General features: G+C 74.0%; 55 protein-coding genes (1 of these 55 only partly in view). 29 read left to right on the forward strand and 26 right to left on the reverse strand.

What is annotated here, in order from left to right; translation table 11 throughout:
* From ABTY04_RS23540 to ABTY04_RS23575, 8 genes are all read left to right on the forward strand, one after another.
* The coding region (locus tag ABTY04_RS23540) for a DUF1996 domain-containing protein (RefSeq protein ID WP_352215341.1) at positions 1-561 on the forward strand (561 nt) is incomplete at its 5' end.
* Positions 562-661: 100 nt separating this feature from the next.
* A complete protein-coding gene (locus ABTY04_RS23545; RefSeq protein ID WP_352215342.1) occupies positions 662-1,258 on the forward strand; it encodes a sigma-70 family RNA polymerase sigma factor in 597 nt (198 codons plus the stop codon).
* Complete coding sequence (locus ABTY04_RS23550; protein ID WP_352215343.1) at positions 1,255-1,983, forward strand: anti-sigma factor family protein; 729 nt, start codon at positions 1,255-1,257, stop codon at positions 1,981-1,983. Before ABTY04_RS23545 ends, ABTY04_RS23550 begins: the two co-directional genes overlap by 4 nt.
* Before the next feature lie 128 nt (positions 1,984-2,111).
* Positions 2,112-5,501 (forward strand): hypothetical protein, encoded by a 3,390-nt coding sequence (locus tag ABTY04_RS23555; protein WP_352215344.1) that lies wholly within the window; start codon positions 2,112-2,114, stop codon positions 5,499-5,501.
* Positions 5,502-5,630: 129 nt separating this feature from the next.
* On the forward strand, positions 5,631-6,575 hold the full coding sequence (locus tag ABTY04_RS23560; RefSeq protein ID WP_352215345.1) for an ATP-grasp domain-containing protein: 945 nt from the start codon (positions 5,631-5,633) through the stop codon (positions 6,573-6,575).
* Positions 6,572-7,369, forward strand: coding sequence for an ATP-grasp domain-containing protein (locus ABTY04_RS23565; RefSeq protein WP_352215346.1), 798 nt, complete (start codon positions 6,572-6,574; stop codon positions 7,367-7,369). Before ABTY04_RS23560 ends, ABTY04_RS23565 begins: the two co-directional genes overlap by 4 nt.
* Positions 7,370-7,548: 179 nt before the next feature.
* Positions 7,549-8,403: a DMT family transporter gene (locus ABTY04_RS23570; protein WP_352215347.1), complete on the forward strand. Its 855-nt coding sequence runs from the start codon at positions 7,549-7,551 to the stop codon at positions 8,401-8,403.
* A gap of 55 nt (positions 8,404-8,458) precedes the next feature.
* Positions 8,459-9,511, forward strand: a complete 1,053-nt coding sequence (locus ABTY04_RS23575; protein ID WP_352215348.1) for a zinc-binding dehydrogenase — start codon at positions 8,459-8,461, stop codon at positions 9,509-9,511.
* A 106-nt stretch (positions 9,512-9,617) separates the two neighbouring features.
* Here the strand turns inward: ABTY04_RS23575 and ABTY04_RS23580 are convergent, their stop codons facing one another.
* Positions 9,618-11,048 carry a hypothetical protein gene (locus ABTY04_RS23580; protein ID WP_352215349.1) on the reverse strand — a complete coding sequence of 477 codons (1,431 nt, stop codon included), beginning with the start codon at positions 11,046-11,048 and terminating at the stop codon, positions 9,618-9,620.
* Between the two features lie 169 nt (positions 11,049-11,217).
* On the opposite strand from ABTY04_RS23580, the gene ABTY04_RS23585 reads away from it, so the two are divergent.
* On the forward strand, positions 11,218-11,415 hold the full coding sequence (locus tag ABTY04_RS23585; RefSeq protein ID WP_352215350.1) for a hypothetical protein: 198 nt from the start codon (positions 11,218-11,220) through the stop codon (positions 11,413-11,415).
* 79 nt (positions 11,416-11,494) lie between these two features.
* Here the strand turns inward: ABTY04_RS23585 and ABTY04_RS23590 are convergent, their stop codons facing one another.
* Both ABTY04_RS23590 and ABTY04_RS23595 read right to left on the reverse strand, forming a co-directional pair.
* Positions 11,495-12,631, reverse strand: a complete 1,137-nt coding sequence (locus tag ABTY04_RS23590; RefSeq protein WP_352215351.1) for a Fic family protein — start codon at positions 12,629-12,631, stop codon at positions 11,495-11,497.
* Positions 12,631-13,446: a DUF6426 family protein gene (locus tag ABTY04_RS23595; protein WP_352215352.1), complete on the reverse strand. Its 816-nt coding sequence runs from the start codon at positions 13,444-13,446 to the stop codon at positions 12,631-12,633. The genes ABTY04_RS23590 and ABTY04_RS23595 overlap by 1 nt, the downstream gene beginning before the upstream one ends.
* Before the next feature lie 406 nt (positions 13,447-13,852).
* On the opposite strand from ABTY04_RS23595, the gene ABTY04_RS23600 reads away from it, so the two are divergent.
* The gene (locus ABTY04_RS23600; RefSeq protein WP_352215353.1) at positions 13,853-14,743 is read left to right on the forward strand and encodes a LysR family transcriptional regulator; all 891 of its coding nucleotides are present in this window, start codon (positions 13,853-13,855) and stop codon (positions 14,741-14,743) included.
* Between the two features lie 162 nt (positions 14,744-14,905).
* Here the strand turns inward: ABTY04_RS23600 and ABTY04_RS23605 are convergent, their stop codons facing one another.
* Positions 14,906-15,745 carry a PaaX family transcriptional regulator gene (locus ABTY04_RS23605; protein WP_352215354.1) on the reverse strand — a complete coding sequence of 280 codons (840 nt, stop codon included), beginning with the start codon at positions 15,743-15,745 and terminating at the stop codon, positions 14,906-14,908.
* Between the two features lie 12 nt (positions 15,746-15,757).
* Between ABTY04_RS23605 and ABTY04_RS23610 the strand changes: the two genes are divergently transcribed.
* Positions 15,758-16,051 (forward strand): alpha/beta hydrolase fold domain-containing protein, encoded by a 294-nt coding sequence (locus ABTY04_RS23610; RefSeq protein WP_352215355.1) that lies wholly within the window; start codon positions 15,758-15,760, stop codon positions 16,049-16,051.
* A gap of 195 nt (positions 16,052-16,246) precedes the next feature.
* Here the strand turns inward: ABTY04_RS23610 and ABTY04_RS23615 are convergent, their stop codons facing one another.
* The 3 genes from ABTY04_RS23615 to ABTY04_RS23625 all read right to left on the reverse strand — a co-directional run bounded on the left by ABTY04_RS23615 (position 16,247) and on the right by ABTY04_RS23625 (position 19,308).
* Positions 16,247-17,272 (reverse strand): LacI family DNA-binding transcriptional regulator, encoded by a 1,026-nt coding sequence (locus ABTY04_RS23615; protein WP_352215356.1) that lies wholly within the window; start codon positions 17,270-17,272, stop codon positions 16,247-16,249.
* Between the two features lie 59 nt (positions 17,273-17,331).
* The gene (locus ABTY04_RS23620; RefSeq protein ID WP_352215450.1) at positions 17,332-18,057 is read right to left on the reverse strand and encodes a carboxylesterase family protein; all 726 of its coding nucleotides are present in this window, start codon (positions 18,055-18,057) and stop codon (positions 17,332-17,334) included.
* Positions 18,058-18,234: 177 nt separating this feature from the next.
* Positions 18,235-19,308: a DUF2330 domain-containing protein gene (locus ABTY04_RS23625; protein WP_352215357.1), complete on the reverse strand. Its 1,074-nt coding sequence runs from the start codon at positions 19,306-19,308 to the stop codon at positions 18,235-18,237.
* 153 nt (positions 19,309-19,461) lie between these two features.
* On the opposite strand from ABTY04_RS23625, the gene ABTY04_RS23630 reads away from it, so the two are divergent.
* Positions 19,462-19,941, forward strand: coding sequence for a hypothetical protein (locus tag ABTY04_RS23630; protein ID WP_352215358.1), 480 nt, complete (start codon positions 19,462-19,464; stop codon positions 19,939-19,941).
* Here the strand turns inward: ABTY04_RS23630 and ABTY04_RS23635 are convergent.
* From ABTY04_RS23635 to ABTY04_RS23655, 5 genes are read right to left on the reverse strand one after another with little or no spacing between them, the layout of a single operon-like run.
* Entirely contained in the window at positions 19,899-20,609 is a 711-nt protein-coding gene (locus ABTY04_RS23635; protein WP_352215359.1) for an HAD family hydrolase, read from the reverse strand. The genes ABTY04_RS23630 and ABTY04_RS23635 overlap by 43 nt on opposite strands.
* Positions 20,606-21,712: an ABC transporter ATP-binding protein gene (locus ABTY04_RS23640; RefSeq protein ID WP_352215360.1), complete on the reverse strand. Its 1,107-nt coding sequence runs from the start codon at positions 21,710-21,712 to the stop codon at positions 20,606-20,608. The genes ABTY04_RS23635 and ABTY04_RS23640 overlap by 4 nt, the downstream gene beginning before the upstream one ends.
* 5 nt (positions 21,713-21,717) lie before the next feature.
* The gene (locus tag ABTY04_RS23645) at positions 21,718-22,674 is read right to left on the reverse strand and encodes an ABC transporter permease (protein WP_352215361.1); all 957 of its coding nucleotides are present in this window, start codon (positions 22,672-22,674) and stop codon (positions 21,718-21,720) included.
* Positions 22,662-23,570: an ABC transporter permease gene (locus tag ABTY04_RS23650; RefSeq protein WP_352215362.1), complete on the reverse strand. Its 909-nt coding sequence runs from the start codon at positions 23,568-23,570 to the stop codon at positions 22,662-22,664. The genes ABTY04_RS23645 and ABTY04_RS23650 overlap by 13 nt, the downstream gene beginning before the upstream one ends.
* Positions 23,570-24,733 carry an ABC transporter substrate-binding protein gene (locus tag ABTY04_RS23655; protein WP_502996703.1) on the reverse strand — a complete coding sequence of 388 codons (1,164 nt, stop codon included), beginning with the start codon at positions 24,731-24,733 and terminating at the stop codon, positions 23,570-23,572. Before ABTY04_RS23655 ends, ABTY04_RS23650 begins: the two co-directional genes overlap by 1 nt.
* Positions 24,734-24,975: 242 nt before the next feature.
* Between ABTY04_RS23655 and ABTY04_RS23660 the strand changes: the two genes are divergently transcribed.
* Positions 24,976-25,722, forward strand: coding sequence for a GntR family transcriptional regulator (locus ABTY04_RS23660; protein ID WP_352215363.1), 747 nt, complete (start codon positions 24,976-24,978; stop codon positions 25,720-25,722).
* A gap of 3 nt (positions 25,723-25,725) precedes the next feature.
* On the opposite strand, the gene ABTY04_RS23665 is transcribed toward ABTY04_RS23660, so the two are convergent.
* A complete protein-coding gene (locus ABTY04_RS23665; RefSeq protein ID WP_352215364.1) occupies positions 25,726-26,613 on the reverse strand; it encodes a Rossmann-fold NAD(P)-binding domain-containing protein in 888 nt (295 codons plus the stop codon).
* A 71-nt stretch (positions 26,614-26,684) separates the two neighbouring features.
* Here ABTY04_RS23665 and ABTY04_RS23670 point away from each other — a divergent pair, with 71 nt between their 5' ends.
* The gene (locus ABTY04_RS23670) at positions 26,685-27,575 is read left to right on the forward strand and encodes a LysR family transcriptional regulator (protein ID WP_352215365.1); all 891 of its coding nucleotides are present in this window, start codon (positions 26,685-26,687) and stop codon (positions 27,573-27,575) included.
* Positions 27,572-29,131: a hypothetical protein gene (locus ABTY04_RS23675; protein ID WP_352215366.1), complete on the forward strand. Its 1,560-nt coding sequence runs from the start codon at positions 27,572-27,574 to the stop codon at positions 29,129-29,131. The genes ABTY04_RS23670 and ABTY04_RS23675 overlap by 4 nt, the downstream gene beginning before the upstream one ends.
* Before the next feature lie 134 nt (positions 29,132-29,265).
* Here the strand turns inward: ABTY04_RS23675 and ABTY04_RS23680 are convergent, their stop codons facing one another.
* Positions 29,266-30,009, reverse strand: a complete 744-nt coding sequence (locus tag ABTY04_RS23680) for an ABC transporter ATP-binding protein (protein ID WP_352215367.1) — start codon at positions 30,007-30,009, stop codon at positions 29,266-29,268.
* Positions 30,010-30,179: 170 nt separating this feature from the next.
* On the opposite strand from ABTY04_RS23680, the gene ABTY04_RS23685 reads away from it, so the two are divergent.
* The 3 genes from ABTY04_RS23685 to ABTY04_RS23695 are packed head-to-tail and all read left to right on the forward strand — an operon-like array spanning position 30,180 to position 37,239.
* Positions 30,180-33,485 carry an FtsX-like permease family protein gene (locus ABTY04_RS23685; RefSeq protein WP_352215368.1) on the forward strand — a complete coding sequence of 1,102 codons (3,306 nt, stop codon included), beginning with the start codon at positions 30,180-30,182 and terminating at the stop codon, positions 33,483-33,485.
* Positions 33,482-36,265, forward strand: a complete 2,784-nt coding sequence (locus ABTY04_RS23690; protein ID WP_352215369.1) for an FtsX-like permease family protein — start codon at positions 33,482-33,484, stop codon at positions 36,263-36,265. Before ABTY04_RS23685 ends, ABTY04_RS23690 begins: the two co-directional genes overlap by 4 nt.
* Positions 36,262-37,239, forward strand: coding sequence for an ABC transporter ATP-binding protein (locus tag ABTY04_RS23695; protein WP_502996704.1), 978 nt, complete (start codon positions 36,262-36,264; stop codon positions 37,237-37,239). Before ABTY04_RS23690 ends, ABTY04_RS23695 begins: the two co-directional genes overlap by 4 nt.
* A 51-nt stretch (positions 37,240-37,290) precedes the next feature.
* Here the strand turns inward: ABTY04_RS23695 and ABTY04_RS23700 are convergent, their stop codons facing one another.
* The 3 genes from ABTY04_RS23700 to ABTY04_RS23710 all read right to left on the reverse strand — a co-directional run bounded on the left by ABTY04_RS23700 (position 37,291) and on the right by ABTY04_RS23710 (position 39,407).
* The gene (locus ABTY04_RS23700) at positions 37,291-38,511 is read right to left on the reverse strand and encodes an RNA polymerase sigma factor (RefSeq protein WP_352215453.1); all 1,221 of its coding nucleotides are present in this window, start codon (positions 38,509-38,511) and stop codon (positions 37,291-37,293) included.
* Positions 38,512-38,579: 68 nt separating this feature from the next.
* Positions 38,580-38,939: a YciI family protein gene (locus ABTY04_RS23705; RefSeq protein ID WP_352215370.1), complete on the reverse strand. Its 360-nt coding sequence runs from the start codon at positions 38,937-38,939 to the stop codon at positions 38,580-38,582.
* 198 nt (positions 38,940-39,137) lie between these two features.
* Positions 39,138-39,407, reverse strand: a complete 270-nt coding sequence (locus ABTY04_RS23710) for a hypothetical protein (protein WP_352215371.1) — start codon at positions 39,405-39,407, stop codon at positions 39,138-39,140.
* A 151-nt stretch (positions 39,408-39,558) separates the two neighbouring features.
* Between ABTY04_RS23710 and ABTY04_RS23715 the strand changes: the two genes are divergently transcribed.
* From ABTY04_RS23715 to ABTY04_RS23725, 3 genes are all read left to right on the forward strand, one after another.
* Positions 39,559-39,897 (forward strand): thioredoxin family protein, encoded by a 339-nt coding sequence (locus ABTY04_RS23715; protein WP_352215372.1) that lies wholly within the window; start codon positions 39,559-39,561, stop codon positions 39,895-39,897.
* A 136-nt stretch (positions 39,898-40,033) separates the two neighbouring features.
* The gene (locus tag ABTY04_RS23720) at positions 40,034-41,221 is read left to right on the forward strand and encodes a cytochrome P450 (RefSeq protein ID WP_352215373.1); all 1,188 of its coding nucleotides are present in this window, start codon (positions 40,034-40,036) and stop codon (positions 41,219-41,221) included.
* A gap of 5 nt (positions 41,222-41,226) precedes the next feature.
* Positions 41,227-41,430: a ferredoxin gene (locus ABTY04_RS23725; protein WP_352215374.1), complete on the forward strand. Its 204-nt coding sequence runs from the start codon at positions 41,227-41,229 to the stop codon at positions 41,428-41,430.
* 31 nt (positions 41,431-41,461) lie between these two features.
* On the opposite strand, the gene ABTY04_RS23730 is transcribed toward ABTY04_RS23725, so the two are convergent.
* Positions 41,462-42,472 carry a BtrH N-terminal domain-containing protein gene (locus ABTY04_RS23730; RefSeq protein WP_352215375.1) on the reverse strand — a complete coding sequence of 337 codons (1,011 nt, stop codon included), beginning with the start codon at positions 42,470-42,472 and terminating at the stop codon, positions 41,462-41,464.
* 96 nt (positions 42,473-42,568) lie between these two features.
* Here ABTY04_RS23730 and ABTY04_RS23735 point away from each other — a divergent pair, with 96 nt between their 5' ends.
* Together ABTY04_RS23735 and ABTY04_RS23740 are read left to right on the forward strand one after the other, a co-directional pair.
* The gene (locus tag ABTY04_RS23735) at positions 42,569-42,922 is read left to right on the forward strand and encodes a DUF1304 domain-containing protein (protein WP_352215376.1); all 354 of its coding nucleotides are present in this window, start codon (positions 42,569-42,571) and stop codon (positions 42,920-42,922) included.
* The gene (locus tag ABTY04_RS23740) at positions 42,919-43,497 is read left to right on the forward strand and encodes a TetR/AcrR family transcriptional regulator (RefSeq protein ID WP_352215377.1); all 579 of its coding nucleotides are present in this window, start codon (positions 42,919-42,921) and stop codon (positions 43,495-43,497) included. The genes ABTY04_RS23735 and ABTY04_RS23740 overlap by 4 nt, the downstream gene beginning before the upstream one ends.
* Positions 43,498-43,563: 66 nt before the next feature.
* Here the strand turns inward: ABTY04_RS23740 and ABTY04_RS23745 are convergent, their stop codons facing one another.
* Complete coding sequence (locus ABTY04_RS23745; protein WP_352215378.1) at positions 43,564-43,767, reverse strand: cold-shock protein; 204 nt, start codon at positions 43,765-43,767, stop codon at positions 43,564-43,566.
* Positions 43,768-43,907: 140 nt separating this feature from the next.
* Between ABTY04_RS23745 and ABTY04_RS23750 the strand changes: the two genes are divergently transcribed.
* Both ABTY04_RS23750 and ABTY04_RS23755 read left to right on the forward strand, forming a co-directional pair.
* Positions 43,908-44,075, forward strand: a complete 168-nt coding sequence (locus tag ABTY04_RS23750; protein WP_352215379.1) for a hypothetical protein — start codon at positions 43,908-43,910, stop codon at positions 44,073-44,075.
* 117 nt (positions 44,076-44,192) lie between these two features.
* Positions 44,193-45,692, forward strand: a complete 1,500-nt coding sequence (locus ABTY04_RS23755) for a DEAD/DEAH box helicase (protein ID WP_502996705.1) — start codon at positions 44,193-44,195, stop codon at positions 45,690-45,692.
* Positions 45,693-45,801: 109 nt separating this feature from the next.
* Here ABTY04_RS23755 and ABTY04_RS23760 read toward each other — a convergent pair whose 3' ends face one another.
* The 6 genes from ABTY04_RS23760 to ABTY04_RS23785 all read right to left on the reverse strand — a co-directional run bounded on the left by ABTY04_RS23760 (position 45,802) and on the right by ABTY04_RS23785 (position 50,751).
* Positions 45,802-46,737, reverse strand: coding sequence for a class I SAM-dependent methyltransferase (locus tag ABTY04_RS23760; protein WP_502996706.1), 936 nt, complete (start codon positions 46,735-46,737; stop codon positions 45,802-45,804).
* 217 nt (positions 46,738-46,954) lie between these two features.
* Positions 46,955-47,482, reverse strand: a complete 528-nt coding sequence (locus ABTY04_RS23765; protein ID WP_352215380.1) for a hypothetical protein — start codon at positions 47,480-47,482, stop codon at positions 46,955-46,957.
* 52 nt (positions 47,483-47,534) lie between these two features.
* Positions 47,535-48,188 carry a GNAT family N-acetyltransferase gene (locus tag ABTY04_RS23770; RefSeq protein ID WP_352215381.1) on the reverse strand — a complete coding sequence of 218 codons (654 nt, stop codon included), beginning with the start codon at positions 48,186-48,188 and terminating at the stop codon, positions 47,535-47,537.
* Between the two features lie 215 nt (positions 48,189-48,403).
* Positions 48,404-48,934, reverse strand: a complete 531-nt coding sequence (locus tag ABTY04_RS23775) for an SRPBCC family protein (protein WP_352215382.1) — start codon at positions 48,932-48,934, stop codon at positions 48,404-48,406.
* A gap of 119 nt (positions 48,935-49,053) precedes the next feature.
* Positions 49,054-49,680 (reverse strand): hypothetical protein, encoded by a 627-nt coding sequence (locus tag ABTY04_RS23780; RefSeq protein WP_352215383.1) that lies wholly within the window; start codon positions 49,678-49,680, stop codon positions 49,054-49,056.
* Positions 49,681-49,722: 42 nt separating this feature from the next.
* A complete protein-coding gene (locus ABTY04_RS23785) occupies positions 49,723-50,751 on the reverse strand; it encodes an NUDIX domain-containing protein (RefSeq protein ID WP_352215384.1) in 1,029 nt (342 codons plus the stop codon).
* Positions 50,752-51,075: 324 nt separating this feature from the next.
* On the opposite strand from ABTY04_RS23785, the gene ABTY04_RS23790 reads away from it, so the two are divergent.
* The 3 genes from ABTY04_RS23790 (at position 51,076) to ABTY04_RS23800 (ending at position 52,995) form a co-directional block, all read left to right on the forward strand.
* Complete coding sequence (locus ABTY04_RS23790) at positions 51,076-51,645, forward strand: DinB family protein (RefSeq protein ID WP_352215385.1); 570 nt, start codon at positions 51,076-51,078, stop codon at positions 51,643-51,645.
* 89 nt (positions 51,646-51,734) lie between these two features.
* Complete coding sequence (locus ABTY04_RS23795; RefSeq protein ID WP_352215386.1) at positions 51,735-52,187, forward strand: hypothetical protein; 453 nt, start codon at positions 51,735-51,737, stop codon at positions 52,185-52,187.
* A 157-nt stretch (positions 52,188-52,344) separates the two neighbouring features.
* Positions 52,345-52,995: an NAD(P)-dependent oxidoreductase gene (locus ABTY04_RS23800; protein WP_352215387.1), complete on the forward strand. Its 651-nt coding sequence runs from the start codon at positions 52,345-52,347 to the stop codon at positions 52,993-52,995.
* A gap of 12 nt (positions 52,996-53,007) precedes the next feature.
* Here ABTY04_RS23800 and ABTY04_RS23805 read toward each other — a convergent pair whose 3' ends face one another.
* On the reverse strand, positions 53,008-53,970 hold the full coding sequence (locus tag ABTY04_RS23805; protein WP_352215388.1) for a helix-turn-helix transcriptional regulator: 963 nt from the start codon (positions 53,968-53,970) through the stop codon (positions 53,008-53,010).
* Between the two features lie 129 nt (positions 53,971-54,099).
* Between ABTY04_RS23805 and ABTY04_RS23810 the strand changes: the two genes are divergently transcribed.
* On the forward strand, positions 54,100-54,471 hold the 5' portion of the coding sequence (locus ABTY04_RS23810) for a TIGR03086 family metal-binding protein (protein ID WP_352215389.1). It continues 255 nt past the right edge of the window; only the first 372 of its 627 coding nucleotides appear in the window; it begins with the start codon at positions 54,100-54,102; its stop codon lies off the right edge, out of view.

Consider the following 54,471-nt stretch of genomic DNA (forward strand, 5'->3'; position numbering starts at 1 on the left):
GGCGGCCACCCGCACGAAGGCCCGGCGGGGCACGGCAACTCGGGCGAGATCGTGCCCGAGGCGGCGGTCTCCGTGGAGTTCCGCGGCAGCCCGGTGGGCAAGGTCGTGCCGATGCCGCGCTTCCTGCGCGCGATGACCGGCGACGCGGTCGCGTACACCGCGGCGAGCGACGGCGACGTCCGCGCCCGCTGGGGCTGTTCCGGCTCCCCCGGCCGGTTCACCACGCACTACCCGCGCTGCCCTGCGGGCGAGCGCCTCACCCGTACGCTCGTCTTCCCCAGCTGCTGGAACGGACTGGACACCGAGAGCCCGGGCCACCGCTCGCACCTCGTCTTCCCCGCGGCCAACGGCGTCTGCCCGCAGGGCACCTTCGCCGTGCCCCAGTTGCGCATCTCCCTCGCGTACGAGGTGCCGCCGGGGGTGTCGGTCGCCGTCGACTCCTTCCCCGAGCAGCGGCACAGTCCCAAGACCGACCACGCCATGTTCGTGGACGCCATGACGGACGCACAGATGGCCGCGGTGGTCGGCTGCCTCAACGAGGGGCGTGCCTGCCGCAGTTGAGCGACACAGGGTCGAGTGACGCGGGTCACATGAACCGGGTCCGGCGGCCACGCGTGTTCTGTCCGCACGAGATGGGCGAGGAAGACGGAGAGGGTGTGAGATGGCCGGACCACTGTGGCCCCGCACGCGACGGGGCTCGACCGACGAGGCACTGATCAGGTCGGTGTACGAGGAGCACGGCCACGCCCTGCTCGCGTACGCCACCCGGCTGACCGGGGACCGGGCCACCGCCGAGGACGTCGTCCAGGAGACGCTGATCCGGGCATGGCGGCATTCCGAGGTCCTGGTCAACGGAAAGGGATCGGTGCGCGGCTGGCTGCTGACGGTGGCCCGCAACATCATCACCGACCGCTACCGGGCCAAGGCCGCCCGCCCCGCGGAGGTCTCCGGGGCCGCGGCCGCTCCCCCGGTGGAGCTGGACCACGCCGATTCCATCGTGGACACGATGACCGTGCTGGGGGCCCTCGACCAGCTGTCCCCGGAACACCGGGACGTGCTGAAGGAGTTGTACTACCGCCAGCTCAGCGTGGCCGAGGCCGCCGACACCCTCGGCATCCCGGCGGGCACGGTCAAATCGCGGGCGCACTACGCGCTCAAAGCGCTGCGCGAGGTATTCCGTCAGGGCAGCACCAGGGAGGGCAATCGAATGGGCAGGCCGCCACAGCAGCCCGCCGGACTGCGGGAGGTGGTGGCATGAACCGGCAGCGGCACGAGGAGGAACTGCTCGGCCCGTACGTTCTCGGCGTCCTGGACGCGGAGGACGTCCGCCGGGTCGAGGAACACATGAGCGGCTGCGTGCAATGCCGGGAGGAGGTGGCCGCGTTGCGCGAGATGGAAGCGGCATTGGGCGAGGTGCCTGCGGAGGCCTTCTTCGACGGGCCGCCGCAGGGCGGTGATCTGCTGCTCCAGCGCACCCTGCGGCAGATGCGCAACGAGGAGGCCGGCGAGCGGCGCCGGCGCTGGAGCGTGGCGGGACTGGCCGCGGCGGCCTCGCTGGCCGCCGTGTTCTGGGCCGGGGCGCAGCTGGGCTCCGCGGACGGCGGGCCGGTCGCCCAGCCGATGCAGCCCTCGCCGACGGTCACGGCGGCGCCGTCACCCCCGGTGGCGGGTACGAAGGTGGCCGCGGCGACCGACGCCGGCACCGGCGGGCGGATGACCGTGCAGGTCACGCCGGCCGCCAAGTGGGTCCGGGTGCACGCGGCCGTGACGGGGATCCCGCCGGGCGAGCGCTGCCTGCTCGTCGTCGTCGGCCGGGACGGCAAGCGCACCACGGCCGGCAGCTGGGTCGTGGGCAGCCAGAACGGCGAGGGCAAGGGCGCCTCGCTGGACGGCTCGGCGGCGGTGGACCCGGCCAACGTCAAGGAGGTCGTGGTCGAGAACGAGTCGGGCAAGCGGTTCGTGTCCGTGCCCATGCCGGCGTAGTCCGGCGGGACCCCGTCGACGAGGGGAGAGGAGCCCGGGCGGCCGCGACAGGCCGTCCGGGCTCCCTGCTGTCCGCAGCCGTCCGAAACCCGTTTCTCCACGTCGGCCCCGGTGGGCAGACTGACCCCATGCCACGCACCGTCGAACGCCTGCTCGCCGACCTCGACCCGCTTCCGCACGCCGACCGGCTGCGGCTGCTCGCCACCACCGCCCGGGACCTCGCCCGCACCGGCGAACTCCCCGGCCTGCTGGCCGAGCTGGCCGGACGGGGCCGCTACGAGCGGCGGCTGGCCGCGGTGGCGGCGCTCGCGGGCAGGCAGCCCGAGTTCCTGGCGCGGCGACTGGCCGACCCGGATCCCGTGGTGCGGGCCTTCGCCCATCGGGCCGCGCGCACGCTGCCCGTGCCGGACGAAGCGATCGAGGCGGCGTACGAAGACGCCTCTGCCGAGATCCGCCTGGAACTGACGCGCACCGTGCTCCGGGGCTCGCGCCGGGCGCTCGCGGAACGCCTGATCCCCGTCCTGAGGGCCCAGTGGGGCGACGGGGAGGCCGCTGCCCTGCTCCCGGCCTGCGGGCCGGAGTTCGTCTCCCGGCAGCTGCCGGACCTGGCACACGCCGTCCCGCACTGGGGCCGGCTGGGCCGCAGCCATCCCTGCGCGGTGCTCGACCAGGCGGCCGGCGAACTGGCGGAGCTGCCGGACGGCCTGCGCGAGAACTGGTGGGTCCGCCGGGCTGAGGGGGTCGCCGCGGCCCTGCCCGCCGTCCCGGACCGCGTACTCGCCCTGCTGGAGCAGTACGGGCCGAGCCGGCTGCCCGGGCCGCTGCACGACCGGATCGGCGACCTGATCGCAGTGGACGCCGAGCGTCTCGTGCGCTGGCTGACCGCCCCCGAACGGAGGGCCGGGCAGCACACCGACCACCTCCTTCCACAGGCCCGGCTGCGGCAGCTCGTCCGGGCCGATCCGCCGTCCCTGCCCGCCCTCGGCCGCCGCTGGGCGGGCCGCCCCGCGTACTTGGCCGCGCTGTTGAAGGCCCTGCCTCCGGCCCGGCGCGAGGCGTTCCACGACGCGGCCACCGAGCACACCCCCGCTCCCGGCGGGACGGTCCCCGACCCCGTCCTGGCCGTGCTCCCGCGCGAGCGCCGCCAGGCCGAGGCGCGGTGGGGCGCGGAGCGCGCCCGCCGGGACACGGGGGAGACCGGCCGGATCCTTGCCCTGGTCGCGCACCTTCCGGTCGCCGAGGCGCGGCCGGAGCTGCTGGCCGCGACGCAGCGGTCCGACGCCGACACCCGCCGGGCGGCCTGGCCCCGGCTCGTCGAGAACGCGGTCCACGCGCGCGACGCCGAAGCGCTGGGCCAGGTACTGGAGCTGATGACACGGCGGCTGCGCAACGACCGCGACCCCGTTCGCGCCGCCGCCCTGGCGGCGCTGGCTGAGGTTCCCGTGCCGCTGCTGGCCGGCGAGGCCTCCGTCGCCTTCCTGGACCGGATCGTCACGGACGCCGAGGAGGCCCGCGACTGCTCCGCCGAGACGCGCCGGGCCCTGGACCGCCTGGTGTCCGGGGTCCTGGAAGCCCCGGCTCCCGGCTCCGTGCTGCTCGACTGGGCGCTGAGCACCCTCCGCCGGCTCACCCTCCGCACCGGCCGCCTCGCGCTGAACGCGCGCGCAGGCGTACTGCCGCGCGGCCGGGAGCAGCTGGTCTTCGAAGCGCTGCGCCCCTGGCTCGACCTCCACGCGGAAAAGGGCGAGTACCAGCCTCTGCTCACGCTCACGTCCTGCCTCGGGGACCGCTGCCACCGCGTGCCCGGGCTCCAGCGGATGCTCGGCGAGGCCCGGAAGCGGTGCACCGACGGGGTGTTCCCGCAGCTCGCGCAGGTCTGGCTCGCAGACCCGGCGACGCGCGGCGAGCGGGTGGCCGCACTGCTGGAGGACGATCCGTCGGCGGTCGCGCTGGCACCCGTGCTGGACGTGCTGTCGGCACACCGCACCGACCTGCTGGACTCCGTACTCGCCGCGCGCCCGCCGTACGGCCGGTTCCTGCGCGAGGGGTCCGTGCGCCCGCTCCCCCGGTTCGACCGGGCGGACCGCTGGGTGCCGCGCCAGCAGGAGGAGGCGGCCTGGCTGGCGGAGGTCGCCGTCAGCGACGATTCCGGGACGGTGTCCGGCCGGGCGGACGTCCTGCGCTCCGCGGCGCGGATCCCCGACCACGGGCTGGAGCTCGTACGACGGCACGCGCGCTCGGCGGACACGCTGCTCGCGCAGGCCGCGCTCGCCGCCTCGGCCCGGACCGTGGAGCCGGCGGCCGTGCTGCCCGAACTGCTCGCGCACGCGGGCGACGACCACGCCCGCGTGGCCGTGTACGCCGCCGGGCGGGCCGCGGCAGGGACCGCGCCCACCCTGCTCGCGGAACTGTTGGAGGGGCTGCTGGGTGCGCCCTCGGGCGTCAAGGTGACCAGCCGCAAGGAGGCGGCCCGGCTGGCCGTCCGCTTCCTGCCGCCCCGCCGGTCCTCGGCACTGCTGGCGGACATCGCCGGCGGCGCGGACAGCCACCCCGATGTGGTGACCACCGCCGTGGGCCTCGCCCTCGGGCTCGTGGGGACCGGGGAGGTCTGGAACCTGCTGGAGGCGGCCGCCACGACCGGTACCCGGGAGGCCGGGGCGGTGATCGTACAGACCCCGCCGCTCCGGGTGGCGCAGCCCCACCGGCCGCGTTATGCACGGCTGGTGGCGCTCCTGGCGTCCTCTCCCCACCGGACTGTGGCCGATCAGGCGGTCGCGGCACTGCCGGACTGGGTCGCCTACGCGCCCGAGGCGGCGGACCCCGTACGGCTGGCGGTCTGCGACCTGTCGCCGTCCCCCGGTTGGAAGTCCGCTGCGACGGCGCTGGAGAAGATCGCCTGCTCGGGGCTGCCACACCCGCTCGGCGGCGGCGGGCCCGGGAGCCAGTTCCACCGTGCCGTGGCCGAGCTGTTGGCCGTCGTACGGTCCGGTGACGATCCGGAGGCCGAGGCCGAGCGCGATCTGCCGGCCCTCCAGCGGGTGCGGTTCCTGAGCCGGATCGTCGCCTGGGAACACGCGGAACTGCGTGCGGCCCTGGTGCGGCAGCTCGACGGCGAACCCGCCCTGGCCACGACCCGCGCGGCGCTGCTGCGGCGTTCGGTCGAACTGCACGCCGGCCTTCCGGCGCTGCAGGCGTCCCTGGACGCCCTCGTGGCGGCCCACGAGGGCCGGCCCGCGCTGGCCGTGTCGACGGCGGCCTCGCTGCGTGAGGCCGGCTCCTCCGGCGAACCGGTCCGGGACCCCGCCGTGGTGCTGGCAGCCGTACGCGGCCTCGCGGCGGACGGCGCCCTGATCCCGGGGCTGTTCGCCGTCGCCCTCACCACGGCCATGGGCCGCCGCTCCGGTGGCAGGAACACCGGCTGGGCTCCCGAGTGGCGTGGGCTGCTGCGGGAGCTGAGGCGGCACACGCAGCTGGAGGTACGGGATGCGGCGCTGGCGGCCGGCACGCACCACGAGTGACCGGCGTCCGGGCGCCCGGTGGCCCACACCCCCTCCGGACCGATCAGCACATTGCGGTCCATGACATCCTGTGACGTCACAACTCGCCGGACGGGATCGGCGGACGTCCGGGGAATATGGGGAAGGTCGATGAGGCTCTGCTTCCTGGTGGAGGAGCACTACCGCCACGACGGCATGCCGAACGAGGTGATCCGGCAGCTGACCGCATGGGGACACCAGGTGGACGTGGTGCGGCCGGGCGGCTCGCTGCTGCGGATGACCGAGGTCGTGGCCGCCGGCACGCACGACGCCTGGGTGCTCAAGACGGTGTCGGGCGGGCCCGGGCTGACCCTGCTCGAAGCCGCGGCCGCGGCCGGGATGACCACCGTCAACGACGCCCGCTCGATCCGGGGCGTACGGGACAAGGCGCTGGCCGCCGCCATCGGGCGGACCCGCGGGCTTCCGATGCCGCCGACGTACGCCGCGGCACGGCCGGAACCGCTGCGGGAGATACCGGCGGCGGAGTACCCGCTCGTCGTCAAGCCCGCGGACGGCAGCTCCGGGCGGGCCGTGCACCTGGTGTCCTCGCCCGAGGAGCTCGAAGCGCTGCTCCCGGAGCTGGCGGGCGAGCACATGCTCATCGCCCAGCCGTACGTGCCGAACTCGGGCACCGACATCAAGGTGTACGCGGTCGGCGGGGAGCTGTTCGCCACCGAGCGCTGCTCGCCCCTGCATCCCGATCCGGCGGTGCGGGAGCGGCGCGTTCCGCTGTCGGCGGAGGTGGCCGCGATCGCCTCGCAGGTGGGGGCGGTGTACGGGCTCGACCTGTACGGGGTGGACGTGCTGCTGGGTCCGGACGGGCCCGTGGTGGTGGACGTGAACGACTTTCCGAGCTTCCGTCAGGTCCCGGACGCGGCCGCCCGGGTGGCCCGGGCCGTACTGGGGCTGGCCCGCACGGGCAGTCCGGCGGCAGCGGCCGCGGCCGTGTGCCACCCGCGGGCTCAGGGGCTGCCCGTGTCGATTCCGGCGCAGGCGTCTCCCGTGCAGGCGTCTCCCGTGCAGGCGTCCGCGCGCGCCGGCGAGGCCGCCCTGTGAGGATCTGCCTGGTCACGCCGGAGCCGGGCCATCCGCTGCTGGCCGCCGCGACGGCCCTGCTCGAAGCCGCCGGGCACCGGGTGGAGTCGCTGGATCCGGGTGCGGTGGACGAGGCCCCCACCGACCCGGCCGACGTGTACCTGCTGAAGTCGCGGACCCCTCGGGCGCTGGACCTCGCGCGGGAGCTGGAGCGGCGCGGGGCCCCGGTGCTGAACTCGGCGGCGGCGACCGCGCTCTGCCAGGACCGCACGGAGATGGCAGAACTGGCCCTGCGGGGCGGCCTGCCGTTCGCGGGCACGCGTACGTACGACTCCCTCGCGAACTGGGCGGCGGGCGCACAGCTCGGCGCCTCGCCCCTGGTGGTCAAGAGCCGGCACAGCCGCCGCCACGATCTGGTAGCCCGGGTCGACGACGGGGTCCGGCTGCGCGAGCTCGCGGACGCCTGGCCGCAGGAGCCGGTCGTGGTCCAGGAGTTCGCGCCGAACAGCGGCTGGGACCACAAGCTGTGGGCGATCGGGGACCGGGTCTTCGCCGCCCTGCGCCGCTCCGAACTGGCTCCGGAGGGCCGGGGTCCGACGCGGCCGCTCGCCCTGGCCGAACTGCCGCCCGGCTGGGAGGACGTGGTCCGCCGGACCGGCGAGGTGTTCGCGCTCGACGTCTACGGGGTGGACCTCATCGACACGGGCGACGGCATCCCGCTGATCGTGGACGTCAACGCCTTCCCCGGCATCCGGGGCCAGGCCGGCGCCCCGGAGGCCCTGGCGGCACTGGCCCTGCGGCGGGCCGCCCGGTAGTGCTCCGACCGCGTGCGTTCGCCGGGGCGGCCGGCCGTGTGGCAGCGAATGCCGGGGCGTTGCGGGGCGCTCCGCCGGACGAGGCGGCAGCCGGAACGGTTTCCATGCGGGCGGGGGAATACCCACCGTCGGGGCGTGTCGGGGGACGGGCCGGTGGCGGACACCCCGAGGATCGGCGGATGGGCGTCGTGCTGCCGGTCCTCTTCGCCCTGTTCGCGGCGCTCAGCAACGCGCTGGCCACCGTGCTCCAGCGGCGGGCCGCGCTCACCGTGCCGCAGAGCGAGGGCTTCCGGTTCGGGCTGGTCCTCGACCTGCTGCGGCGGCCCGTGTGGATTGCCGGGATCCTGGCCGTGATCGCGGCCGGTGTGGGGCAGGCCGCGGCGCTGGCCACCGGTGCGCTGGTCCTCGTACAGCCGCTGTTCGTACTGGAGCTGCCGCTCGCGCTCCTCATCGCCTCGCTGGTGACCCGGCGGCGGCTGCCAGGGGCCCTGTGGCTGGCCGTGGCGGGAGTGGTGGCCGGGCTGGGGGTGGCACTGGCCGCGGCCTCCCCCGCCGGGAACCGGACGCACGTGCCGGTCGACCGGTGGATCCCGGCGCTCGCGGTGTGCGCGTCCGTCGTCGCGGCCCTTGCGGTGGCCGGTCTGCGCCGCCCGCCGGGGCGCGCCCGGGCCGGCTGCCTGGGCGCGGCCACCGCCGTCTGCTACGCGCTCACGGCCGCCCTGATGAAGCACTCCGTGTACGTCCTAACCGACGGCGGCATCGGCGCGTTCCTGACGGCGTGGCAGACGTACGCCTTCGGCGCGACCGGCATCTGCGCCGTCCTGCTGCTCGAACACGCCATGCAGGGCGGGCCGCTGGTCGCCTCGCAGCCCGCGCTGACGCTGGGCGACGCGAGCGTGAGCGTCGCGCTGGGCGTGGTCCTGTACGAGGAGCACCTGCGGGCGGGCTGGTGGGTGCTCCCCCAGCTGCTGGGCGTGGCGCTGATCTGCATGGGCGTCCTGGCGCTCGCGCGGGCCGGTGCGGGCGCGCCCTGACGCCCCGCGGCGGCCCCGGGTAGCGTGCGGGGCAGTCGAGTGGAGGGCGGTTTCCGTGCGCGCGGTGGTGTTCGAGGAGTACGGGCGGCCGGCCGAGGTCCGCGAGGTGCCCGATCCGAGCCCGTCCCCGGGCGGGGTCGTGGTGCGCGTCGAGGCGACCGGGCTGTGCCGCAGCGACTGGCACGGGTGGATGGGGCATGATCCGGACATCGTGCTGCCGCACGTGCCCGGGCACGAACTCGCCGGTGTGGTGGAGGCGGTGGGTTCCGGGGTCGTCGGCTGGCGCACCGGGGACCGGGTCACCGTGCCGTTCGTCTGCGCGTGCGGGAGTTGCGCCGACTGCGCGGCCGGCGACCAGCAGGTGTGTGCGCGGCAGACGCAGCCCGGGTTCACGCACTGGGGGTCCTTCGCGCAGTACGTGGCCCTGGAGCATGCCGACGTCAATCTCGTGGCCGTGCCGGAGGAGCTCTCGTACGCGACGGCCGCCGGACTCGGCTGCCGGTTCGCGACGGCGTTCCGGGCCGTGGTGACGCAGGGGCGGGTGGCGGCGGGCGAGTGGGTCGTCGTGCACGGGTGCGGCGGGGTGGGACTGTCGGCGGTGATGATCGCGGTGGCGGCCGGGGCGCGGGTCGTCGCCGTGGACACGGCGCCGGGGGCGCTGGATCTGGCACGGGAGTTCGGAGCGGCGCACTGCGTGGATGCGCGGGCGGGCGGTACGGCCGAGGCCGTACGGGAGCTGACAGGCGGCGGCGCGCACCTCTCGCTCGACGCCCTGGGCTCTCCGGTGACCGCGGCGGCGTCGGTGGCCGGTCTGCGCCGGCGGGGCCGGCACGTACAGGTGGGGCTGCTGCCGGCAGCGGCCGGGGCAGCGGTTCTGCCGATGGAGCGCGTGATCGCCTGGGAGTTGGAGATCCTCGGCAGCCACGGCATGGCCGCGCACGCGTACCCGCCGATGATGGAGCTGGTCCGGTCCGGGGCGCTGCGGCCCGACTTGCTGGTCACGTCCACGATCGCGCTGGAGGCCGCCCCGGCGGCCCTGGCCGCGATGGGCACGGTGCCCGGGCGGGGGGTCACGATCATCCTGCCGGGAGCGTCCGCGCAGGGCTGAGCCACCATCGCGGCGCACTGACCGGTTCATCGTTCCAGAACGACCCGTCGGTCCCGGCGTACACCATCGCGCCGTTGCCCTTGCCCTGAGGGCCGTCCCGGGGAACTCACTGCGCCGGTTGGGGCGAGGCACCGACCGTGGGCTGCTCCTGGGCCATCTCCATGAGTTCGCCGAAGGGCTTCTGCGCCATCGATCCGCGTACCTTTGCCAGACCGTAGCGTTCGTTGGCCTTCTTGTTCGCGTTGGGGTTGTCGAGGTCGAAGCCCACCCTCGCACCGGGGGGCGCCACCTCCGCGATGAGGTACGGGTACAGCTTCTTGTTCACGTACCACAGCGTCACGCGCTGCCGCCCCCGGGTCACGTTCAGGACCTCATTGCTGTTGGAGATGTCGGCCTGATATCTGAAGTAGTTCTCCTTCGGCCCATTCGGGTCGTTTTCCTTTCCCTCCTTCTTGAGGCTTTTGAGATCCTTGCCCGAGCGCTCGTAGTCGCCGACTATCGTCATCCGGTCCTTCCTGATCGCGTACAGTTCGGTCTGCACCTTGATCGTCTCGTAGCCCGGCTTTCCATTGGTCCCGATTTCGACAACCTCGTCCTCCGAGAATTCCTCGCCCGGATTCAACGGCCGTCCCGGCGGCTTGATGAACTCGTCGGCGTGGATCAGCGCGAACCTCTTGCCGCCCTCGGGCAGGCCGTGGATCCAGTAGATGCTGCCGAGGACGTAGACGGGGATCTGGCCAGAGTTCTTCATCGACAGATGGACCGGCAGGTACATCGTCGCCCGCGCCTCGTCCAGGGTCGGTTTCCCGAATTCGGCGGACGACTCCACCACCGGCGACGTCGCATAGGGGACGTAAATCTGGGAGTACGTGACATTGGTGATGGCCAGGACACCCGTCACCACCGCCCCGACCGCAACCGTCCTGGGGTTGCGAAGCCCTTTCCAGGCCTTGTCCCGAACGAGTGTCACCAGAGCCCATATGGACAGCATCACGAAGAACGCCCAGATCGGCAGATAGTTCTGATAGGTCCAGCCGGTGACCATCTGCGCGAAGAGCAGCACCAGGCTCACGACAAGGGAGATCGATGCACCGACCAGCAGGATGGTTCCCGAGAAGGACAGTCTCCGCTTGCGCCAGTAGTCGAGATTGACCGCCGCGGCAATGACCTCCGTCACGGCCACCAGGACGAAAGTGACTCCCGTGATGCGCCCTGCATAGGAGAGGGCGCTGAAGGTGTCCTTTACGCCGAACCTGATGAGCATGAACGCGGTCCCCAGGAACAGGACTGCCATGAGAATGCCGTACGAGCGTCGCCGCCACGGGCGGTCCGGCCAGACGTCGCAGCCTCCGCCGATCCAGTGGATATCGTGCCGGCAGACCGGAAGATCGAGTCCGAATTTCGGACCGTCGCGGCGGAGGAGTCTTTGCAGTTCCCTGTAAGAACGCGCCTCGCCGATGGGATGGTCATCGATGGTGACTTTCCGCAAGCCGAGGTCGTCCGGGCGACCCACGGATACCACGGGTGTGTTCGCCATGGCACCAGTCTGCTGCAGCACGTGGTCGAGCGCTCGCGGAGCGCACCTCCGCCGGGTCGTTCGGGGCAAGCCGGAACCGTCACCCGATCGGAGCAACAAGACGCGCACGCCGACCCGGTGCGGGGGAGGCTGGTCATGACCCATGCCCCACGACACGAGGGAGCTTCCCGTGCGTACACGACTTCTCGGGCTCGCCGCCGCGGTGGTGCTGGCCGCTCTCGGGATCACCGGCCCTGCCGCACAGGCTGCCGCGCCCGCTGTCAACGGGCCCACGTGCAGGTCGCACCACGGATCAGTGGAATACGAATCCTCCACCGGCCTGTGGACCTGCATAGGCGGCCCGTACGACGGCGAACCCATCACCTGACCGCCGGCGGTCCTGTCCACGCCCCAACCCGATCAACGACACACATCAACCAACGATCCGATGATCTGAAGGAAACGGCCTAGGTGTACAGCCGGCTCCGGTCCGGCGCGGCGGGCCCTTCTTCCGTTTCGGCGGACTCCCTCGCCGGGTCGGGCCGGTAGGGGGTGTCGAGCAGTTCGAGGAGCTGCGGGTGGACAAATGCTCCCGGGAGGCGGGGGTGGTCGGTGAGGATGCCTGCCGCGCGCAGGCGGTCCAGCGCTGGCTGCGGCTCGTGCGCGATGCGGTCGCGCAGCCAGGCGGCCGAGACCGCCGGTGCGGCGCGGAGCCGGCCGAGGACGGCCACGGCGGCGGGATCGTCGGCGACCTGCGCGAGGGCGGCGTCGAGCAGTCGGCCGTGGACGGTGAGGGTGCCGGTCCGGTGCCGGGCGGTGTCGGTCACTGCGCGGGCGAACAGCGCTCCCCAGCGGGTGAGGTCGCCGTCGGCGGCGGCGACCAGGGCGGTGTCGTGTTCCGTGCGGTGTTCTTCGAGCCAGGCGTCCAGGTCGAGCAGCAGACCGGGCAGCAGACCGGCCCCGACGAGGTCGCACTGGCCGAGCAGACGGGCGGTGCGGCCGTTGGCGTCGGGGAACGGATGGATCGTCAGCAGTGCCGCCATGGCCAGCGCGGCGGCGTCCAGCGGGTGCGCGGTGGTGCGGGTGCCCCAGTGGTGCCAGTACTCGATCCGCTCCCGCAGCTGAGCACCGGCCCCGGTCGTGATCGAGAAGGCCTGCCCGTCGGGCCAGGTGACGGTGGCGGACGAGCGGCGGAACCCGCCCGGGGCGGTGATGTTGGGGTCTCCCGCGATCAGCAGCCGGTGCAGCTCGGCGAGCGCGTCCGGGGTGAAGCACGGGCGCTGGCCGGGGTGTTCGAGCACCTCGGCACGGACGGAGTGGACCGCCAGCAAGCCGGCCGAGCTGCGGTTCTCGGCAGCGGCTGCCAACTGCTCGGCCAGCTGCGCCGGTTCGATGCCGGCGATGCGGCGCAGGTGGAGCTTGGGCCGCCAGCGGGGTCGGTGGAAGAGGTCGGGGTCGTCCAGGTGCGCGCGGGTGGCGGCGGCCAGTTCGGCGAGCGCGTCGAGTGCCTGACGGCGGGCGTCGGACGGGATGGCCGCGGCGTCCAGCGGCGGTGCGACGGGGAGCACCCGTCGCACCGCCGCCGTGGTGGAGCGGTCGAGCATCAGCAGGAGTGGAAGTTCAGGGTGCCGGTCGGCATGGTGACGTTCACGAACTCGGTGGAGGTCCTGCCCCAGGACGTCGTCTGGATCGCGTAGACCATGGTCTGGTACTCCACGTCAGCCGTCCAGCTCTGCCCCGGGTTCAGCGTGACCTCGGTGCCGATCTGCTGCGTCACCGTGGCGTTGAGCTTGGTGTTGAGGGTGGCACCGAGCACCTCGAACGCCGTGGCCGAGATGTTGGCGCTGACCTCGTAGCTCACCGCGTAGGTCATGTTCCGGCTCAGCTTCGTCACGCCGGCGTCGTTGTTCTTGAGGCAGGGCAGCTTCTCGTTCCACCGCTTGCCCGCGCTCCAGGGGACGGCCTTGTCCCTGCCGGGGGCCCCGCCGTAGATCCCGCCCGAGTGCCCGCCGTAGGTCGTCGTGTCCGGGATGGCGGGCACGCCGGGAACAGGATCGCGTCTGCCCACGATGGTGACCGACTGGGTGCCGGCCACGAAGTCGCCGATGTTTCCGCTGAGGTCGGCGCCACCGCCACTCCAGTCGCCACCGCCGCCCATGTCGCCGCCGCCCGAGTCGCCGCCACCACCGTTGTCGCCGCCCGAGTCGCCGCCACCACCGTTGTCGCCGCCCGAGTCGCCGCCACCACCGTTGTCGCCGCCCGAGTCGCCGCCACCACCGTTGTCGCCCGGGCCTTCCCCGCATTCCGTCAGCTGGTCGCAGGCGGAGGCGGCGGCCTCGTGCGGGGCGACCAGTGCGGGTACGGCGGTGAGCACGGTGGCGCCGAGTGCTGTGGCGACCACGAATTTCCTGAGGTTCATTGTCTTCATTCCGATGGGAGGGATGTCTGATGAGGGCCGAGGTCACAGGTGGCTCCTCGGCGGCGCGGCGCAACAGTGGCAGGGCTGCCAGGTGTTGGCCAGGATGAACTTCCGCCACCGCCCCGACTCGTCCGGTCGCCTTGCGCAACGGGCGTCACAGGCTGTGCGGAGACTCTCCGGAGGCGTCCGCAGCTCGCCCGCGAGCAGCTCGCCCGTCGACGTCAGGTGCACCGGCAGGACGAATGTTCTCGGGCTGCACAGCGGCTCCTGTAACGGGGCGAAGCGGAAGTGCCACGCGTCTTCGTGGGCGTCTCCACTCTCGGTGCCGGCGGCTGCGGCAGCAATGCAAAGATTGACACCTAATCATTGCTGCAGACGCAAAATGCAGTTCAGGAGATGGGTGTCAATGGATCTCAACCTGCTGCGCGTCCTGGACGTCCTGCTCCAGGAGAACAGCGTGACCCGCGCAGCGGAGCGCCTGGGCACCTCGCCCGCGGCGGTCAGCCGTACCCTGGCCCGGCTCCGCCGTGCCGTCGGCGACCCGCTGCTGGTCCGGGCCGGCCAGGGGATGGTCCCGACCCCGCGCGCCGTGGAACTCCGGGAGGAGATCGGCGCGTTGCTGCGCGGCTGCGACAACGTCCTGCGGCCCGGTGCCGGATTCGACGCCGCGCACCTCCAGCGCACCTTCACGGTGCAGGCCACCGACCTGCTCCTGGTCGGCGTGGCCGGGACCCTGACCGAGCGGATCCACGCACAGGCCCCGCAGGTGGACGTCGTCTTCCTGCCTGAGGCGCTGGAGGGCGGTCCCGGACTGCGGCAGGGCTGGGTGGACGTCGAACTGGGCGTCCTGGGACACCTCGACCCGGAGATCCGGACCCGGCAGCTCACCCGGATGCCGCTGGTCGGCATCGCCCGCAGCGATCACCCCCTCTTCGACGGGCGGATCGACGCCCGCCGCTTCGCCGCGGCCGACCACATCGGCATCTCCCGCCTCGGCAAGCGCCTCGGCCCCATCGACAGCGCCCTCGCCGAACTCGGACTGCGCCGCCGGACCGCGGTCGTCGTACCCAGCCACACGAGCGCGATGATGCTCGCCCGGGACACCGACCTCGTCGCCCTCAGCCTGGCCGACTGGCTCCCCGACACCATCTCGGCCATGGGCCTGCGGACGTTCCCCATCCCCCTCGACCTGGCACCCCTGGACCTCGGGATGGCCTGGCACCCCCGCAACTCGGCCGACCCGGGGCACCGCTGGTTCCGCGAACACCTGGCGTCGTCTCTTCCGGATCTTGCCTGACCCGCGACGCCCGGCACCGCACCTCGTCCCCCAGCTACCGCTGGGAGGTGCCCCCAGCGTTGTCGAGGCACCCAAGTACGTCCAGCAATAGGAGCCTTTCCGCCTTGCGATGCACGGCACCAGACGCCGCGGGCTTAACCGGCAAGATCCGAAAGAGACGACCTAGGCCCGGTCGGTGGCCTCCTCCAGCCCCGTGACCTCCCGGACGTGGCGCAGGCTCGGTTCCAGCAGGACCGCGTGGAGCTGCTGGAACAGCCGGCGGGCCGCCACCGCGTTCCAGTCGGCCGGCAGGAGTTCGGCGGGCAGGCCCGGGTCGAGGTACGGGAGGCGGCGCCACTGCGTGAGCAGCGGCACGTAGTGGCGGAACGCCTCGGCGGGGCCGGGTTCCCCTTCCGCAGCGAGGAGGGCGGCGACGGGGGCGTAGGTGTCAGTGAAGGCCGCGTACTGCGTCTGGATCGCCGGGAAGTCCCACCAGGAGCTCACCGTCTGCGCCAGGTCGCTGAAGGCGGCGTAGTCGGCGGCGAACAGGTGCACGTACTCGCTGAGGCCGAGCCGTACGAGCATGGCGCGGGCGTCTTCGAGCAGCCGGCCCGGGGCCAGCCACACGCCCGGGGCGATGTTGCCGAAGCCGAGCCAGGTCAGCCGGGTGCGCAGCTGGTAGCGGTGGGAGCGCTCGGACTCCGGTACGGAGAACACCGCCATGGCCCAGCCGTCGGCCAGGTCCGCGGGTTCGAGGCTGGCGAAGATGCGGCGGTCGCCCTCGTCGAAGACGGGGTGCACGGCCGGGCTGAGCCGGTAGCCGGTGGCACCCCGGCGCTCCGGTTCGAGGACGCCGCGCTTCTTGAGCCGCGAGATCGCCGACCGCACCGCCGGGCCGTCGACGTCCAGCTCGCCCATCAGCGTGATCAGGTCCGCGATGGAGATCCAGCCGCCGAGGCGGCGCAGGAACGCTCCGTAGACGGTGTTGATCAATGAGCTGGGCCTGTGGGGGCTGTCCGACATGATCGCCTTCCGTTGTGCGCGGTCGCGATCATATCGAGCCCCTCCCCCGCCGCCCGCCCGCTTCTGCGGCAGCGGCGCCTGCGCGTACGCGCCGGAGACGAAGCCCCGTTCCCCGCGCAGCTGCACGACGTCAAGGCCGCGATCCGCTACGTCCGGCGGTTCGCCGCCGCCCTCGGCATCGACCCGGACCGGATCGCTGTCCGGGGCGAGTCGGCCGGCGGCACCTGGCCGCGCTGGCCGGCCCCGTCCGCCCCGGCAGTACGGACCCCGGCAGTCCGGAGGCACTGGAGGGCGCCCACGGCGTAGGCTCCGGCGACAGCGGCGACAGCGGCGTCCTGGCCGTCGTGGACCGGTACGGCGTCTGCGACCTCGTCGCCCTGGCCGCACACCCGATGACGCCGATGCCGTCCGGCCCCCGGGTTCCCCGACCCGTACGAGGCCCTGCCGGGCGCTCCCGTGGCTGAGCGGCCGGAGCCGGCCCGGGCCGCGAGCCCGGTCCCGTCAGGAGGATTCGCGGTGGATGAGCAGGGCCTCCACAGCGGGGACCGGGGGCGTCGTCCCCGTCTCGATCAGCTCGTGCAGGGCGTCGGCGACGCAGGCTGGCGAGGGGAGGTCCAGGCGGACCGTGGTCAGGGCCGGCTGCTGGAGGGCGGAGAGGACCAGGTCGTCGGACCCGACGATCGCGACCTCGTCCGGTACGGAGATGCCCTCGGCCCGGAGGGCGTGCAGGAGCAGCGCCGCGTACTCGTCGTTGTAGGCGAACACCGCGTCCAGGCCGAGGCTCGGCCAGCGCCGGGCGAGGGCCGTCGCGGACTCCCTGCTGTACGCGAGCTCGACCGGGGTCACCGTCGCCAGGTGCCGGGCGGCCACCGACTCGGCCCCGGCGAGGCGCGGGCCGGCGAGGGTACCGAGGCCGCGCTCCCGGGGGAGGACGACGCCGATCCTGGTCCGGCCCCGCGCGATGAGGTGCTCGGCCGCGGTGGCGCCGATGTGCGCGTGGTCGAAGCCGATGGTGTGGACGCCCTCCAACGGGCCGGCCGCGAAGGCGAGCAGACCGCGCACCCCGGCGCGGCGCAGCAGCTCGGCGGCCGGCGCCGTGAAACGGTCGCCGTCGAGGGCGAAGACGGCCGCCGGGCGGAGTTCGGCCCACGCCCGGGCGGCGTCGAGGGGGTCGGCGAAACGGCCCGCGTGCAAGACGGCCGTATAACCGTGGCGATCGAGCTCGCTGTGCAGGTCGTCGACCCAGTCGCTGACGAGGCGGCCGATCGCGGAGATCGAGGCGGGCATCAGGACGAGGTTGCTGCGGCCGGCGCGCAGGGACCGCGCTGCGGCATGAGGTACGTAGCCGAGCTGCCGGGCCGCGTCGAGCACGCGGGTGCGGGTGCCTGCGCTGACGCGGTGGCCCGGGGTGTCGTTCAGGACGAACGACACGGTGGCGCGTGACACCCCTGCGAGCCGGGCCACGTCGGCGCTGGTTATCGAGACGGGCGGCGCGGGGGCGTTCGTCTCCTTGGGCTCCCTGGGCATGGTCCTCAGCGCTCCCTTGGGTCGACGGTCACCTCTCTTCCAAAGTTACACGAGTTAGATCAGCGGCTCCTGTGGGCGTTGTGCAGGTGGCGGGAGGGCCCGGCGAGGTCGCAGGCGGCGGTGACGACCGAGTCGAAGCGCATCGTGGTCCGGGTCTGCCCGTCGTACGGCTGCCACCGCGGCATGCCGCAGTGGTTCGGGTCGCCCGTGCGGACGAAGGCGGTCCACGCCCGGTGCATGGTGTGCGCCAGGCCGTCGCGGGTGGCGGGGGCGAGCCCGGCGCGGAAGGGCACGTCCGGCCACTGCTCGAAGGTGTCGAAGACGAAGGGGAGTTCGAGGCAGTGTGCGGCGCCGGGCCGGCCCTCGTACGCGGACGCGTGGAAGTCGAACTGGCAGGCCCGGACCGGGTGCTCCGAGCCTGCCCTGGCCTCGGCCGGCCCGACGGACGGACGCGGAAGAGCTCGTCCGTGATCAGGTCCATGAGCATGCGGCCGGGGCGGGCCGTCTCGTACGCGGCGTAAACCTCGGGGGGCGGCCTCGGGGGCGGCCTCGGGGCGGCCTCGGGGGCGGCCTCGGGCCCGAAGGTCTCCGCGATCCGGCCGGTCGCCTGCTCCCTGGTGGCTGCCGCGTACCCCTCGTCGAGACCGAAGCCGGGCCGCCGAGGGCCGGGGCTCCGCCTTCCCTGCACATCTGCGGGGCGCCGGGCCGTCGGCGCTCGCGTCGCGCGTGCCGCTCCAGCCGGGGTGCGGCCTGGCGGGCCGCCGGCGCAACACGTGTAAGGCCATCACGTGGGTCGCGACCTCCTGCCGAACCACCCCGGGTTGCCCCACCTCGCCGCGGCCGCACGCGAAGTGCGCCCCACTCCCACGCGCCCAGCCTGCGCACCCCTTCTTGCTCCGTCCGGCGCGGCCGCGGCCCAAGATCCCGGCGATCCCGGCGCCGCGGCCGCGTTGCGCACGGCGTCAGGCGCTGCTGCTGCGGGACCTGCGGCGGCGCAGTGTGAAGGCGCCCGCCACGACGGCGATCAGGACGGCCGCGAGGGTCAGCAGCCAGGCCGGGATCCCGCCGACGGTGAGCAGTTCGCCGTGGTAGATCACCTTGCGGTACGGGGTGTCGGCGGCCGTGGCGCGCAGTTCGTGGTCGCCGTCGATGCGGCTCGGCTCCGGGAACTCCTGGTCGATCGCCGTCAGGAACGCCGGCTTGCCGCCGGTGAGCGTGGCGAGGCCGCCCTCCGGGGTGACCTCGCCGGCGAAGGTGACCTTCGGTTTGGCGCCGCCGATCGGGGAGGCGGGCTCCATCCGGTGGTCGGCCAGGATGTACAGGCCGAGGGACTGCGGGGTCTTGGCCAGCCGGGACAGCCGCATCGGGTAGACCAGCCGGTCGCTGTCGAAGCGGATCTTCAGCGGGTCGAGGGTGCCCGTCAGGGTCTTGCCCTGCTGCCGGGGAGCGAGGCGTACGGCGACGTACTCCCACTTCTGGTCGACGTACGGCTTCAGCTCGCCGGCGAGGCCGTCGGGCAGTTTGAAGCCATTGGTCTCCAGCCAGTTGCGCAGCGCGTCGGGGTCGGTCGCGGTGAGGCGCGCGACGTCGAAGTCGCCGAGCTGTTCGCGGCCGACGACACCGACCGAGGACCGGCCCGCGCCGGGCAGTGCGGCTCCCACCGTGTCGGACGAGCCGGAGGAGGAGAACGGCCAGTCGTTGTTGCGCGGCCAGAAGTAGCTGCGGGTCTTGAACTCGGGCCGGGTCAGCCAGGTCAGCTGCCGGAACATCTCCCCGTCGCCCAGCTCAACGCTCGCCCGCCCGGGTACCGGCATGATCCAGGCCGCCCGCGGGGCGTCCCCGCGGACCACGAACCGCATCACGATCTGTTCCGTACGGCCGTCGAAGCGCACGACGGAGGTCTCCCGTTCGACGCCGATGCGGGCGTAGCCCTCGGGGATCATCGCCCCGCAGCCGCAGGCGTACGCCGGGCTGACGAGGGATCCCAGCTGCGTCGCGAGCAGGGCCAGCAGCAGGGCGGCAATTCTTCGTCTCATCCACACGGGGTCTCAGACGAAGGCCCCCGTGATCCGGTTCCGGCCACGGCCTCGGGACACGCCCCGGGGCCGGAGTCCGGGCCCTGGTCACAGGGCCGTTCCGACTGACGGATTCCCCTGGTCAGGCCGGTTCCCGATGCCCATACTGCTCGCATGAGAGGGACGGACAAGCCGCGCAGCAGCCCCTTGGTGCCCGACGCGGTGGGGGCGGAGATCTCCCGGCACGACTGGGAGACCATCACGTGCGGCTGCGGCCGCAGCGCGGGGCATCTCGCGGACACCCTGTGGGCGGCGGCCGAGGGACACCCGGCCGCCTTCCGTGCGTTGGAGGGCCACGCGTTCCTTTCGGGGCGCCTGCACCCGCCCGCTCCGGCGGTGTGCGGGGTGCTGATGGCCGTCTGGTCGGCGGGCCCGCCGCGGCTGGCCACCCGCGAGGCGCTGCTGTGGACACTGCTGTCCCTGCTCGGCTCCGAGGACGACGGGTCCTCGTACGAGGCCGGGCTGTACGGGCAGTGCGCGGCGTACGTCCGCGCCGGACTGCCCTCGCTGCACCGCGCGGCGGCCGCCGCTCCGGGCACCGTGTCGGCCGCCTATGTGGACGGCGTCGTGGAGCTCCTCGGGCTGGGTTCCTGACGGCGCCGCGGTACACCGGCGGGGAGGCAGCGCCGCAGCAGGTCCGGGGTGACCTCGTCCAGGGACTGCGCGAAGGTCCGTACGGGCGAGGCCGGTACGGCCAGCAGCGACGGGACCACCAGCACCCCGCAGCCGGCCGCCTCCGCCGAGGCCGCGCCGTCCGGCGAGTCCTCCACCGCCACGCAGTCCCGTGCCTCGGCGCCGAACCGCTCGGCGGCCGTCCGGTACGGGTCCGGGTGCGGTTTGGTCCGGGCCGTGTCGTCGGCGGACAGGGTGAAGGCGAACGGGACATGGGCCAGCGAACCGCCGACCACCGAGTCGACGACCAGCCGCGGCGAGGCGCTGACCAGCGCGAAGGGCACGCCTTCCGCTTCGAGTGCGGTCAGCAGCCGCTGGGCGCCGGGCCGTATCGGCGCCCCGGCCTCCACCCGGCGGAAGAAGTCGGCGGTCAGGGCCGCCGCCACCTCGGACGGGTCTCCCCCTCCGCGGACCCGTACGAGGTGGGCGGCGGTGTCCTCGACGGCGCGGCCGACGACCTCGGGGGCGTCCGCGTCGGTGAGCTCGTGGCCGAGGCCGTGTGCGACCTGCTCGGTGGTCCGCCACCACAGCACCTCGGTGTCGACCAGGGTGCCGTCCATGTCGAACAGGACGGCGGCGAGCCCGTTCACGCGGACCGGGCCACGACGAGCACCGGGCGCTCGGCCAGGCCGACGACGGCCCGCGCGCCCGGAGCCAGCCCGCCTGCGTCCCGCGAGGGCAGGTCCGCCTTGACGGAGGTGCCGCCGGGCAGGTCGAGGTGGAGCCGGGTCACCGCGCCGAAGAAGGATGCGGAGACCACGGTGGCCATGCCCTCGGGGTCGGCGGTCGCGGTGACGTTCTCGGGCCGGACCAGCACTTCCACCTCCCGCGTCGCCGTCGGTACCGGGCCGTCGACGGGGAGCCGGGCGCCGGCCACCTCCACGAGGCCGGAGTCGGTGAGCTGTCCGGGCAGCCGGTTCATGGTGCCGACGAACTCGGCGACGAACGGCGTCGCGGGGCGCTCGTACAGTTCGGCCGGGGCGGCGCACTGCTCCAGGCGGCCGGCGTTCAGGACGGCGACCCGGTCGGCCATGGACAGCGCCTCCTCCTGGTCGTGCGTGACGAACACGGTGGTGATGCCGAGGGAGAGCTGGAGCCGGCGGATTTCGTCGCGCAGGTTGGCCCGTACCTTGGCGTCGAGCGCCGACAGCGGCTCGTCGAGCAGCAGGACGCGCGGGCGCAGTGCCAGGGCGCGGGCGAGTGCGACGCGCTGCTGCTGGCCGCCCGACATCTGGTGCGGGTAGCGGTCGCCGTGGTCGGGCAGGCCGACCAGGTCGAGGAGTTCGGCGGCCCGCTCGCGGCGCCGGGCCGCCCCGATCCCCCGCACGCGCAGGCCGAAGGCGACGTTGTCGCGGGCGCTGAGGTTCGGGAAGAGGCTGTAGGACTGGAAGACCATGCCGGCGTCGCGCCGGTTGGCCGGTACCCGGGTGATGTCCTCGCCGTCGACCAGGACCTCGCCGGAGTCGGGCTGCTCGAAGCCCGCGACCACGCGCAGGGCGGTGGTCTTTCCGCAGCCCGACGGGCCGAGCAGGGCGACGAGTTCGCCCGGCTCGATGGCCAGGTCGAGCCCGTCGAGGGCGACGGTGGAGCCGAACGCCCGCCGCAGGCCGCGGAATTCGACGCGCGCGCCCGCGGGGGTGGCGCGGTCCGCAGGCTCCTCGGGCTTCCTGGCCGCGGGAAGGGTGGTGGACATGTCGGTCAGGACTCCTTGCGGGAGGTGGGGGACGTACGGGGGGCGGAGGACGCCGTGGCGGGGTTGGTCCCGGCCCGCGAGAGGACGAGCAGCAGGAGCCAGGTGATGAGGAGGCTGAGGATGGAGACGGCCACCGACATCCGGGCGTGGGCTCCGGAGATCGAGACGATCCACACGGCGAACGGCCGGAAGCCCAGGAGGGAGGCGATGGTGAACTCGCCGAGGACCAGGGCCAGGGTGAGGAAGGCGGCTCCGGCGAGCGAGGCCCGCAGGTTGGGCAGGAGCACGCGCAGGACCACGTACGGCCAGCTCGCGCCGCAGCTGCGTGCGGCCTCGACGAGCGTCGGCACGTCGATGGCGCGCAGGCCGGCGTCGAGCGAGCGGTAGACGAAGGGCAGAGCCAGCACGGTGTACGCGAGGACCAGGACGACGGGGAACCGCTCGTCCTGCACGGCCAGGAAGGTCTGGTAGAGCGGGGTCCGCGACAGGTTCTCGGGGCCCCAGCGCAGGACGGTGGTGATGCCGGTGACCAGTGCGATGGGCGGGACCACCAGCGGCAGCATGCACATCACCTCCACGACCTGCCGCAGCCGCGGCGAGCCGAGCCGTACGGCGACCAGCGCGGGCACGGCGAGCAGCAGCGACACCGCGATGGTGGCGGCGGCCAGCCCGAGGGAGAGCAGCATGCTCTCGGTGAACCCGTCGGCGGCGAGCAGCTGGGTGTACGCCTCGAAGCTGATGCCCTGGCCGGGCACGTGCACGGTGAAGACGAAGGAGGCGAGGAGCGGGACGAGGAAGTACGCGGCCGCGAGCAGGAGTACGGCTCCGCGCCAGACGCGGGGGCGGGGGCGCCGGCGCGGCCGGGACGCCGGGCCGGGCGCCGTGGCGCCGGCCGTCGCCGCCGCGGTGTCCGGAGCGGCGTCCGGGGCGGTCGGTGCGGGCGTCGGGGTCATCGAAGCCATCGGGCGCTCCGTCGCTGGAGGGGCAGGTAGAGCGCCATGACGAGGCCGGCGATCAGGATCATGTCGAGGCCGAGGGCCAGCGCCACGTTCTCCTGTCCGGTCATCACGTTGCCGGACAGCGCGTCGGCGATCTTGAGCGTGACCAGCGGTACGGAGCCGCCGACGAGTGCCGCGGCCGTGGCGTGCGCGGCGAAGGCAGTGCCGAAGAGCAGCACGAATCCGCCGAGCAGGGAGGGCGTCAGGACCGGCAGTCCGACGTGCCGCCAGAACTGCCATCCGGTGGCCCCGTTGTTCTGGGCGGCTTCGCGCCACTGGGGGCGCAGTCCGTCCAGTGCGGGGACGGTCACGAGCACCATCAGGGGAGTGAGGAAGTACAGGTAGACCACGGCGAGGCCGGTGAAGGAGTACAGGCTCCAGCCGAGGCCGCCGAGGTCGGCGAGCTGGGTGACGACTCCGGAGATGCCGACGGTGGCGATGAACGCGAACGCGAGCGGGACGCCGCCGAAGTTGGCGAGGACTCCGGAGGCGGTCAGCGTGGCACTGCGCAGGGCCCGGGACCGGGAGGTGACCACGGCTTGGGCGATGAGGACCCCGAGCACGCCGCCTGCAGTCGCGGTGAGGGCGGAGAGCTCGACGCTGCCGATGAGCGAGCCGAGGTAGGGGCCCTGGAGCGAGCGCGCGAGGTGCTCGCCGGTCAGCCGGGTGGCGCCGCTCGCCGGGTCGGTCCGGGTGACCGCGCCGAAGGCGATGGCGCCGAGCGGGATGCCGAAGCAGAGCCCGGTGAAGGCGAGGAGCGGGAGGGCGGCGAGCCAGGTGCGCGGGCCGCGCCGCCGGCGGCGGCCGGTGCTGCCGCCGGCGGTCCCCTCCGGGTGGGAGACGAGGGTGGAGGGGGACATCAGGAGAGGGCCTTGTCCCACTTCTCGGCGAGGGTGGCCTTGGCCTTGTCCAGCTCCGCGGAGGCGGGGAAGGCCGGGGTGCCCTGGATCTGGGGGAGTTTGGCGGCGGCGTCCTTGTCGGCGGTGCCGTCCTGGGTCATGACCGGGAGCAGGACCGGGCGCGCGTGGCCCCCCAGCCAGAGGTTCTGGCCCTCGGCGCTGTAGAGGAACTCCATCCACAGGCGGGCGGCCGCCGGGTTCGGGGCCTCCTTGTTGATGGCCTGGGAGTAGTACTGGGCGTAGACGCCGTCGGCGGGGACGGCGACCTTCCAGTCGACGCCCTTGCCCTTGAACTGCTCGGCGTAGCCGGCGTTCAGGTAGTCCCAGTCGATGGAGATGGGCGTCTCGCCCTTCTCGACGGTGGCCGGGGTGGACTCGACCGGGATGAAGTTCCCGCTCCCCCGCAGCTGCCCGAAGAAGTCGATGCCGGGCTGGATGTCGGCGAAGGAGCCCTTGTTGGCGAGGGCGGCCGCCCAGACGCCGCCGAAGGCCGAACCGGACCTGGTCGGGTTGCCGTTGAGGGCAACCTTGCCCTTGTACTCGGGCTTCAGCAGGTCCGCGAAGGTCGCCGGGCAGTTCGGGATCTTGGCGGCGTCGCAGCCGATGGAGATGTAGCCGCCGTAGTCGTTGTACCAGCGGCCGTCGGCATCCTTCTGGCCGGCCGGGATCTTGTCCCAGGCGGTGACCTTGTACGGGGCGAACAGGTTCTCGCCGGCGCCGCTGCGGGCGAAGGCGATACCGAGGTCCATGACGTCGGGGGCGCGCTTCTGGCCCTTGCGGGACTTCACGGCGGCGATCTCGTCGGAGCTGGAGGCGTCCGGGTTCTCGCTGTTGACCTTGATCTTGTACTTGGCTTCGAAGGCCTTGATGATCTCGCCGTAGTTCGCCCAGTCCGGCGGCAGCGCGATGACGTTGAGCTGGCCTTCCTTCTGGGCGGCCGCGACGAGGGCGTCCATGCCGCCGAGGTCGGCGACCGAGGTGGCGGCGCCCGGCTGGACCTTGGACTTGCCGTCGGCGGCAGCGCCGCCGGCCTGGTCCGGAGCGGCGCCGCACGCGCTGAGCGTGGTGAGGACGGCGGCGCCGAGCAGTACGGCCGCACCGCGGCGGGCGGAGGAACTGAGCACGGTCTCTCCCGGAGACGGGTTGCTGACGGGGGTCTACTTGTCTGAACAAGTTGGCTCCAGTTCGCCCGGTCTCACTGTACGGACGGTGAACGGCTGCTGGACCGCGGGGCACGACTCGACGAAGAGACGAGAATGACCGAAAGAAGTCGTGACAAGAACGGTGCAATGATCTTCAACGCCTAGGCTGGCGGCACATCGGGACACGGTCGACGGCAGGGTCGAAGGCAAGGGGGCGGCACGGCATGGGAACGGTCCGGTATCTGGAGATCGCCGAGGCGCTGCGCACGGCGATCCTCTCCGGCGAGTACGCCGTGGGCGACCAGCTGCCCTCCGAGAGCGATCTGGCCGCCGGCTGGTCCGCCTCGCGCGGGACGGTCCGGCAGGCGGTGGCCACGCTCGCTGCGGAGGGGCTGATCGGTTCCCGCCAGGGCGCCCGGAGGATCGTTCTGCGCCATGAGCGGCGCCACAGCTTCGGCGAGCTGAACAGCTTCGCCCAGTGGGCCGAGGGGCTGGGCCAGGAGGTCTCCAGCCGCTTCCTGTCCCGCACCCGCCGGCCGGCCACTGCCGAGGAGGCGGACCGGCTCGCGCTGGCGCCCGGCACCGAGGTGCTGGCCGTGCTGCGGCTGCGGCTCCTCGACGGGACGCCCACCATGGTGGAGCGGACGGCGTACGCGGACTGGGTCGCGGCCGCGGTGGAGGCGATGCCGGACGACGTCCGCTCGGTGATGGACGGCCTCGCGAACGGGTCCGGGATCGTCGCCCACTACGGCGAGCACCTCATCGACGCCCTCCCGGCGGGCAGCGAGGACGCCCGGCTGCTGGAGATCCGGCGCGGGAGCCCGCTGCTGCGCCAGCGGCATGTCTCCGCCACCGCCAACGGACGCCCGATCGAGTGGACCGACGACCGCTACCGCGCGGGCAGCGTCACGTTCAGTGTGAGCAACTCGGCGGTAGCCACGCCCTTGGAGCGTCGCACGGGCGACGGGTGAGGATCAGTGGCCCGGCTCACCGAGCGGCTCGGTGATCGACGCATTGATCGACGCGTTGATCGACTCGCCGATCGCACCGGGCAGCCAGTCCGCGACCCGCCCGAAGCCGAAACCCAGGCCCGCTGCCCGGCCGTTGTCCAGGGCGTAGTCGCGGTCGAAGGAGAACGGCGAGGCGGGGGCGCCCTGTTCGACGATCAGGTGGTGCGCGGGCCGGCCGACCTGCTCGGCGACCAGCTCGCACAGCCCGAGGACGTCCAGGGCCCCGTGGGAGGCGGCGTCGACCACGCCGGTGAACTTCTGCCCCGCAGCCCACTGCAGGAACCGAGCGATCTCCCGGTGGTGGATGAAGGAGGTGGCGTACGGGGCCGCGTGGACGTCCACCGGGGTTCCGGCGGCGATCCGCCCCACGTAGTGCTCAAGGCGGCCGGTGAACTCCTCCCGGCCACCGCCCAGGACGTGGGCGGTCCGTACGGCGGCGAAGCCGAAGGGCTCCGGGCCACCGTCCTCCGGTTCACCGCGGAAGACGGCCTCGGCCTGCCGCTTGCCCTCGGCGTAGGCGCGGGCCTCGGGAGTGGGCGGCGCCGGGTCATACACCTCCATCGTGGAGGTCATCACGTACCGCCCGGTCCGCCCGGCGAAGACCCGGCGGGCGACGGCGGCCTGCAGCGGCGTGTAGCAAACCTGGTCGACGACGGTGTCGAAGGTACGTCCGCCGAGGGCGGCGAGCAGCTGCCCTTCGTCGTCGCGGTCGGCGACGAGGCGGCCGACGCCGGGCGGCGGGGCCGCCGAGCCGCGGTTGAGGAGGGTGACCTCGTCGCCCGCGTCGCGCAGGAGGGTGACCAGGTGCTTTCCGAAGTACCGGCTTCCGCCGATCACGAGAATCTTCTGCATGCACACGACTCTGCCGCTGTATCGTCCCCAGCAGAACCGATCACCTGCTGAACCGGTATGAAGGAAAACTGATGATCGACGTGCAGCGGCTGCGCATCCTGCGGGCCGTCGCCGAGCACGGCAGCTTCAACCAAGCGGCCCGGGCCCTGCTGCTGACCCCTTCCGCGGTCTCACAGCACATCGCCTCGCTGGAGCGGAGCCTGGGCCACCCGGTGGCGGTGCGCAGCACCCGCGGGGTCACCCTGACCGAGCCGGGGCGGCTGCTGGTGGAGGCGGCGGAGACGATCTCCGCGGAGCTGGACCAGGTCCGCCACGAGATCAGCCGGCTGACGGCGGAGCGGCCCGTGCTGACGATCGCCACGTTCACCAGCGGCGGCCGACGGCTGCTCCCGGCGGCGCTGGCCCGGTTCGTGGCCGCGCACCCCGAAGTCGAGCTGACCGTACGGGAGGCCGAACCGGAGACCGCGGTACCGATGGTGCGCAGCGGGGGCGCCGACCTCGCCCTGACGTACCACTTCGACGGCCCGCTGCCCCTGCGGGCCGGGCTCGACTGGACGCCGCTGATGGACGATCCGCTGTGGCTGGTCCTGCCGCGCGAGCACCGGTTCGCGGGCCGTGCCTCGCTCGGCCTCGCCGAACTCGCCGCCGACCGCTGGGTACTCGGCTGCCTCAAGACGGAGGCCTTCCTCCACCGGTACGCGGGGCTCGCCGCCTTCGACCTGCAGGTGGCCGCCTCCACCACCGACTACTTCTTCGCGCAGAGCCTCGTCGCCGCGGGCGTCGGCGTCTCGCTGGTGCCGCACGTGTCGCTGGCCCCGGAGGCCTCGGACTCGGTCGCGGTCGTACGGGTCGAACCGCCGCGCCCCGCCCGGCACATCGGGGTGGTCACCCCGCGCCGGCGGCGCCCGCAGCCGTACACCGAGGCGCTGACCGCGGCTCTGGCCGAGGCGGTGGAGCGGTGAACGCGCACCTGGCGGCCGGTCTCGCCGTCAATCCGGCGCTGCCGCCCGAGCTGCTCGACCGGCTGGTCGCACGTGCGGCCCCGGACCCGGACGAGGGGGCGGACCTCGCCCGGGCGCTGAGCGAGCGCACGGACCTCGGACCCGCCCGGGTGGCCGCGCTGGCCGCGCGCGACGTACACGACGCGATCCGCCTCGCCCGCGCGGGCCTGCTGAACCCCGCCGACGTGGACCCGGCGGCCCGGCCTTCGGTGGCCCTGGCCCTGCTGGACGAGGGCGCCGGACCGCCCGCCTGGGCCCGCCTGCTGGCTACCCATCCGGACCGGGAGATCCGCCGGACCCTGGCCTCCCGGCCCGGTCTGCCGCTCGACGTGGTGGAGAGCCTGGCCGCCGATCCGGATCCCGGCGTGGTCGCGGAGCTGGCCCTCTGGACGACCGAGCCGTCGGTCGCGGCCCGCCTCGCGGCGCATCCGCATGCCGAGGTGCGCAAGGGGGCCGCGGCCAACGAGGCGGTGCCGCCCGCCGCGCTGGCCGCGTTGATCACGGGCGAGGGGCTCTCACCGGCGCGCTCGTGCCTGGTCTGCGACCGCGAGGAGATCCCCTTCACGCACGATCCGTACTGCCCCCGGACGGACTGCAATCTGCGCGGCGGCGCCGCCTGCGCGGGCGGGCACGAGTCCACCGTGCATGAGACCTGGCAGCAGGCCGCCTGGAACCCGGCGACGCCGGTGGCGGCCGCGGCCTCCCTCACCGGTCATCCGTCCATGCTCATCCGCTGTGCGCTGGCCGAACGGAGCGATCTGCCACAGGAGTTGTACGCGCAGCTCGCCGAGGACCCGATTCCGGCGGTCCGCTCGGAGGTGGCCGGCAATCCCGCGATCGGCGAACCCCTGATCCGCGCCCTGGCCGCGCGCTGCGGGAAGGGCAAAAACGCCGGGGACGAGGTCGCCCACAGCCTCGCCCGCAACCCACGGGTGCCGCTCGACGTCCTCGCCCACCTGGCCGGGACGACCCGGATCGGGCCGACCCTGCTCCCGCGCATCGCCGCCGCCCGGCCCGCCGAACTCGCGGGACTCGCCGCGTCCCCGCAGGCCCGCGTACGGCTGCTCGTGGCCCAGCGGCGCGACCTGGCACCGGAGTTGCGCGACGCCCTCGCCGCCGACACGGATGCGTCGGTGGCCAAGGCCGTCGCCCCGCATCCGGGCCTGTCCGGGGAACAGCTGCGCGCCATGGTCGCGCGGCACGGCGTACGGGTCCTGGCACGGGTGGCGGCCAACCCGGACGCCCCGCCCGCCCTGTTGGAGGACCTGGCCCGGCACGATCCGCCGGTTCGGCGGGTGTTCCGCGAGATCGCCGGGCACCCGAACGCGACGGCCGCGGCGCTCCTGCCCTGCCTCGCCGACGAGAAGGCCCGTTCGCGGACCGCCGGTCACCCGGCCCTGCCCCCGGCGGTCCTCGCCGGCCTGCTGGCGGACGCCGATCCCGCTGTGGCCCGGGCCGCGGCCGCCAACCCCTCCCTGCCTCCCGCGGTGATGGCGGAACTGCTCACGGACTGGTGAGGGGACCGGGAGGAGGGTCCGGCCTGCGGATCGGCCGAGTGCGCCGCCTCCGGCAATTTGCGCCCGCGGGGCCGGATCGGTGATGCGGAGGACGACCGGCCCGGTCGGGACACCGAACAGCACGCCTGCGCGGATCAGCCGGCTGCGGCGTCCTGCGGGGCGCCGTGGCGTCCGTCGCCCGGTTCGACGATCCGTCCGTCGCGCAGCTCCACCACGCGGTCGGCAAGTTCGATCAGGTTCTGGTCGTGGGTGGCGACGAGGACGGTGACGCCCTCGCTGCGCACCACCGCGCGCAGCAGCTGCATGATCGAGCGGCCGGTCTCGGAGTCGAGCTGGCCGGTCGGCTCGTCCGCGATGATCAGGGCCGGCTCGTTGGCGAGGGCGCGGGCCACGGCGACCCGCTGCTGCTGGCCGCCGGAGAGTTCGGCGGGGCGCTGTTCCATGTGGTCGGCGAGACCGACCAGGGCGAGCAGGGTGCGGGCGCGCTCCTCGCGCTGCTGCGCCGGTACCTTGCGCATCCGCATCGGGATGCCGACGTTCTCGACGGCGGTCAGGACGGGGATCAGCCCGAAGGACTGGAACACGAAGCCGATCCGGTCGCGGCGCAACGCGAGGAGTCCGGCCTCGTCCAGCACGGCGAGATCGGTGCCGTCGACCTCGACCGTGCCGCCGGTCGGGGTGTCGAGACCGCCGACCAGATTGAGCACGGTGGTCTTGCCGGATCCGGACCGGCCTTTGAGCGCGACGAGTTCGCCGCGGCGAATCTCGAACGACACCCCGCGCAGCGCGTGGACGGCCCGGGGCCCGCTGCCGAAGCTGCGGCGGAGGTCGTTTGCCGCCACCATGGCTGCTGCCGTGTCGTTCTGATGATGCGTCATGGTCTGGACTCCCCCTGGAATCGGCCGGCGGACTCCGTCCGGCGCCCCGCCGTTTCGAATTTGCTCATCCGTCACATCGTTCGCGCAAGTCCCTTCCGTCGCGCTTTCGAATCTGACAGCATCGTCCGCTATCCGGTACCAACGGTCCGGATGGGGGAGGAAAACGGCACATGCTCGGCTTCGTCGTGCGCCGGCTCCGGGGGCGGCTGCCGCTCGCCGCCGCCGTGCTGCTGACCGCACTGATCACCACGACCGTGCTGACCGCACTGCTCGCGTTCAACCGCGACGTGGGCGAAGCGGGGCTGCGCCGGGCGCTCCAGGGGCCCGGCCGGACCCGGACCACCGTCCTGGTCGCGGGCGAGCATCCGGCGGCCGCGCGGGGCAAGGACGACGAGGCCGTACGGGCCTTAGCCGACGAGGTGTTCGGCCGGCTGCCGGTCACCGTCGAGAGCGTGGCGCGCAGCCGTTCGTACGGGCTCCCCGGCCCGCGAACCCCTGGCCGGGACGCCGACCTGACCCTGCTCGCCGCCCTCGCCCGGGACCGCGTACGCCTGCTCGCCGGGCAGTGGCCCGAGCCGGCCGCCGCGCCTGGCGGCCGGGTGCAGGCGGCCGTTCCGCAGGCGGCCCTGGCCCGGCTCGGACTGTCGCCGGGCGCGCTCCCCGCCGAGGTGAGCCTCGACGACCGGTACGGCGGCCCCCCGCTCACCGTGGTGGTCACGGGCGTCTACCGGGCGGCCGACCCCGGTGCCGCGTACTGGCGGCTCGACCCGCTCGGCGGTCGCGAGTTCCAGACCGGCAGTTTCACCACGTACGGACCGCTGCTCGTGGACGACAGCGTCTTCGGCGCCGGCGGGCTCGTGCAGAACAGCCGCGACTCCCTCCTCACCGCCGACTTCGCCACCGCCCGCATCGCCGAGACCAGGGCGGTCCGGGCGCGCGCCGGCGGTGCGGCGGACACCCTCACCGCCGCTTCGGGGCTCCACGCCAGGACCGAACTGCCGGACCTGCTGGGCGAACTGGAGTCCGCGCTGCTCGTCGCCCGGTCCACACTTCTGGTCGGCGCGCTCCAGCTCACCGTCCTGGCCGCGGCCGCTCTGCTGCTCGTCTCCCACCTCCTGACGGACCGCCAGCAGACCGAGAACCTGCTGCTCACCGCGCGCGGGGCCGCACGGCGCCGGCTCGGGGCCCTCACCGCGGCCGAATCGCTGCTGCTCGCCCTGCCCGCCGCCGTCCTCGCCCCCCTGCTCACCCCTCCGCTGCTGCGGCTGCTCGCCGGTTTCGGCCCGCTGTCAAAGGTCCCGCCGGACGGCTCCGGGACCTGGCTGCTGTGGCCGGTCGCGGCGGGCTGCGCCCTCGCCTGCGTCCTGCTGACCGCGCTGCCCGCCGTACTGCGCGGCGCGGTGGCCGCGGCCCTGCGCCGCACACGCGGCCGCGAGGTGCTCGCCGCGCGCGCCACCCGCTCCGGGGCGGACCTCGCCCTGGTGGCACTCGCCGTCCTCGCGTACCAGCAGCTGTCCGCGTACAACGACTCCGGACCCGGGACGGGCGGTTCCCGGGGCCCCGGTGCGTCCGGTGCGTCCGGTGCGTCCGGCGTGCCGGGCATCGACCCGGTGCTGGTCGCCGCGCCGAGCCTCGCCCTGTGCGCCGGCACCCTGCTGGTGCTGCGGCTGCTGCCGTACGCCGCCTCCCGGCTCGGCGGGCGCATCGCGGCGCGCGGGCGCGGACTCGGCCCGGCTTGGACCGGCTGGCAGCTCGCCCGGCGGCCCGGGCGCGCCACCGGCCCGGTGCTGCTCCTCGTCCTCGCCGTCTCCAGCGGGGTCCTGGCCCTCGGCCAGCAGACCGCGTGGTCCGCGTCCCAGCGCGACCAGGCCGACTTCGCCACCGCGGGCGGGCTGCGGATCTCCGGCACCGATCTGGCGGCCATGGGCCAGGGGGGCCGGTACTCGGCGCTGCCGGGCGGCGAGCGGGTGATCCCGGTGATCCGCGAACAGCAGGAGCTGGTGGGCGGGGCGACCGGGGAGCTGCTCGCGCTCGACGCCGCGGGTGTGGCCGAACGGGTACCGCTGCGCGCGGACCTGCGCGACGGGCGCCCGATGGCCGGCCTGTTCGCGCCGCTCGCCGCTGACGCGGGCCCCGCCGGTACGCACGGCATCGCGCTGCCCGGCACACCGCTGCGGATCGACCTCGACGTGACGGTGCACGCCCGACAGGCCGGCAACCCCCGTATCTCGCTGCTGTTGCGCGACCGGTTCGGGTTCACCTTCCGGACGCCGATGGCGGCGCTCCCGGCCGACGGCGGGGCGACCGTCTCCGCGCACCTGGACGCCCTGACCGGTGCCCCCATCGGCTCCGCCGCCATGCCGCTGAGCCTCGCCGGAATGACGGTCGCCTACTCCGCCCTGATGCCGGAACCCGGGGACATCCGGCCCGCCGAGGGGGAGTTGTCCGTCCGCCGGATCGCCGTATCCGACAGCACGGGCGGCGCGGCGGTCCCCCTCCCCGCGTCCGCGACGGCCGGCTGGAGGCTGTCGGCGCCGACGCTGAAGGACGGCGTCGCGGGCGAGCAGGTACCGGCCGCCGCCGACGGATCGGAGCTGCTGCGCATGCGCTACCACGGCGCGGCCGACGCCCTGGACGGCGTCAACGTCACGCTGACCCCCGCCGGCGTGCCGCCGGCCGCCACGGAGCTCCCCGCCCTCGCCACCCCCGCCTACCTCGGGGCCGTCGGTGCCAAGGTGGGCGACACGATCCCGGTCCGGTTCGGCGGGGCGGCCCTGCGGGTCCGGGTGACGGCGTCCGTGAACTCGCTGCCCGTGGCCGGGAACACTGCGCTTGCCGTCGATCTGGCCTCCCTGGGCCGGACGTTCGCGGCCAACAACGGGCGCGAGCTCCCGCCCCCCACCGAGTGGTGGCTGCCGGCGGCCTCCGCCCACGACCCGCTCCCCGCGCGGGCGGCCGCCGAACTGCGCTCCGGCGCCGGCCGGCAGAAGGTGCAGCTGCGCGAGGAGGTGGCCGCCGAACTGCTCGACGATCCGCTGAGCGCGGGCCCGCAGAGCGCGCTGGCCGCCCTCGCCGTGGCCTGTGCGGCCCTGGCCGCGATCGGCTTCGCCGCCTCGGCCGCGGCGTCGGCGCGGGAGCGGACCCGGGAGTTCGCCGTGCTGTCGGCGCTGGGTGCGCCCCGGCGGAGCCTGGCCCGCACGGCTGCCGCCGAGAGTTTCGTACTGGTCGGCCTCGGCAGTGCCGTGGGTGTGGGCCTGGGCGCGGCCGTCGTGCACCTGGTCGTGCCGCTGATGGTGCTGACACCCGCCGGCCGGCGGCCGCTGCCGCCGGTCCTGGTGGACCTGCCGGAGGGCCGGACGCTGCTGCTGGCCGCCGCGATCGCCGTGCTGCCGCTGCTGTCGGCCATGCTCGGCGGCCGACGTGACCAGAGCGGCCGGGGCGTTGCAGCCCGGCTGCGGTACGTGGAGGAGATATGACCAGCCCGGCCACACCGGCCACCGCCGCGGCGCCGCCGTCCCCGCCCGGCCCGCAGGCCGGCGCCCGGCCCGGGTCCGCTGTCCGCCCCGCGCCCTGGGTGCGGACCCGGCTGCGCGCGGCGCCGCTGACCGCGCTGCTCGCCGCCGCACTGGCCTTCGTCACCGTACTGCTGTCGGCCGCGCTGCCGCGCGCCCTGGACCGCGGCGCCGACCAGGCGCTGCGCTCCTTCCTGCACGACCGCGGCGCAAGCGCGACGAGCGTGCTGGTCACCTCCCCCGCGCAGGACGCCGCGCAGGGCCCCGAGAGCCTGGACACCGCGCTGGCCACCCTGCTCGCACGGACCGGCCCCGGGTACGGCATCGCCCCGAGCGGTCCGGTGTACGGCACCCGGGGCGTCAAGCCGCGCTCCCTCGACAACCCCGAGCTGGCCCGCCCCGAGAAGGTCTCGCCGATGCTCCACCTGATGCACCTGCACGGGGCCGAGGAGCACGTACGCCTGGTGGAGGGGCGCTGGCCGGGCGGCGGGACGCCCGACGGCCCGGTCCCCGTGGCGCTGCCGCAGAAGACCGCACAGACCCTCGGCGCCAAGGTCGGCACGGTGCTGCGGACCTCCTCCGGCACCCCGGACGCCGTCGACGCCGAGGTCGTCGGCCTCTACACCGCGAACGACGAGGCGGACGTCTTCTGGACCGACCTGCCCTGCCCCACGCACGCCTGTCAGCGGTACACCCGCGCTCGCCTGCCCGAGATGTACTGGGAGGGCTCCGCCCTCGTCGGGCCGGACGCGCTCGGCCGGCTCGGCGCGTGGGGCGGGCAGGCCGAGGAGTTCTGGCGGCTCCCGGTGGACACGGACGTGCTCCGTGCCGATCAACTGGCCACCGTCGGGCACCAGATCGCGGCGTACATGACCGGCCAGACCGCCACCCACCTGGCGCAGGACACGGGCCGGCCCAGGCTGCGGATCAGTTCGGGGCTGCCGGCTCTGTTCACCCAGGCCCGGGCCCGGCAGGCGGCCGCCGCGCCGCTCGCCGCGATCGGCCCGGCGGGCGTCGCCGGGGTGGCCGTCGTGGTGTTCTGCCTGGCCGGTGCGCTCACCGGGGACCGGCGGGAGGCCGAGCTGCGGCTGCTGCACGCCCGCGGCGGGTCCCGCCGCGGCATCCTGCTCCGCCTGCTCGGCGAGGGCACGGTCACCGTCCTGCCGGCCGCCGCGCTCGCGACCGCGCTGGCCGTACTGCTGCTGCCGACCCCGCGGTGGACGGCTACCCTGCTCGCCGCGTCGGCCGCCTCGCTCTTCGCGCTGCTCGCCTTCCCCGTACGGGCCGCCGTGGCGCTGTCCGCGCGGCGCGGCCCGCGCCCCCGGCGCCGGGCGGCCGGCGAGCTGCTCGTCCTCGTCGCGACCGCCGCCGCAGTGTTCGAGGTACGGCAGCGCGGGGTCGCCCCGGCCGGGGAGGGCGTGGACCCGCTGCTGGTCGCCGCCCCGCTGCTGCTCGCCCTGTGCGGCGGCCTGGTCCTGGCACGGCTCGCGCCCGCCCTCGTCGGCGCGCTGGCCTGGGTCGCCGGGCGGCGGTCGGGGCTGGTCGGCTTCCTCGGTCTGGCCCGGGCCGCACGCGGCACCGGCAGCCGGCGGCGCCCTTCGGTGCTGCCGGTGGTCGCCCTGCTGCTCGCCGTCACCACGGCCGGTTTCGGGGCCGCCGTCCTCGCCACCGTCGACAGCTCGCGGTCCGAGGTGGCGCGGTGGAACGTGGGCGGCGACGCGCAGGTCGCCGCACCCTACGGGGACGTCCTTCCGCAGACCCTTCTCGACGGCGCCGCCCGACTGCCCGGGGTACGGCTGTCCGTACCCGTGTGGACGGACGACGACGCGTTCGTCTTCGGCACCGACCAGGGGTCCACCAAGGTCCGGGTGGTCGTCGCCGACCCGGTGGCGTACGCGGGGCTGGCCCGCGCCGTGGGGTGGGGCGAGTTCGATCCGGCGCGGCTGGCCTCCGGCAGCCCCGGCACGCCCGTACCCGCGCTGTTCAGCCGGGATTTCGCACGGCTGGCCGGCTCCGGCCCCCACGAGCTGCGCCTCGACAACGGCGGGTCTCTGCCGGTGAAGACGGCGGGGGTCGTCGACGGTACGCCCGCCCTGCCGGGCGTGGGCGGCTCCTTCCTCGTCCTGCCGGCCGGCCCGGCGACGGCGACGGTCGCCCAGACGACCCACCCCAACCGGTGGTTCGCACTCGGCTCCCCGGACCGGTCCGCACTCGACGAGCTGGTCCGCGCCGCGCCCCGGGGCCCGACCACCGAGGGCTGGGCCGTGCACACCAGCGCCGCCGAGCGCACCCGGCTGGCGAACGATCCGCTGGGGCACGCGGCGGGCCGGCTTTTCTGGACCTCGGTGGCCGGTGCGGCGGGCCTCGCCCTGCTCGCCGTCCTGCTCACCATGGCCCGGGCCGCGCCCGAACGGGCCGCGCTGCTCGCACGGTTGCGGACCATGGGCCTGCGGCCCCGGCAGGGCGTGGCGATCATCCTCACGGAGGCGCTGCCGCAGGCCCTGGCCGCCGCGGTGGGCGGCGCCCTGGTCGCGGCGGCCGCCGTGGCCCTGCTGGGGCCGGCCGTGGACCTGTCCGCGATGGTCGGCTCGCCTTCGCACACCGGCGTACGGCTCGCCGTACGGCCCGTGCTGACGCAGGCCCTGGGCCTGGCCGGCCTGGTCGCGGCGGCCGTGCTCGCCGAGGCGGCCCTGTCCGGGCGGCGCCAGATCACCACCGAGTTGAGAGCGGGAGACCAGCGTTGAACAGCGACCAGCCGACCTACGAAGAGCTGCGACGGCAGGCTCTGGCCGCCGCCGAGCCCCGGAGAGCCGGGGCGGGGACCGCCATCGCCTGCGACCGCCTGGTCCGGATCTTCAGCAGCGACGGCATCGAGGTGCAGGCCCTCCAGGGGCTGGAACTGACCGTCGCCCAAGGCGATCTGGTGGCCCTCGTCGGTGCCTCCGGCAGCGGCAAGTCCACACTGCTCAACATCCTGGCAGGCCTGGACGCCCCCACCGCGGGCACCGCGACCGTCGGCGGCTACAACCTGCTGGAGATGTCCGCGAAGGACACCCTGCGCTACCGCCGCGAGGCAGTGGGCTTCGTCTGGCAGCAGACCGCCCGCAACCTCCTGCCGTTCCTGACTGCCGCTCAGAACGTGGCAGTGCCACTCCAGTTCCGGGGTGGCCCGCGCCGCGGCGCGGCGAAGCGGCACGCCGCCCGCGTCGGTGAGCTCCTCGAAGCCCTCGGGATCGGCCACCTCGCCGACCGGCGCCCCGCCCAGCTGTCCGGCGGCGAGCAGCAGCGCGTGGCCATCGCCGTCGCCATGGCCAACAACCCGCCGGTCCTGCTCGCGGACGAACCCACCGGCGAACTCGACTCCGAGACGGGCGCCGCGATCTTCGAGGCGTTCCGCACCGTGAACCGCGAGCTCGGCGCCACGGTGGTCATCGTGACGCACGATCCGCTCGTCGCGGGCGAGGTCCGCCGTACGGTGGCGATCCGCGACGGCCGCACCAGCAGCGAGGTGCTGCGCCGCACGGTCACGGACGAGGACGGCGCGGAGTCGGTGAGCGAGCGCGAGTACGTGATGCTGGACCGGACCGGCCGCGTACAGCTCCCGTACAAGTTCCTGGAGGCCCTGGGCATGGAGCACCGCGTGGCCGTCGACCTGGCCTCGGACCACATCGAGGTGCGCCCCGACTCCGCGCAGGACCCGCAGGACCCCGACGCCTGAGCCCCGGCCGGCGAACGAACCGGTGGGCGTCACGACGCCCGCCACCCGTGTTCACATGCGGGCGGCCCGCCCGAGCAGCAGGGCCCGCTCCCGCGCGTTGTGCGTGAGCGAGGCCGCGCGTTCGAACTCGGCCCGGGCCTCCTCCCTGCGGCCCAGCCGCTCCAGCAGGTCGCCCCGTACGCTCGGCAGCAGGTGGTAGGCGTGCATGGCCGGTTCCCGGGACAGGGCGTCGACCAGCGGGAGCGCCGCGTCCGGGCCCTCGGCCATCGAGACGGCGACCGCCCGGTTGAGTTCCACGACGGGTGACGGGATCAGCTCCACGAGCCGTCGGTAGAGGGTGGCGATCGTCGCCCAGTCCGTGTCCTCGTAGCGGACCGCCTCCGCGTGGCAGCCGGCGATCGCGGCCTGGACGGAGTACGGGCCGCTCCCCGCGTGCCGCATGGCCAGGGCGCCGCGGCGGATCAGCATCCGGTTCCACTTGGACCGGTTCTGGTCGGCGAGCAGCACCGGCTCGCCGTCGGGGCCGGTGCGGGCGGAGATCCGGGAGGCCTGGAACTCCAGCAGAGCCGCCAGCCCGTGCACCTCGGGCTCCTTGGGCATCAGGGCGGCCAGCACCCGGGCGAGCCGGAGGGCGTCCTCGCACAGCGCGGGGCGGACCAGGTCGTCGCCGGCGGTCGCCGAGTAGCCCTCGTTGAAGACCAGGTAGATGACCTCCAGGACCGAGGCGAGCCGCTGCTCGCGGTCGGCTCCGTACGGGACTTCGAAGGCCACGCCCGCCTTGGCCAGGGCCCGCTTCGCCCGGACGATGCGCTGGGCGACGGTCGGCTCCGAGGTGAGGAAGGCGCGGGCGATCTCCCGGGTCGTGAGCCCGCCCATCAGGCGCAGGGTGAGCGCGATCCGGGCCTCGGTGGCCAGGACGGGATGGCAGGCGGTGAAGATGAGCCGCAGCAGGTCGTCGTCGATGTCGTCCGGTGCCGCCGGCTCGTCGGGCGGCGGCACGTCCTCCAGGGTCCGGCCGACCTCGGCGAGCTTGCGGGCGTACGTCTCCTTGCGGCGGACGAGGTCGATCGCGCGGTGCTTGGCCGTGGCCATGAGCCAGGCGCCCGGCTTTTCCGGGACACCCGACTCCGGCCACTGTTCCAGGGCGGCGACCAGCGCGTCCTGGGCGATCTCCTCGGCGATGCCGACGTCGCGCACGATGCGGGCGACACCGGCGATGATCCGCGCCGACTCGATCCGGAATACCGTTTCGACCGCCTGGGCCGTACTCACTGCTGTCACGGCCACCCATCAGAGCAGCCGTGACGAGGCAGGGCAAACTGGGCGCGTTCGCGGCCCGGTCAGGCCTCGGCGATCTGGCGCAGCTCGGCGCCGACCGTCCACTCCGCGGGGTGGATCTCCAGGAACCGCTTGGTCCACTCCAGCGCCTCGGCCTTGTCCTTGGCCTGGAGGATGGCGTAGCCGCCGACGACCTCCTTGGTCTCGGTGAAGGGCCCGTCGGTGTAGCTCAGCTTGCCGCCGGACCACGTCACCCGGGTCCCGTCGGCGGTGGGGAGCAGCCCGGCGGTGTCCAGCATCACCCCGGCCTTGGTGATCTCCTCCAGCAGCGCGCCCATGCGCTGCCCGAACTCCGGCGGGAACTCGGTGACGGCGGGAAGGCTCTGCTCGTCGATGCGGATCATGGAAAGGAAGCGCGGCATGGTGACTCCTCGGTCGGACGGACGGGGGCTTTCCCCGCCTCTCACTCCTGCGTCGAACGGGAGACGCCCGGATCGACAGCTCCCCGAGATTTCTTCGAAGAATCTTCCGGGCCCCTGCGGACCACCGCCGGCGGCGACACTCCGCTCCCGCGGCGGGCTCCGGCGGGGCCCGCCGGGCCGCTGACGCAGCGCCACCCGTCACGGGCTGTCGCCCGACCAGTCCCAGCGGTCCGGGTCCGCCGCGCGGCGGCGGTAGTGGGTGCGGCCGCCGGCTCCGTAGCGCCCTATCTCCGTGGGGAGCCTCGCCTCTTCGGCCAGCCGGGGCGGGCTCCAGCCCGTGATGTCCAGGAGGAGTCCGTCCAGCGGGCCGCCCACGAGTTCGCCGTAGACGTGGCCGGGGCGCGGGCCGGGGTCGGGGTCGTCGTGGTCGGCGCCGTAGACCCGGCGCCGGAGCATCCTGTCGTCCATACCGCCCAGCTTCACAGGCACCACTGACAACGGGCCCCGGGCCGGTGGGAGACGGCCCGCCGGAGCCGGCGGCGATGATGGGGGCCCGCCCGCGGATGACCCCGCGGATCGCGGACGGACCACTCGGGACACGAGAGCAGGAGCACCACCCATGGCACGTCGGGTACACCAGCCGCTGGAGAACCAGGAGTTCGACTTCATCCTCGGCATGGCCGGGGGGCCGGTTCTCGCCTACTTCATCGGGACCTGGCCCAAGGCCCTGGAGGCCTGCCGGGCGATGGACGCGGTCGTGGCCGAGGTCGCCGAGGAGTACGGCACGCGGCTGACCGCAGTCCGCACCGACATGACCCGCTGCCCCGGGCCGACCAGGCGTTTCGGCGTGGCCTGCGCGCCCACCGCGGTCCTCGTCAAGGACGGCGAGGCCGTGGCGAGCCGGGCCGGCGTGATGAGCCCCGCGGAGCTCCGGGAGTTCCTGGACGCCCACCTCTGAGCGGTCCGGCGGCCATCAGGCCGGGCGGGCCAAAGTGGGCTATCTGGCCGAAACTGGCATAGGTCAGATAGGTGCCTAGGGCATGTAATGGATTCCGGCGAGACGGACCCACGGAACCATGCTTACGAGGTGCTGCATGTCAGAGACCGTTGCCTTTCCCCAGGACCGAACCTGCCCTTACCACCCGCCCACCGCCTACGATCCCCTCCGCGAGGGCCGGCCGCTCTCCCGGGTCACCCTGTTCGACGGCCGCTCGGTGTGGGTGGTCACCGGCCACGCCGAGGCGCGCGCCCTGCTCTCCGACGGACGGCTCTCCGCCGACCGGCAGAACAAGGCCTTCCCCACTCCCACGAAGCGCTTCAAGGGCCTCCAGAACCGCCGCACGGCCCTGCTCGGCGTCGACGACCCGGTGCACAACGCCCAGCGCCGGATGCTCATCCCGAGCTTCACCCTGAAGCGGACCGCGGCCCTGCGGCCCGCGATCCAGGAGACCGTGGACCGGCTGATCGACGGCATGGTCGCCCGGGGGCCGCGGGCCGAGCTGGTCAACGACTTCGCCCTGCCCGTCCCCTCGATGGTGATCTGCGCCCTGCTCGGAGTCCCGTACGAGGACCACGAGTTCTTCGAGGGGCAATCGCGGCGGCTGCTGCGCGGGCCGGAGCTCGCCGACGTGGAGGACGCGCGGGACCGGATCAACGGCTATCTGGCCGATCTGATCGAGCGCAAGCGGACCGACCCCGGAGACGGGCTGCTGGACGAGCTCGTCGAGCGGCGCCTGGAGACCGGCGAGACCGACATCGACGAGCTGGTCTCGCTGGCCGCGATCCTGCTGATCGCGGGCCACGAGACCACGGCGAACATGATCTCGCTCGGTACGTTCACCCTGTTGCGGCATCCGGAGCAGCTGGCCGAGCTGCGCGCCGACCCGTCGCTCATCTCGGTGGCCGTGGAGGAGCTGATGCGCTTCCTGTCCATCGCGGACGGGATGCTGCGCGTGGCCACCGAGGACATCGAAATCGGCGGGGTCACGGTCCGCGCGGACGACGGGGTGGTCTTCTCCACCTCCGTCATCAACCGGGACGCGGCGGTGTTCGACGAACCCGACGCGCTGGACTGGCACCGGTCGGCCCGGCACCACGTCGCGTTCGGCTTCGGCATCCACCAGTGCCTCGGCCAGAACCTGGCCCGCGCCGAGATGGAGATCGCCCTGGGAACGCTGTTCACGCGGCTGCCGGGGCTCCGGCTGGCGGCCGAGCCGGACCGGATCCCGTTCCGGCCCGGGGACACGATCCAGGGCATGGTCGAACTCCCCGTGGCATGGTGAGAGGCATGTCGCCACAGCGCATCGACATCGACAAGGCCGTCTGCATCGGCGCCGGGCAGTGTGCCCTGACCGCGCCGGACGTCTTCACCCAGGACGACGACGGCTTCAGCCAGGTGCTCCCGGGCAGGGAGGACGGCAACGGCAGCCCGCTGGTCCGCGAGGCCGCCCGTGCCTGCCCGGTCGCCGCCATCCGGATCCGGGAGGGGTGACCGGCGCCCCCTCGGCGGGGGCCCGTACGGCTCAGAGCAGGGCTACGGCCCGGCGCTCCAGGGCCAGCGAGAGGTCCACGAGTTCGGCGCACTCGTCGAACAGGGCCCGACGCCGGCCGGCGTCGGAGTCCGGCTCGGCCGTACGGGCCAGTGCCGCCAGCGCCGACCAGTGCCCGGCGGACTCCCGCAGGAGCGAGGCCGCCTCCGCCCGTCCGGCGAGGTCGAGGAAGTCGGCGTAGAGGGGACGGGTGGCGCCGGGGGCGGTCCACTCCTCCTCCAGGCAGGCGTACAGCCGCCCGGTGCCGGCGCGGAAGAGCTCTGCCGAGCCGCCGAAGCGGCGCTCCCAGCCCGTCCTGGTGGTCTGGTCACGCAGCTGCGCGGCCAGCTTCTCCATCCCGGTGAAGCCGAAGTTGACGTCGAAGTGGCTGCCGAGCACCGGCCCGGTCATGCGGGTGACGGTCGCGGCGATCGCCCCGTCGACGTCGGGCTCGCCCTCGGGCGGCCCGGTGGGCACGATCAGCTGGTGGCGGCCCTTGCGGTGCGCGGTCCAGGCCTTGCCGAACTCCTCGCGGTCGATCCGGTACGGGGCGTCGGCCCCGTCCTCGATCAACAGGTCGTGGCCGTCGTACCCGGCGATGACGACGGTGTACGGGTCGGCGCCGATCATCTCCGCTTCGGTGTCGGCGTCGGCGTCGGCCGCGTGCCAGGGCAGCGAGGACCGGTCGACGACGCAGAAGGCGGGCTGACCGCCGTCGAGCGCGGCGCGCACCCTGCCCCAGCGGGGTTTGGTGGCGCGCGTGGCGTCGTAGGGGATGTGGAGGCGCCGCAGCGCGACCTGCACCCAGGGCTCGGGATGGGCCTGCGCCACGATCGTCGCGATGGGTGCGCGGCCGGCGTACTCGAACACGAAGTACATGAAGCCGATCCCGCCGGCCAGGCCCGCGATCAGCTCCTCGTCGTGGGCGCTGCCCAGGGCGTGGCGGATCAGGGAGGCCTCGCGGTGGCGTCCGGTCCCGAAGTCTTCGTACACGAGCACAGTCATGCGGTCAGCCTAGCGGCGCGCACTCAATGGACCCGACGGCGAGTTCCTGTACAGTTGTCCAGGAAATCTGCTCCACCCGGTCAAGGGGAGGTTGCCGTGCACACGGTCGCTCAGGTCCTCATCGGCGTCGTCGCCGCGTTGCACATGTACTTCCTGGTGCTGGAGATGTTCCTGTGGCAACGACCACCCGGCCGGGCCCTGTCGGGGTTCGACGAGGACCTCGCCCGCCGTACCGCACCGCTCGCCGCCAACCAGGGTCTGTACAACGGCTTCCTGGCCGCCGGCCTGGTCTGGTCGCTGGCCATCGACTCGCTCGCCACGCAGATCTTCTTCCTCGGCTGCGTGATCGTCGCCGGGGTGTACGGGGCCGCGACCGCCAATCGCCGCATCCTCTTCGCCCAGGCCCTGCCCGGCGCGCTCGCCCTGGGCGCGGCGCTGCTGGCCCGATGAGCCCCGAGGACCCGCGGACCGCCCGCACCAAGGCCCGGCTGCGCGAGAGCATCCTCGCCGAATGCGGGGACCGGCCGCTCGGCGAGGTCAGCGTCTCGGCGGTGGTCCGCCGGGCCGGGGTCGGCCGCGCCACGTTCTACCTGCACTACGAGGACCTCCCGGCGCTGGCCGTCGACGCGTGCGCCGATGTGGTGCACGCGGCGGTCGACGCCCTGCACGCCTGGCAGACGGAGCCCGGCGCACAGGCCCCGGCCCGGCCCCCGGCCGCGCTGGCCGCCTTCCTCGCCGGCGCCGCCGCGCACGCGGCCCTCTACCGCACCCTGCTCCTTCCGGGCGGCGGCGGGCCGCTCGGCGAGCGCCTCCACCGGGAGCTGCGGGCCCGCGCCCGCGCGGAGCGCGAGGCGGCCGGCGCCCCGCACGCCGGCCTGGTCGCCTCGGCCGTCGCCGCCACCTTCACCGGGGTCCTCGCCGACTGGCTGCACGACAGCGTCCCGGGCTCCCCGGCGGAGCTGGCGGACCACCTCTGGCCGCTGCTCCTGGCCCTGCACCGCACGGGCTCCCGGCCCGCCCCGTGACAGCCCCGAGCCCCGCCGGGGTAACCGGCGGGGCTCAAGGGCACGGGCTGGGCTCGTGAAGTGGCGTCAGCGGTTGACCACCCGCTCCGCCTGTGGGCCCTTGGGGCCCTGAGTGACGTCGTATTCGACCTTCGCGCCTTCCGCCAGCTCCTTGAAGCCGGTGGTCTGGATGGCGGAGTAGTGCACGAACACGTCGGGGCCGCCGTCGTCCTGCTGGATGAAGCCGAACCCCTTCTCCGAGTTGAACCACTTCACGGTGCCTGTAGCCATCAGAGCCGATCCTTCTCAACGTTCCACGCGGGCCACACGTGCGGTGCAGCCGTCTCGATTCTGCCCACCCGTCACGCAGACCACACCCCGGGCGCGGCCAACCGGGGACGGTTCGAACCTTTGGCCGTCCCGTACGTGCTGTGGTCAGGGCCCGGATCCGGCCGCTGGAACCCCACCCGTACGACGACACCGCGATCCACTACGGGGAGCACTTCACCCGGATGTTCATGCGCTGCTATCCGCAGCGGGCGACGACGCGGCGGATCGAGGCCGAGGGGCTGCTGCTGCGGCTCCCCGCGGTCCGCTGACCGGGCGGCCCGGGGCAGTGCGCACTCGTGTGGTGTGCACTCCCACGCCGTGCGCACTCATGGCGTCGTGGCCCCGATGGTAAAATTCGTCTTTTCACGTCTCACGGAAGGTTCTGCATGAAGAACCCGTCGGTTCACGGGCGTTTCGGCATCAAGGCCGGAGCCAAGGCAGGCCCCAGGGGCGGTGCGAAGTCGGGCGGCAAGGCTCCCCGGACCGCGCCCCTGCAGGGCGAGTTCGCGATGCCCGAGACGGTCGAGCCGGCGCTGCCGCCGGTGGCGGCGTTCTCCGAGCTCGACCTGCCCCGTGAGCTGGTGAAGACGATGACCGACCTAGGGGTGACGCAGCCGTTCCCCATCCAGGCGGCCACGCTCCCCAACTCCCTGGCCGGCCGGGACATCCTCGGCCGCGGGCGGACCGGCTCCGGCAAGACGCTGGCCTTCGGCCTGGCGCTGCTGGCCCGTACCGCGGGCCACAAGGCCGACCCGAAGCGCCCCCTGGCCCTGGTCCTCGTACCGACGCGCGAGCTGGCGCAGCAGGTGACCGAGGCACTCACGCCGTACGCGCAGGCCCTGGACCTGCGGATGGCCACGGTGGTCGGCGGGCTGTCGATCGGCAGGCAGGTGAGCGCGCTGCGCACCGGCGCCGAGGTCGTGGTGGCCACCCCCGGGCGCCTCAGCGACCTGGTGGGGCGGCGCGACGTCCACCTGGAGCGGGTGCGGATCACCGTCCTCGACGAGGCGGACCAGATGTGCGACATGGGCTTCATGCCACAGGTCACCGAGATCCTGGACCAGGTGCACCACGCGGGGCAGCGGATGCTGTTCTCGGCCACCCTGGACCGCAATGTGGACCAGCTGGTGCGCAGCTACCTGAAGGACCCGGTCTCCCACTCCGTCGACCCGTCGGCGGCCTCGGTGAGCACCATGGACCACCACGTGCTGCACATCCACTCCGCCGACAAGTACTCGGCGGCCACCGAGATCGCGGCGCGCGAGGGCCGGGTGCTGATGTTCCTGGACACCAAGCACGGCGTGGACCAGTTCGTGAAGCACCTGCGGGCCATGGGCGTACGGGCGGAAGGCCTGCACAGCGGCAAGTCGCAGCCGCAGCGCACGCGCACGCTCGCGCAGTTCAAGACCGGGGCCGTCACGGTCCTCGTCGCGACGAACGTCGCCGCGCGCGGCATCCACGTCGACGACCTGGACCTCGTCGTGAACGTGGACCCGCCGGCCGACCACAAGGACTACCTGCACCGGGGCGGCCGCACGGCCCGCGCGGGCGAGTCCGGCAAGGTCGTCACCCTGGTCACCCCGAACCAGCGCCGGGACATGGTCCGGCTGATGTCCGATGCCCGGATCCGGCCGACCACCACCCAGGTCCGCTCCGGCGAGGCCGCGCTGAGCCGGATCACCGGGGCCAGGCCCCCGTCCGGGGTGCCGCTGGCGGGTGCGGAGCCGACCGACGCCAAGGGCCGGCCCTCGGGCTCGGACCTCGGCTTCCGCGGGATGGGCACCCGTCCGGGCCGGCCGGGGGCGGGCAAGGAGTCCCGCAAGACCTCGGAGGCCCGCAAGCTCGCCGAGGCGCGCCGCGCGGCCCGGGTCCGCAAGGGCGGCTGACCCGCGGCGCGCACCGGAGCCACGGCCACCGACGCGCCGGTGCCGGCCCCCGGAAGCGGGGACCGGCACCGTACGTGTTTCCGGACGGGCGAGCCGGCGGTGCGGCGGGTCAGCCGCGGCGGCGCCGGCGCCAGGCCACGATCGCGCGGGTGACGACCGGTGGGAGCAGGTCCTTGGCCAGCCTGCGCCAGGCGGTGGCGACCCGCGGGCGGGGTCCGCTCTGGTGCACGGGCGCCACCGCGGGCTCGGGCGCCGGGCGCAGCGGCTTCGGGGGCGCCGGCGGGACGACCCCCTCGTCGCCGATCCGGACCAGGGACTGGCCAGCCACGACGTCCACCCCGTGCCACAGGTCCTTGCGGCCGTCCAGCCAGCCGAGCAGCGCCGACTGGTGGGGCGCCGGGTCGTCCCAGGTGGCATACAGCTTGGACGCCGACACGCAGATCAGGTGCAGCTCGCCGGTGGCCACCGCGGCCCACACGGCGGCGGCGACGCCGGGGCAGTGTTCGGAGCGGTAGTCGTCGAAGACGACGACGGCGCCCGGGGCCGCCACGACCCGCGAGGACGCGATGTCCTGGACGACGTGCTCGTAGAGGTGCGAGGCGTCGATGTGGACGAACCGGCAGCTCGCCGGGCGCACCCGGTCGGCGACCACGAAGGTCGGCGCCTGGATGACCGTGGGGAGGGCCTCGTGGAAGGCCAGGTAGTTCGTCTCGAACCCGCGTCGGGTGAGCGTGGGGTACGAATCCTGCATCTCGGCAAGATTGGAGTCGTCCGGCGCGGGCGAGTCGAAGAGGTCACAGACGGTGAACTCCTCGCCTTCCCGCAGGTACCCCCCGAGGAAGATCGCGCTCTTCCCCATGAACGCGCCGAGCTCAAGAAGATCGCCCGGCTTGTCCTCTTCGCCGTTCCGGTGTGTCAGGAACCAGTCGAAGAGCACCTGGTCGTAGCCCGAAAACCAACCCTTGACCTGGCTGTACGCGGTGGGTGGGGGCGGGGCCGGCTCGCCGTCGGGGGTGGTGACGGGAGCTTGGGAAACGTGCGACACGGAGAGCAGCCTCCAGTGAAACGGCATCGGATCAACGCTGATACCCGGCCAGGTAGCCAGACTTTAAGCCCCCGAACAGCCGTATGACGAGACTTTGTGCCCAGTGGACAGAACGACTGCCGCTGATTTCCCGTCTTGTTCCCGATTGACCACTTCTTCTCCTCGCCGACGCCGACGCCGACGCCGAGGCCGGGCCCGGCCGGGCCGCGTCGTGGCGTCAGCCCGGGAGGTTGCGGCGGTGCAGCCGCTGGGCGGCGGTGTTGCGCACGCGGCGGGTGCGGCCCGTGGCGGCGAGCAGGTCGAGGGCCTCGTACGAGGTCAGCAACTCGGCGGCGGTGCGCTGGCACCAGTCGGAGGCGGCCGTCAGCTCGGCCGCCGACCACGGCTCGCCGCGGGTGATCTCCTTGAGCAGGGTCCACTCGCGCAGCCGGCGGCCCGGGAAGGCGCGGGCGCCGATCGCGGCGCGCATGGCGCGGGCCCAGCCGGGGAACCGGGGGTCGGTCAGCAGGTGGGCGGCGCGGCGGTCGAGGTGGGTGACCACCGCGCTCTCGGCCATCACCGGGTCGGGATCGCCCAGGACGGCGGCCACGGCGTCCCCCTCGACGCCGGCGTCGAGACCGGCCGCGGTGGCCAGGGCGTCGAGGTGGCGGACGTAGCGCCAGTGGTCGGGCGCGGTGGTCGTGCCCTCCGCCGCCCGGCGCACCGGGCTGCCCCCCTGGCGTATCTCGTTCTCGCTTCTCCCCATGCGCCCCATTCCAACATGCCCGCGCCGACCGACCGGTGCGCGGGGTCGGCGGCTACGGCCGGGCGGTCCGGGGCACCAGCAGGGCCTCCGAGCCGACCGGGCGGAACCCGGCGGCCTGGAAGGCCCTGATGCTGCGGGCATTGCCCGCGGCCTGCTGGGACCAGACCGGCCCTCCGTCGGGGACGAGGTGGCGGGCGGCCCGGGCCAGGTCCCGGCCCAGGCCCCGGTGGCGGACGCCCTCGTCCACCTCGATCGCCGTCTCCCAGCGGCCCGCGACGCCGCGGCCGAGTACGAGGACTCCCCCGTCGGCCGCCCAGACCCGTACGTCGTCGCGGCGGCGCAGGGCCCGGCGCACCCGGGGGTGGTCGGGGTCGGCGACCTCGCACAGCTCCAGCGGCGGGTCGCCGGGCAGCGGGCCGGCGACGGTGAGCAGGTCGATGGTGTCGGTGGTGCGGCCGGTGCGGTCGAGCAGGGCGCCGAGGAAGCGCGGGTGCATGGTGGCGGCCAGGCCGTCGCAGTCGAGGGCGGCGAGGGCGGAGTGCACCCACTGCGGGTCCTCGTCGGTGAACACCACGGAATGCGCGGTGAACGCGATGACGCCGGCGTCGCGCGGACTCGGCTGCGGCACCACGGTCGTCCCGCCGTCGGGCGGCGGGAACCGCCCGACGGCCGCCGCATCGAGGATCGCTTCGAGGGTGTGGCCCATGTCCGTCAGACCTGCCTGCAGGAGCCGGACGCGACGAGGCGTTTGCGGGGCCGGCCGAGGGCTGCGCGGTGGCGTTCGAGGGCCATGTCGGTGCTCCTGATTCCGTGGTCTCTACACATGATCTCAGGTGCGGCGTACGGCAGTTCGGCCGGGGCGACGGGCGGACGCGGCGGGCGGAGGGGGCCGGCTCCGGGCCCGCCCGCCGGTTCGCCCGTTCAGCCCCCGCGGGCCTCGTCGCCGCCGGGCTCCTGGCCGGAGCCCCGCTCCAGCTCGGGCAGCGGGGCCCCGGTCTCCAGCAGGGTCTTGAGGCTGGAGACGAGCATCGGCCAGGCCCGGCCGCACATGCCGATGAGGGTGCCGCCGGGTTCGAAGCCCTCGTGGAGGACGGTCAGGCGCGCGAGCGCGTCGCCGACGGGCTCGATCTCGTACGTCACCTTCGTACGCCGCTCCTGCGCCAGCTCGGCGCGCAGGTCCTCGGCAATCCCGGCGGAGGCCGCCCACTGCGGGGTGAAGGTGTGCCAGGTGTACGAGAGCCGGCGGTCGGGGACGCAGTCGAGGACCACCTGCTCGGGATCACTGGTCCGCGCCCCGCGCTCCACCCAGTCCATCGTCGATCCCACCGCCCAGTCGGTCTCGAAGCTCAGCCCCCAGTACCGCCGGGTGAAGGCGGGCTCGGTGAGGGCCTGCCAGACCCGGGCGGGATCGGCCTGGATGTAGAGGGTGTAGGTGATCGCGCTCTCGCTCATGCCCCCATGCTGCGGGACCGGCACCCGTGGACGACGGATTTCCCAGGTCGCGGCGGGGGCGGAGGGCTGCGCCGCCAGGGCTTCGGCGACCGGGTGATCCCCCGCCCGCCTGCGGACGGTCATTGGACGTGCAGTGCGACCGTGCAGATCCCGCGGCCCGCGGCAGCTGCGTTCCGCCACACGCGCAGGGGGCCGTCGGTGACGTGTTCGTCCCGGGCGCCGTAGTCCAGCCAGTCCCGGCCGGTGACGCGGGCCCGTTCCGCAGGGGTGAAGGTCAGCGCCCGCTCCACGTCCGGCAGCGTCAGGCGGACCTCGGCGGCGGTGAGCAGCACGTTCCCGCACCAGCCGGGCAGCAGCGCGGCCCGGGCCGGGCCGATGGCGTGGAACAGGGCGGCGACCGCGTACTCCTTCCTGTGCACGGAAACGAACATGTCCGCCGCGTCCGGTTCGGGATCCCAGAGGTCCTCCATCACATGGAACCCGGGGTCGCTGATGCCGTTGCAGAGGTCGTCGACGTGCTCGCCGGGCCGGGTCAGGGCCTGGAAGGAGTCGACCGCCTCGTCGTACGCCCGGTCGGTGTACCAGGTGCGGTGGTCCGGCAGCGGGGCGCGCTGCCAGGCAGCCCAGCGGCTCCGGGCCGCCGGATCCGTGCGGTCGGCTTCCAGGGCGGGGGCGAGCCGGGGCGCGAGCTCCGCGACGACGGAGTCGGAGTGGCTGCTGATCGACCATGCGCTGGTGAATCCCATGACGATCACGCTACGAGCGACCACTGACAGCGCCCTGCCGGGTCACCAGCGGGTGCCCTCCGAGGGGAGTTCGGTGAGCGGGGTGCGGGGCGGGGCCGGGAGGGAGAGGCGGGTGCGGGCCGTGTGGACCGCGGCGAGTTCCGCGTGGCCGGCCGGTCCCCAGTCGGCGAGTTCGCGGACCTGCTCGGGGGTCGCCAGGAGGCGCGCGTACGCCGGGTCCGCGGCGGGGGGCAGCCGGGTGAGACGGGCCGCGCTCCGGGGGTGGGCGGCCTCGTCGGCGTACCGGTAGCCGAGCGGATGGGCGTCGCCCGCGGCGGGCGGCGCCGCCGGGGGCGGGAGGTGGGCGGATCCGGTGGCCCGGCAGATCAGGAGCAGGACCCGGCCGTCGGGTGCGAACAGCCAGGCAGAGGGATCCCGTACGGGCAGCAGCGCGGGCACCGGGCCGGGGTGCCAGGTGCCGTGGTGCGGGGTGCGGCGGCTGCGCAGGGCCCCGAGCCGGTCCAGGGCGGTCGGCGAGGTGGGACGGCCGTCCTCCAGCAGGGCCGGGCCGCCGCCGTTGATGCGGGCGCGCAGGGCCGACAGGGCGCGGCGGGCGTCGCCGGGGTCCATCAGGGCGGGCAGGTCGGCCGGTTCGGCGAAGCCGACGCCGGTGACCTCCCGGGCCGGGAGGCGGATCTCGTCGATCCGGTCCGGGGTCCAGGTGCCGCCGTCGTACACGTGCAGGATCTCCCCCGGGAAGCGCATCTCGGGCGGGAAGCCGGGCGTGTCGGCCGGGATCCAGTCCACCGCGAGCCCGCTCAAGTAGCTGCCGTCGACGCCGAGTTCCTCCCGCATCTCACGGGCCGCGGCGGCCGACGGGGCCTCGCCCGTGTCCACGGCGCCGCCGGGCAGCAGCCGGTCGGTGCGGTAGTCGACGCTCTGGACGAGGATCCGGCCGTCGGTGTCGGTGACCAGGACGACGGCACCGGCCCAGAGCACGGCCCGCGAAGCCCCGTACTCCTGTGGGCTCATCCACGTGCCCGGCCCGTCTCCGGAATCGCCGGTCACGGCCTCGTCGGTCAGCTGCGGCATCGGAACTCCGTTCACCGTGGATGGACCCTCCGCCTGTGCAACAGCCCTTGCGGCCCGCGGGTTACGCCGGCAACGCATCCCGGTTGGCTGACCGTTGCTTTACCGCCCCTATGCCTCCTTATTACCTTGTTACGCTCTCCCCTGGTACCGTCGCGTTGCGGACTGGCGGCATGAAACCCGCCGGTCCGACCACGTCACCGGACCGCGCTCGGCGCGAGGGCGCTCGGCGCGTACGCACCTGCCCCGACTGGCCGCGCAGTCGGGCCGGGCGCAGCCGTCGCGGTACGGGAACTCAGTGGCGCACGCGGGCCGTTGGCGACGACCATGCAGCGCATGAGTGACCAACCCGCGCGATGGACCCAGGCGACCGTCTACCCCGACATGTGGGCCGACCCGGACGAAGACCCCCGCAACAGCCAAGGAGGCAGCGCCGAGGGCGAGCTCGCGACGCTGCAGGAATTCCTGTCGGACTACCGCAAGACCCTGCGGATGAAGTGCGAGGGCCTGGATGCGGAGCAACTGGCCCGTCGCTCGGTTCCGCCTTCGACGATGTCGCTGCTCGGCCTGGTCCGGCACCTCGCCGAGGTGGAACGGGACTGGCGCAACTGGATCCGCGACGGCGACCCGCTGCCCAAGCTGTACGGCGTCCGCGACGCGGACTTCGACGGAGCCGTCGCCGAGCAGGCCGTGGTCGACGCCTCGTACGCCGATCTGGAGCGTGAGCAGGCCGCGACCGACGCCGCGCTGGCCGAGCACCCGGACCTGGGCGAGCGCGTGGGGAAGGACGGGATCGCGGTCCGGGAACTGATGGTGCACAGGGTCGAGGAGTACGCCCGGCACTGCGGGCACGCCGACCTGCTGCGCGAGTGCGTCGACGGACGGGTGGGCCAGTAACGGGGCCGGGCGGCGGCTCCCGCCGCACCGTCACCCGTACGCGTGACGGTGCGTGGGTTCCGCCGGCTCCCGTACGGCAGGGTGGGTGGATGCAGTTGCGCCGGGCAGCCCTGCCCCTGATCCTCGCCGCGCTGGCGCTGACCGCCGGGTGCGTGACCGTGCGGCCGGCCGGACCCGCGGAGCCGGCCCGCGCGGTTCCGTCGGTGGACCGGACGGCCGCCCGGGAAGCGGCGGTCGAGGCCCTGCCGTTGGGCCCGCTGCCGGCGTCGGAGACCCCGTCGGCCCCGCCCGAGGACGCGCCGGAGCCGCCCGCCGCGCCCGCAGCGCAGCCCGAGGGGCACCGGCCGCAGCGCGGGAGCGGCGACCGCGCACCTGCCGGACGGGCGCACCCCGCGCACCCCGCCCCGGCGCCGAAGCCGAGCAGGCGGCCGCCCGCACAGCCGAAGCCCCGGCCCGCGCCGCCGCGTGCGTACGACATGGCGCCCCTGTGCGAGGCCGCCAAGGGCACGGTCTCCCCGTCGATCGTCGCCCTGTGCCACTAGGAAGCCCGCCTCCCGGCCCGTGACCGGCAGAATGACCCGATCCGGATCATCCGAGTGGCCCCGGCCCGGCTGCGGGGCGTCGGCGGGCGGGTTCGCTTGGATGGTCGGCGCGGGTCCGACCGGAGCCCCGTACCGCCTCCACCCTCGGGGAGTCGCCATGGCGAGGATCACCCTGTTCGGCGCGACCGGCACCCTCGGAGCCCACGTGCTACGCGAAGCGCTCCACCGCGGCCACCAGGTCACCGCGGTCGTACGCGACCCCGCGAAGCTCGCGGACTCCGCGGCCGACGTGGTGCGGGGCGACGTCCTCGACCCGCACTCCGTCGCCGATGCGGCCGCCGGGCAGGACGTGGTCATCAGCGCCGTCGGCCCCGGGGCCGGGGACCCGGAGGTGCTGGTGACCGCCGTCAAATCACTGATCGGCGGCGTCTGCACACTCGGCCCGGAACCCCTGCGGCCCCGTGTGATCACCCTGGGTGGGGCGGGCTCGCTGCGTACCCCCGCGGGCCCGCTGGTCCGGGACCAGGCGGGAGCGCCGGAGGCGCTCCGCGCCCTCATGAACGCCCACGGGGAGGCGCTGGACTTCCTGCGCACGGTGCCGGTGGAGGAGGTGCGCTGGAGCTGCCTGAGCCCCGCCGCGCAGATCGTGCCGGGCGAGCGCACGGGCACGTACCGGCTGGCCCTCGACGACCTGATCGTGGACGAGGACGGCCGCAGCCGGATCTCGGCCGAGGACCTCGCCGTGGCCCTGCTCGACGAGGTCGAGCGCGAAGCCCATCCGGGCCGGCGGTTCACCGTCGGCTACTGACCGGGCGTGCCGCTACCGGACGGGCGGCGCGTCCGCGGCGTACATCTCCGTGAGTTCGGCGCCGAGCCGGGCGAGCCACTGCCGCACCTCCGGCGGGTCCAGGACCTCGACTCCCGCCCCCAGCCCGGACAGGTGGGCGGCCAGCGCCTTGGGGGCCGGTCCGTCGACCCACACCTCGGTCCAGCCGTCGGGCAGCGGACCGCCGACGCGTACCCGGCCGCCGAGGAGCCGCTGCAGCAGGGCCACCGTGTCGGGGTGGACGCGGGCCCGCGCGGTCACCGCGTACATGCCGTCCTGGAAGGCCCCGGACAGCTCCCGCCAGGCCGTGGCCAGGTCGAAGCCCGGCGGCCGGACCACGGATTCGCCGGTCGGCTCAACGGAGAGGACCCGGCTCAGCCGGAACGTGCGCAGGCCCTTGTCCGTACCGGCGACCAGGTAGTCGACTCCCGCCTTGGCGACGAGCCCCAGGGGGTCGACGGTGCGCTCGCCGGCCGGTTTGCCGACGCCCGCGTATCCGAGGCGGACCCGGATCCCGTCCACGACGGCGCCCTGGAGCGCGGAGCGGTGGGCGGCATCGGCCGTGGCGGGGTTGCGGGACCAGTCCGTGGCGTCGACGACTCCCGCGCGGGTGGCGGCCTCGGCTTCCGCCCGCAGGGTGGGCGGCAGGGCCCGGACCAGCTTGCGCAGGGTGGTGCGCAGTTCGGGAGTGGCCGTCAGGGGTCCGGTGACGAGGAACAGCGCCCGGATCTCGTCGGTGGTCAGCCCGGTGAGGTTGGTACGGGCCCCGCCGACGAGGGACCAGCCGCCGCCGCGGCCCCGCTGTGAGTAGACGGGGATGCCGGACGCGGCCAGGGCTTCCAGATCACGGCGGGCGGTGCGTTCGGACACCTCCAGTTCGGCGGCCACTTCGGGGACGGTGACCCGGCCGCGCTCCTGGAGGAACAGCAGGGTCGCCACGAGTCGGTCGGCTCTCATGTGCCTCTTCTCTCCCGCCGCGGCGTCCGCATCTGCGTCTGCTGCGTCTTCCTCGCCGTCTTCGTCTACTTTCCATTCTCCTCGGCAAACTGGCCAGAAGGTGGCCAGTTCAGCATCCAGGATGAACTCATGACTGAGACCACGCAGCTCACCGAGACCCCGTCCGCCTCCACCGGCTCCACCGCCTCTTTCGACCCCCGTCTGGACCTCGCCGCGGCCGTCGACCTGGCGGGCCGTATCCTCGCCGCCGTCCGGCCCGATCAGTACGACGCCCAGACCCCGTGTGACGAGTTCGACGTCCGGCGGCTCTCCAGCCACCTCGTCGCCGTGGTCCGCCGGATCTCGGTGATCGGGCGCGGCGAGGACCCGTTCAGCGTCCCGTCGTTCGCCGACGAGCTCGCCGACGGGGCGTGGGCGGCGGCGTGGGAGCCGGGTGCCCGCGAGGTCGCTCGGGTGTGGGCCGACCCGGCCGTCCTCGGCCGGCAGCTGCGCCTGCCGATG

The organism is Streptomyces sp. NPDC097981 (assembly GCF_040302565.1).
Taxonomy (GTDB): domain Bacteria; phylum Actinomycetota; class Actinomycetes; order Streptomycetales; family Streptomycetaceae; genus Streptomyces.

Bases quoted from the DNA above. Each gene is read 5' to 3' on its own strand.
- ABTY04_RS23545 (WP_352215342.1), top strand. From the start codon at position 662: ATGGCCGGACCACTGTGGCCCCGCACGCGACGGGGCTCGACCGACGAG.
- ABTY04_RS23550 (WP_352215343.1), top strand. From the start codon at position 1,255: ATGAACCGGCAGCGGCACGAGGAGGAACTGCTCGGCCCGTACGTTCTC.
- ABTY04_RS23555 (WP_352215344.1), top strand. From the start codon at position 2,112: ATGCCACGCACCGTCGAACGCCTGCTCGCCGACCTCGACCCGCTTCCG.
- ABTY04_RS23560 (WP_352215345.1), top strand. From the start codon at position 5,631: ATGAGGCTCTGCTTCCTGGTGGAGGAGCACTACCGCCACGACGGCATG.
- ABTY04_RS23570 (WP_352215347.1), top strand. From the start codon at position 7,549: ATGGGCGTCGTGCTGCCGGTCCTCTTCGCCCTGTTCGCGGCGCTCAGC.
- ABTY04_RS23580 (WP_352215349.1), bottom strand. From the start codon at position 11,048: ATGGCGAACACACCCGTGGTATCCGTGGGTCGCCCGGACGACCTCGGC.
- ABTY04_RS23590 (WP_352215351.1), bottom strand. From the start codon at position 12,631: ATGCTCGACCGCTCCACCACGGCGGCGGTGCGACGGGTGCTCCCCGTC.
- ABTY04_RS23595 (WP_352215352.1), bottom strand. From the start codon at position 13,446: ATGAACCTCAGGAAATTCGTGGTCGCCACAGCACTCGGCGCCACCGTG.
- ABTY04_RS23600 (WP_352215353.1), top strand. From the start codon at position 13,853: ATGGATCTCAACCTGCTGCGCGTCCTGGACGTCCTGCTCCAGGAGAAC.
- ABTY04_RS23605 (WP_352215354.1), bottom strand. From the start codon at position 15,745: ATGTCGGACAGCCCCCACAGGCCCAGCTCATTGATCAACACCGTCTAC.
- ABTY04_RS23615 (WP_352215356.1), bottom strand. From the start codon at position 17,272: ATGCCCAGGGAGCCCAAGGAGACGAACGCCCCCGCGCCGCCCGTCTCG.
- ABTY04_RS23620 (WP_352215450.1), bottom strand. From the start codon at position 18,057: ATGGCCTTACACGTGTTGCGCCGGCGGCCCGCCAGGCCGCACCCCGGC.
- ABTY04_RS23625 (WP_352215357.1), bottom strand. From the start codon at position 19,308: ATGAGACGAAGAATTGCCGCCCTGCTGCTGGCCCTGCTCGCGACGCAG.
- ABTY04_RS23630 (WP_352215358.1), top strand. From the start codon at position 19,462: ATGAGAGGGACGGACAAGCCGCGCAGCAGCCCCTTGGTGCCCGACGCG.
- ABTY04_RS23640 (WP_352215360.1), bottom strand. From the start codon at position 21,712: ATGTCCACCACCCTTCCCGCGGCCAGGAAGCCCGAGGAGCCTGCGGAC.
- ABTY04_RS23645 (WP_352215361.1), bottom strand. From the start codon at position 22,674: ATGGCTTCGATGACCCCGACGCCCGCACCGACCGCCCCGGACGCCGCT.
- ABTY04_RS23650 (WP_352215362.1), bottom strand. From the start codon at position 23,570: ATGTCCCCCTCCACCCTCGTCTCCCACCCGGAGGGGACCGCCGGCGGC.
- ABTY04_RS23660 (WP_352215363.1), top strand. From the start codon at position 24,976: ATGGGAACGGTCCGGTATCTGGAGATCGCCGAGGCGCTGCGCACGGCG.
- ABTY04_RS23665 (WP_352215364.1), bottom strand. From the start codon at position 26,613: ATGCAGAAGATTCTCGTGATCGGCGGAAGCCGGTACTTCGGAAAGCAC.
- ABTY04_RS23670 (WP_352215365.1), top strand. From the start codon at position 26,685: ATGATCGACGTGCAGCGGCTGCGCATCCTGCGGGCCGTCGCCGAGCAC.
- ABTY04_RS23680 (WP_352215367.1), bottom strand. From the start codon at position 30,009: ATGACGCATCATCAGAACGACACGGCAGCAGCCATGGTGGCGGCAAAC.
- ABTY04_RS23685 (WP_352215368.1), top strand. From the start codon at position 30,180: ATGCTCGGCTTCGTCGTGCGCCGGCTCCGGGGGCGGCTGCCGCTCGCC.
- ABTY04_RS23690 (WP_352215369.1), top strand. From the start codon at position 33,482: ATGACCAGCCCGGCCACACCGGCCACCGCCGCGGCGCCGCCGTCCCCG.
- ABTY04_RS23705 (WP_352215370.1), bottom strand. From the start codon at position 38,939: ATGCCGCGCTTCCTTTCCATGATCCGCATCGACGAGCAGAGCCTTCCC.
- ABTY04_RS23710 (WP_352215371.1), bottom strand. From the start codon at position 39,407: ATGGACGACAGGATGCTCCGGCGCCGGGTCTACGGCGCCGACCACGAC.
- ABTY04_RS23715 (WP_352215372.1), top strand. From the start codon at position 39,559: ATGGCACGTCGGGTACACCAGCCGCTGGAGAACCAGGAGTTCGACTTC.
- ABTY04_RS23720 (WP_352215373.1), top strand. From the start codon at position 40,034: ATGTCAGAGACCGTTGCCTTTCCCCAGGACCGAACCTGCCCTTACCAC.
- ABTY04_RS23725 (WP_352215374.1), top strand. From the start codon at position 41,227: ATGTCGCCACAGCGCATCGACATCGACAAGGCCGTCTGCATCGGCGCC.
- ABTY04_RS23730 (WP_352215375.1), bottom strand. From the start codon at position 42,472: ATGACTGTGCTCGTGTACGAAGACTTCGGGACCGGACGCCACCGCGAG.
- ABTY04_RS23740 (WP_352215377.1), top strand. From the start codon at position 42,919: ATGAGCCCCGAGGACCCGCGGACCGCCCGCACCAAGGCCCGGCTGCGC.
- ABTY04_RS23745 (WP_352215378.1), bottom strand. From the start codon at position 43,767: ATGGCTACAGGCACCGTGAAGTGGTTCAACTCGGAGAAGGGGTTCGGC.
- ABTY04_RS23755 (WP_502996705.1), top strand. From the start codon at position 44,193: ATGAAGAACCCGTCGGTTCACGGGCGTTTCGGCATCAAGGCCGGAGCC.
- ABTY04_RS23765 (WP_352215380.1), bottom strand. From the start codon at position 47,482: ATGGGGAGAAGCGAGAACGAGATACGCCAGGGGGGCAGCCCGGTGCGC.
- ABTY04_RS23770 (WP_352215381.1), bottom strand. From the start codon at position 48,188: ATGGGCCACACCCTCGAAGCGATCCTCGATGCGGCGGCCGTCGGGCGG.
- ABTY04_RS23775 (WP_352215382.1), bottom strand. From the start codon at position 48,934: ATGAGCGAGAGCGCGATCACCTACACCCTCTACATCCAGGCCGATCCC.
- ABTY04_RS23780 (WP_352215383.1), bottom strand. From the start codon at position 49,680: ATGGGATTCACCAGCGCATGGTCGATCAGCAGCCACTCCGACTCCGTC.
- ABTY04_RS23785 (WP_352215384.1), bottom strand. From the start codon at position 50,751: ATGCCGCAGCTGACCGACGAGGCCGTGACCGGCGATTCCGGAGACGGG.
- ABTY04_RS23790 (WP_352215385.1), top strand. From the start codon at position 51,076: ATGCAGCGCATGAGTGACCAACCCGCGCGATGGACCCAGGCGACCGTC.
- ABTY04_RS23795 (WP_352215386.1), top strand. From the start codon at position 51,735: ATGCAGTTGCGCCGGGCAGCCCTGCCCCTGATCCTCGCCGCGCTGGCG.
- ABTY04_RS23800 (WP_352215387.1), top strand. From the start codon at position 52,345: ATGGCGAGGATCACCCTGTTCGGCGCGACCGGCACCCTCGGAGCCCAC.
- ABTY04_RS23805 (WP_352215388.1), bottom strand. From the start codon at position 53,970: ATGAGAGCCGACCGACTCGTGGCGACCCTGCTGTTCCTCCAGGAGCGC.